At 50.5% G+C, this 57,671-nt stretch carries 44 protein-coding genes and 1 tRNA gene; 23 read left to right on the forward strand and 22 right to left on the reverse strand.

The window, feature by feature from the left end:
• Nucleotides 1-175 precede the first annotated feature (175 nt).
• Nucleotides 176-1,297 (forward strand): tetratricopeptide repeat protein, encoded by a 1,122-nt coding sequence (locus tag I2I11_RS04485; RefSeq protein WP_196266491.1) that lies wholly within the window; start codon nt 176-178, stop codon nt 1,295-1,297.
• A 353-nt stretch (nt 1,298-1,650) separates the two neighbouring features.
• On the opposite strand, the gene I2I11_RS04490 is transcribed toward I2I11_RS04485, so the two are convergent.
• Nucleotides 1,651-2,496, reverse strand: coding sequence for a hypothetical protein (locus I2I11_RS04490; RefSeq protein WP_196266492.1), 846 nt, complete (start codon nt 2,494-2,496; stop codon nt 1,651-1,653).
• 229 nt (nt 2,497-2,725) lie between these two features.
• Nucleotides 2,726-4,474, reverse strand: a complete 1,749-nt coding sequence (locus tag I2I11_RS04495) for an ABC transporter ATP-binding protein (RefSeq protein WP_196266493.1) — start codon at nt 4,472-4,474, stop codon at nt 2,726-2,728.
• A 140-nt stretch (nt 4,475-4,614) separates the two neighbouring features.
• Between I2I11_RS04495 and I2I11_RS04500 the strand changes: the two genes are divergently transcribed.
• The 5 genes from I2I11_RS04500 (at nt 4,615) to I2I11_RS04520 (ending at nt 8,627) form a co-directional block, all read left to right on the forward strand.
• On the forward strand, nt 4,615-5,424 hold the full coding sequence (locus I2I11_RS04500) for a tRNA pseudouridine synthase A (protein ID WP_196266494.1): 810 nt from the start codon (nt 4,615-4,617) through the stop codon (nt 5,422-5,424).
• Nucleotides 5,425-5,537: 113 nt separating this feature from the next.
• Nucleotides 5,538-6,026, forward strand: a complete 489-nt coding sequence (locus I2I11_RS04505; protein WP_196266495.1) for an ankyrin repeat domain-containing protein — start codon at nt 5,538-5,540, stop codon at nt 6,024-6,026.
• 187 nt (nt 6,027-6,213) lie between these two features.
• The gene (locus tag I2I11_RS04510; RefSeq protein ID WP_196266496.1) at nt 6,214-7,326 is read left to right on the forward strand and encodes an SGNH/GDSL hydrolase family protein; all 1,113 of its coding nucleotides are present in this window, start codon (nt 6,214-6,216) and stop codon (nt 7,324-7,326) included.
• 27 nt (nt 7,327-7,353) lie between these two features.
• Nucleotides 7,354-8,127 (forward strand): hypothetical protein, encoded by a 774-nt coding sequence (locus tag I2I11_RS04515; RefSeq protein ID WP_370582919.1) that lies wholly within the window; start codon nt 7,354-7,356, stop codon nt 8,125-8,127.
• A gap of 134 nt (nt 8,128-8,261) precedes the next feature.
• Complete coding sequence (locus tag I2I11_RS04520) at nt 8,262-8,627, forward strand: hypothetical protein (RefSeq protein WP_230679893.1); 366 nt, start codon at nt 8,262-8,264, stop codon at nt 8,625-8,627.
• Nucleotides 8,628-8,964: 337 nt separating this feature from the next.
• Here I2I11_RS04520 and I2I11_RS04525 read toward each other — a convergent pair whose 3' ends face one another.
• The 3 genes from I2I11_RS04525 to I2I11_RS04535 form a co-directional block, all read right to left on the reverse strand.
• Nucleotides 8,965-9,579 carry a hypothetical protein gene (locus I2I11_RS04525; protein ID WP_196266497.1) on the reverse strand — a complete coding sequence of 205 codons (615 nt, stop codon included), beginning with the start codon at nt 9,577-9,579 and terminating at the stop codon, nt 8,965-8,967.
• Nucleotides 9,580-9,887: 308 nt separating this feature from the next.
• On the reverse strand, nt 9,888-10,454 hold the full coding sequence (locus I2I11_RS04530) for a hypothetical protein (RefSeq protein ID WP_230679894.1): 567 nt from the start codon (nt 10,452-10,454) through the stop codon (nt 9,888-9,890).
• 12 nt (nt 10,455-10,466) lie between these two features.
• Complete coding sequence (locus I2I11_RS04535) at nt 10,467-11,621, reverse strand: zinc-dependent alcohol dehydrogenase (RefSeq protein WP_196266498.1); 1,155 nt, start codon at nt 11,619-11,621, stop codon at nt 10,467-10,469.
• Nucleotides 11,622-11,943: 322 nt separating this feature from the next.
• On the opposite strand from I2I11_RS04535, the gene I2I11_RS04540 reads away from it, so the two are divergent.
• Nucleotides 11,944-13,089, forward strand: coding sequence for an MFS transporter (locus tag I2I11_RS04540; protein ID WP_230679895.1), 1,146 nt, complete (start codon nt 11,944-11,946; stop codon nt 13,087-13,089).
• A 98-nt stretch (nt 13,090-13,187) separates the two neighbouring features.
• Here the strand turns inward: I2I11_RS04540 and I2I11_RS04545 are convergent, their stop codons facing one another.
• The 3 genes from I2I11_RS04545 to I2I11_RS04555 all read right to left on the reverse strand — a co-directional run bounded on the left by I2I11_RS04545 (nt 13,188) and on the right by I2I11_RS04555 (nt 15,360).
• Nucleotides 13,188-13,802 carry a cupin domain-containing protein gene (locus I2I11_RS04545; protein WP_196266499.1) on the reverse strand — a complete coding sequence of 205 codons (615 nt, stop codon included), beginning with the start codon at nt 13,800-13,802 and terminating at the stop codon, nt 13,188-13,190.
• A gap of 340 nt (nt 13,803-14,142) precedes the next feature.
• Nucleotides 14,143-14,853, reverse strand: coding sequence for an alpha/beta hydrolase (locus tag I2I11_RS04550; protein ID WP_196266500.1), 711 nt, complete (start codon nt 14,851-14,853; stop codon nt 14,143-14,145).
• 138 nt (nt 14,854-14,991) lie between these two features.
• Nucleotides 14,992-15,360 carry a hypothetical protein gene (locus I2I11_RS04555; protein ID WP_196266501.1) on the reverse strand — a complete coding sequence of 123 codons (369 nt, stop codon included), beginning with the start codon at nt 15,358-15,360 and terminating at the stop codon, nt 14,992-14,994.
• Nucleotides 15,361-15,570: 210 nt separating this feature from the next.
• Here I2I11_RS04555 and I2I11_RS04560 point away from each other — a divergent pair, with 210 nt between their 5' ends.
• From I2I11_RS04560 to I2I11_RS04570, 3 genes are all read left to right on the forward strand, one after another.
• Nucleotides 15,571-16,032, forward strand: a complete 462-nt coding sequence (locus I2I11_RS04560) for a tellurite resistance TerB family protein (RefSeq protein ID WP_196266502.1) — start codon at nt 15,571-15,573, stop codon at nt 16,030-16,032.
• A gap of 286 nt (nt 16,033-16,318) precedes the next feature.
• Nucleotides 16,319-18,340, forward strand: coding sequence for a cation:proton antiporter (locus tag I2I11_RS04565; RefSeq protein WP_196266503.1), 2,022 nt, complete (start codon nt 16,319-16,321; stop codon nt 18,338-18,340).
• A gap of 172 nt (nt 18,341-18,512) precedes the next feature.
• Entirely contained in the window at nt 18,513-18,836 is a 324-nt protein-coding gene (locus tag I2I11_RS04570; RefSeq protein WP_196266504.1) for a hypothetical protein, read from the forward strand.
• 133 nt (nt 18,837-18,969) lie between these two features.
• On the opposite strand, the gene I2I11_RS04575 is transcribed toward I2I11_RS04570, so the two are convergent.
• Together I2I11_RS04575 and I2I11_RS04580 are read right to left on the reverse strand one after the other, a co-directional pair.
• Nucleotides 18,970-19,833, reverse strand: coding sequence for an aldo/keto reductase (locus I2I11_RS04575; protein ID WP_196266505.1), 864 nt, complete (start codon nt 19,831-19,833; stop codon nt 18,970-18,972).
• Between the two features lie 141 nt (nt 19,834-19,974).
• Entirely contained in the window at nt 19,975-20,538 is a 564-nt protein-coding gene (locus I2I11_RS04580) for a DUF1543 domain-containing protein (protein ID WP_196266506.1), read from the reverse strand.
• 265 nt (nt 20,539-20,803) lie between these two features.
• On the opposite strand from I2I11_RS04580, the gene I2I11_RS04585 reads away from it, so the two are divergent.
• Nucleotides 20,804-22,360 (forward strand): protein adenylyltransferase SelO, encoded by a 1,557-nt coding sequence (locus I2I11_RS04585; RefSeq protein WP_196266507.1) that lies wholly within the window; start codon nt 20,804-20,806, stop codon nt 22,358-22,360.
• A 98-nt stretch (nt 22,361-22,458) separates the two neighbouring features.
• On the forward strand, nt 22,459-22,884 hold the full coding sequence (locus I2I11_RS04590) for a hypothetical protein (RefSeq protein WP_196266508.1): 426 nt from the start codon (nt 22,459-22,461) through the stop codon (nt 22,882-22,884).
• Nucleotides 22,885-23,040: 156 nt separating this feature from the next.
• Here I2I11_RS04590 and I2I11_RS04595 read toward each other — a convergent pair whose 3' ends face one another.
• Both I2I11_RS04595 and I2I11_RS21405 read right to left on the reverse strand, forming a co-directional pair.
• Nucleotides 23,041-25,467 carry an ABC transporter permease gene (locus I2I11_RS04595; protein WP_196266509.1) on the reverse strand — a complete coding sequence of 809 codons (2,427 nt, stop codon included), beginning with the start codon at nt 25,465-25,467 and terminating at the stop codon, nt 23,041-23,043.
• Between the two features lie 122 nt (nt 25,468-25,589).
• On the reverse strand, nt 25,590-25,718 hold the full coding sequence (locus I2I11_RS21405) for a hypothetical protein (RefSeq protein ID WP_255531349.1): 129 nt from the start codon (nt 25,716-25,718) through the stop codon (nt 25,590-25,592).
• 37 nt (nt 25,719-25,755) lie between these two features.
• Here I2I11_RS21405 and I2I11_RS04600 point away from each other — a divergent pair, with 37 nt between their 5' ends.
• Together I2I11_RS04600 and I2I11_RS04605 are read left to right on the forward strand one after the other, a co-directional pair.
• Entirely contained in the window at nt 25,756-27,114 is a 1,359-nt protein-coding gene (locus tag I2I11_RS04600; protein ID WP_196266510.1) for a sigma-54-dependent transcriptional regulator, read from the forward strand.
• The gene (locus I2I11_RS04605; RefSeq protein WP_196266511.1) at nt 27,104-28,456 is read left to right on the forward strand and encodes a sensor histidine kinase; all 1,353 of its coding nucleotides are present in this window, start codon (nt 27,104-27,106) and stop codon (nt 28,454-28,456) included. Before I2I11_RS04600 ends, I2I11_RS04605 begins: the two co-directional genes overlap by 11 nt.
• A 305-nt stretch (nt 28,457-28,761) precedes the next feature.
• Here I2I11_RS04605 and I2I11_RS04610 read toward each other — a convergent pair whose 3' ends face one another.
• From I2I11_RS04610 to I2I11_RS04655, 10 genes are all read right to left on the reverse strand, one after another.
• Complete coding sequence (locus I2I11_RS04610; RefSeq protein ID WP_196266512.1) at nt 28,762-28,971, reverse strand: dodecin family protein; 210 nt, start codon at nt 28,969-28,971, stop codon at nt 28,762-28,764.
• Between the two features lie 229 nt (nt 28,972-29,200).
• On the reverse strand, nt 29,201-30,478 hold the full coding sequence (locus I2I11_RS04615; protein WP_196266513.1) for a carbohydrate-binding protein: 1,278 nt from the start codon (nt 30,476-30,478) through the stop codon (nt 29,201-29,203).
• A gap of 869 nt (nt 30,479-31,347) precedes the next feature.
• Nucleotides 31,348-32,469 (reverse strand): glycoside hydrolase family 43 protein, encoded by a 1,122-nt coding sequence (locus I2I11_RS04620; RefSeq protein WP_196266514.1) that lies wholly within the window; start codon nt 32,467-32,469, stop codon nt 31,348-31,350.
• 65 nt (nt 32,470-32,534) lie between these two features.
• Nucleotides 32,535-35,489 carry a glycosyl hydrolase 115 family protein gene (locus tag I2I11_RS04625; protein WP_230679896.1) on the reverse strand — a complete coding sequence of 985 codons (2,955 nt, stop codon included), beginning with the start codon at nt 35,487-35,489 and terminating at the stop codon, nt 32,535-32,537.
• Nucleotides 35,490-35,561: 72 nt separating this feature from the next.
• Nucleotides 35,562-37,025 carry a glucuronate isomerase gene (gene uxaC, locus I2I11_RS04630; RefSeq protein WP_196266515.1) on the reverse strand — a complete coding sequence of 488 codons (1,464 nt, stop codon included), beginning with the start codon at nt 37,023-37,025 and terminating at the stop codon, nt 35,562-35,564.
• Nucleotides 37,018-38,199 (reverse strand): mannonate dehydratase, encoded by a 1,182-nt coding sequence (gene uxuA / locus I2I11_RS04635; RefSeq protein WP_196266516.1) that lies wholly within the window; start codon nt 38,197-38,199, stop codon nt 37,018-37,020. Before uxuA ends, uxaC begins: the two co-directional genes overlap by 8 nt.
• Before the next feature lie 35 nt (nt 38,200-38,234).
• On the reverse strand, nt 38,235-39,767 hold the full coding sequence (locus I2I11_RS04640; RefSeq protein ID WP_196266517.1) for a glucuronyl esterase domain-containing protein: 1,533 nt from the start codon (nt 39,765-39,767) through the stop codon (nt 38,235-38,237).
• Between the two features lie 15 nt (nt 39,768-39,782).
• On the reverse strand, nt 39,783-41,789 hold the full coding sequence (locus tag I2I11_RS04645) for a sialate O-acetylesterase (protein ID WP_196266518.1): 2,007 nt from the start codon (nt 41,787-41,789) through the stop codon (nt 39,783-39,785).
• A 310-nt stretch (nt 41,790-42,099) separates the two neighbouring features.
• Complete coding sequence (locus I2I11_RS04650) at nt 42,100-44,049, reverse strand: RagB/SusD family nutrient uptake outer membrane protein (RefSeq protein WP_196266519.1); 1,950 nt, start codon at nt 44,047-44,049, stop codon at nt 42,100-42,102.
• Between the two features lie 10 nt (nt 44,050-44,059).
• Nucleotides 44,060-47,200, reverse strand: coding sequence for a SusC/RagA family TonB-linked outer membrane protein (locus I2I11_RS04655; RefSeq protein WP_196266520.1), 3,141 nt, complete (start codon nt 47,198-47,200; stop codon nt 44,060-44,062).
• A 491-nt stretch (nt 47,201-47,691) separates the two neighbouring features.
• Between I2I11_RS04655 and I2I11_RS04660 the strand changes: the two genes are divergently transcribed.
• The 9 genes from I2I11_RS04660 to I2I11_RS04700 all read left to right on the forward strand — a co-directional run bounded on the left by I2I11_RS04660 (nt 47,692) and on the right by I2I11_RS04700 (nt 57,421).
• Complete coding sequence (locus I2I11_RS04660; protein WP_196266521.1) at nt 47,692-48,741, forward strand: LacI family DNA-binding transcriptional regulator; 1,050 nt, start codon at nt 47,692-47,694, stop codon at nt 48,739-48,741.
• A gap of 244 nt (nt 48,742-48,985) precedes the next feature.
• Complete coding sequence (locus I2I11_RS04665; RefSeq protein ID WP_196266522.1) at nt 48,986-51,151, forward strand: alpha-glucuronidase family glycosyl hydrolase; 2,166 nt, start codon at nt 48,986-48,988, stop codon at nt 51,149-51,151.
• 10 nt (nt 51,152-51,161) lie between these two features.
• Entirely contained in the window at nt 51,162-51,920 is a 759-nt protein-coding gene (locus I2I11_RS04670; RefSeq protein WP_196266523.1) for an SDR family NAD(P)-dependent oxidoreductase, read from the forward strand.
• Between the two features lie 113 nt (nt 51,921-52,033).
• Nucleotides 52,034-53,158, forward strand: a complete 1,125-nt coding sequence (locus I2I11_RS04675) for an endo-1,4-beta-xylanase (RefSeq protein WP_196266524.1) — start codon at nt 52,034-52,036, stop codon at nt 53,156-53,158.
• Between the two features lie 15 nt (nt 53,159-53,173).
• Entirely contained in the window at nt 53,174-54,658 is a 1,485-nt protein-coding gene (locus tag I2I11_RS04680; protein WP_196266525.1) for a xylulokinase, read from the forward strand.
• Between the two features lie 33 nt (nt 54,659-54,691).
• On the forward strand, nt 54,692-56,023 hold the full coding sequence (gene xylA, locus I2I11_RS04685; RefSeq protein ID WP_196266526.1) for a xylose isomerase: 1,332 nt from the start codon (nt 54,692-54,694) through the stop codon (nt 56,021-56,023).
• Between the two features lie 123 nt (nt 56,024-56,146).
• Nucleotides 56,147-56,220: transfer RNA gene (locus tag I2I11_RS04690), tRNA-Pro, on the forward strand.
• Between the two features lie 213 nt (nt 56,221-56,433).
• Nucleotides 56,434-57,057, forward strand: a complete 624-nt coding sequence (locus I2I11_RS04695; RefSeq protein ID WP_196266527.1) for a hypothetical protein — start codon at nt 56,434-56,436, stop codon at nt 57,055-57,057.
• A gap of 43 nt (nt 57,058-57,100) precedes the next feature.
• Complete coding sequence (locus tag I2I11_RS04700) at nt 57,101-57,421, forward strand: peptidase associated/transthyretin-like domain-containing protein (RefSeq protein WP_196266528.1); 321 nt, start codon at nt 57,101-57,103, stop codon at nt 57,419-57,421.
• Nucleotides 57,422-57,671: the final 250 nt, after the last annotated feature.

Genomic DNA, 57,671 nt, shown 5'->3' on the forward strand with positions numbered 1-57,671 from the left:
ATTGCCTTTATCTCCTTCCTGCTAAATAGATTAAAGCCCTCTAAAGCAAGAAATTGAAAAATTTCAAAACATACTCTTACTTGTGCAGAACATCCAGCCAAAAACAAAAAAGCATAATTATTAGCATAATATCTAATAAAATATATAATTTTGAATTAATATATTACAATACTTCATGCATCGAATTTTACCACTCCTCCTGGCCCTTTTCACGACTTTCAGCGTTTCGGCGCAATATACTTCGTCTAACCCCTTTGACCTTGGAAATGATCATTTCGATGCCGGGAGGTATACCGAAGCGGTGGCTGCTTATACCTTGGTTATCGAACAGGATTCTTTCACGTTTGAGCCGTATTACAACCGTGGCTTAGCCAACCTGGAGCTAAAACAATACACTGCTGCGCTGGCAGATCTGGACCGTGCCCTCTTGCTGAATGCTGGAAGTGCAAACGCCTACCGGAGCAGGGCCCTGGTAAAAATAAAACTGAAGGATTTAGAAGGCGCCATATATGATTATGACAAAGCTATCGGCCGCACCCCGAAGGATGCTACGCTTTATGCAGGCAGAGCAAAAACCTATGTAGTAGCTCATAAGTCTGCAGAAGCAAAACAGGATTTCCGGAAAAGTATTGAACTGGAGCCCTCGGCTGAAGCCTATCTGGAGCTTGGAAAACTAATAGCTGCCACCAATAAGCCGCAGGAAGCACTCAACAACTACAACATAGCCCTGACCTTGGACGCCAAATCAGCAGAAGCACACTTTTGCAGGGCGCAGGCGCTCGCGCAACTCACACAAACCGCTGCTGCCGAATCAGCTTATGCTACTGCGCTATCTATAAATCCGGTTTATGCAGATGCATACTTCAACAGAGCGCTGCTACGGTATGAGCGGGAAGACATACAGGGTACCATACAGGACCTGAATAAGTTTATCTCCCTTAACAAAAGTAACGCTGAGGCCTATGCCAATAGGGCAATGGCTTTTACGAAAGCAGGAAGCAGCAAGGAAGCGCTGGCAGATTATAACAAAGCTGTTGCGCTGAACAGCAAAAGCGCTGACCTGTTTACCAGGAGAGGCGAGCTCAAAATAAAATTGAAGACTTATGCTGATGCTGAAAAAGACTTTACGCGTGCCTTAAGCTTAGACAGCAGGTCTGCTGCTGCATACTTTGGCCGCGGCTACTGCCACATGGCCCTGAAACAGATGGCGCAAGCCTGCGCAGACCTCACCAAAGCACAACAGTTCGGAAACAGGAATGCAGCGGATCTGCTGAAGTATAACAAATGTAGTAACTAGCTGCTGCAGCGCCTCTAATATATGGCCGTGGTAAACTTGCGCTGAATATTGGTATCTTGTAGACCAGCTGCCCGCATTGAAAAACACGTTTGAGAAGATGCCATATGTAAGTTAAATTACCATTTCTCCCCTTTCTTCCGGTTTTAAGCGTTCTGCTCATTCTGATTGCCGTGCGCTTGCCGCCCGTGCTTTTTCTTTTATAGCACTAGGCCTTTTACTAAAGCTGCTGCCGGTATTTAACTGATAATATTTTCTTCTGATGGAGTGCCTCTTGCTTATCTTTTTCGGCTATGATAATAAGCAAAACAGCCGCTGCTTAAAGGCAACGGCTGTTTCGTGTAAATCAGCAGAAATTAAAAACCACCCAGCTCTCTGGTACCCCGATCGGAGTTGTGTGAGGTGTCGCCTCTGCTACTACTGTTGCGGCCGCCATAGGTGCCACCGCCCATAGCGCCAAAGCCACCATAGTTGCCCGCTGAGCTGCCGTAGGTTCCATTGCCGAACGATCTACCGCGGTGGCCGCCGGAATAGCCTGTGCCGCCACCATAGTTCCTGCCGCCATAGGAGCTGCCCATGCCGGTACCATAATTGTCTGAGAAGTTTCCGAGGCCATAACTGGCATCAGGTACGCCACGGTGTGAGCCCGGGAACGAATCGCCCATGCCTCCGCCAGAGCGGGAACTGCCGGAGCCGCCGTAATAGGCCCGGTCATTTCCAGCCCCTCCTCTGTTCTTATCACTGTTCAGGGTATTAAAACGGTCGGAAGTGCCGGCAAAGCCCGAGATGCCGTATCCCTGCCGGATGTTGCCCTGCCGCACATTGCCGTAGTCGCGGCCGCTCTCCCGATCTCTCCTGTACCTGTCCTGATCTCCGCTGAAACCATCCTGGTAATTGCTGTTCCGGTCGCTGCTGTAGGTGTTGGCGTAGTTCCTGTTCCGGTCCCAATCGTTCCGCTGGTTACCGGCATAATTTCCATGATTGTTGCCTTGCCTGCTGTAGCGTTCGTAGGCATCACCCATGTTGCCTTCATGATAGGTATGGTTCTGGCTGTAGCGGTCATTGTCCCGATAGCCCCTGCGGCGCTCGTATTCCTGCTCAAACTCGTCAGTTAAATTTCTTGCGCTGTGGTAATGTTCGTCATTCGGGCTGTAGCCATCATACCTGCCATATTCGTTGCGATCTCTTTCTCGTCTGTCCATAGTTCGTCATTAGGTTAGTACACAAAATCATTTCCTTCTTAAACGATTGTTACGTTTCCCGGTTTAATTACCTGCAGTAAGTTGCAGTTTACCAATGCTGTCGCATTTTAACTTACCTCCTAACTCCTGCTGGCGCGGGCTTGTAGCTCGTGCCTTTTTACCTCCACGCAGCGCTCGCTTTGCATACATAACAATACAAGCTACAAGCCCGCACAGCAGCACACAACTATTAAATGCGCGCCTGGTAAGTATACAACTGGTAATACCTTCCCTTCTTTTCCAGAAGCTCCTCATGCCTGCCTTGCTCGGCAATATGGCCCTGCTCAATTACGAGTATCTGGTCGGCCTGGCGGATGGTACTGAGGCGGTGGGCAATGACGAAGGTGGTGCGGCCCTGCATCAGGGTTTTCAGGCTGGCCTGGATCAGGCTTTCACTCTCGGTATCGAGGTTGGAGGTGGCCTCATCAAGTATGAGTATGCGCGGGTCGGCCAGCACGGCCCTGGCTATGGCAATGCGTTGCCGCTGGCCACCCGAAAGCTTTACACCCCGCTCTCCAATCAAAGTATCCAGTCCATCGGCAAAACGATCGGTAAACTCCTGCACATGGGCGGCTTTTACGGCCTGCTGCACCTGGGCCTCGGTGGCGTCAGGCCTCGGAAAGATGATATTTTCCCGTATGGTGCCTTCAAACAGAAAGTCGTCCTGCAGCACCACACCCAGCTGGCTCCTGTAACTCTGCAGGCTGATGGTTTGCAAATCGTATCCGTCTACCGTAATGGTGCCGCTGTCCGGGTTCAAAAAAGAAGCGGCGAGCCCGGCAATGGTGGTTTTTCCGGAGCCGGAGGTGCCTACCAGGGCCGTAACCGTGCCGGCTGGCGCTTTAAAACTGATGCCTTTTACGACTTCTTTTCCTTCCTCATACCCGAAGGATACCCTGTCAAAAACAACATCGCCGTGGATATGATCCAGCTTTAGGGTTCTGTGTCCGCTGGCATCTTCCAGCGGCATGTTCAGGATTTCTTCGGTGCGGTCGAGCCCGGCAAAGGCTTCGGTAAACTGGCTGCCGATGTTGCTCATCTGCACGATTGGCGCAATCAGGAAACCCAGGTAAAGCGTAAAAGCCAGGAAGTCGCCGAACGTAAGCTCACCGTTCATGATCAGGTAACCGCCAATCCCCATAATGCCTGCCGAGGCAAGGCCCAGCAACAGGGTCGCCGCGCTGGTCACCAGGCTGGTGGTTACCAGGCTTTGCTTCACATTCAGGAAAAGCCGGTTCACGCCCGCCTCAAACGTCCTGATCTCCTGTGCCTCTGCATTAAATCCTTTGATCACGCGTACACCGCCCAGGGTTTCTGTGAGCCTGCCCGTAACTTCGGCATTGATGATGCCGCGCTCCCTGAAGATAGGCCGGATTTTCCCGAAAGCCTTGAGGGAAATGACACCGAAAACGGCCACAGGAAGCAGCACGAATAAGGTCATCAGCGGACTGATAACAATGAGCAGCACCAGGCAGATAAGGGAGGTCAGTACCCCGCCTATCATCTGGGCAAAACCGGTTCCGACCAGGTTCCGGACGCCTTCCACATCCGTCATGATCCGGGACACCAGCTCGCCTGTTTTGGTATTGTCGAAGAAACGGATGGGCAGCTGGATGATGTGCCGCTGCACCTTGGCCCGGAGTTGTGAAATGAGGTGCTGCGCTTCTACGCTGAGTATCTGTGTGAGCGCAAAGGACGTAACCGCCTGGATAAGGATGGATACGGCCACGGCCAGGATCAGCCATTTCAGCATGGTAAAATCGTTGTTCGGTATCACATCATCCATCAGGTATTTGCTGGCACCCGGCAACACCAGCCCGGCCAGGCGGCTGATGATGATCAGGACCAGTCCGATGGAAAGGTACTTTTTACGGGGCCAGATGATGGTTTTAAAAACCTGGCCTACTGTTACGTTCTGAAGCTTTTTTGATTTCGGCATGTAGCATGTAATAAGCCCGAAATGTACGACAAATTACCTGCTCCCGGCAACCTATACTTCAGATAGCAGGAACAGATAAGGCAGCAAGCGCCAACTTATACTATCTTGCAAACTGTTTCCTGCACTGAAAAACAAAAAAGTTGAGATACTTCTTCCACATCGGCTATAACGGCGCCGCTTACAAAGGCTGGCAGCGCCATCCGTATGGCGTAAATGTGCAGCAGGTACTGGAAGATAGCCTCCAGCGGATTCTCAAAGTGCCGGTCGCTATAGTGGGGTGCGGCAGAACTGACGCCGGGGTGCATGCCAGCCAGTTCTTTTTCCACCTGGACGTAGAGCAGCCATGGGCCTTCGATCTGCTTTTCCGGCTGAATAAAGTGTTGCCGCCCGACATCGCCGTGTTCGACATTCTGCCTATGACGGGCAAGCCGCACGCCAGGTTTGATGCCATCCGGAGGAGTTACGATTATTTTATCCATACGTACAAAGACCCTTTTCTGAGCCCTGTGAGCTCCCTTTACCTGGTAAACAACCTGAACCTGGATGCCATGAAGGCAGCCACAGCCCTGCTCCCGCTTTACAAGGATTACAGCGCCCTGTGCCTTACCCCGGCAGACCAGGATAGCACCATCTGCCATGTTACAGAGGCCGGCTGGTTCTCAGACAACAATGGCGACAGGTTGCGCTTCCAGATTTCAGCAAACAGGTTCCTGAGCAGGATGATCCGGATCATCGTTGGCAAACTCCTCCAGGTAGGCACGGGCGCACTGCGTGTGGAGGAGTTTGAAAGCTACCTAGCCACGGAAAGAACGCCCAAAGCGCTAACGCCGGCTTATCCCCAGGGGCTTTATCTTTCTAAAATTACGTACCCTTACCTCAATCTGCCGCCCCGCAGTGCTTCCGCTGCGATGCTACAGCACCAGCCAAACAATGGCTGGCAAGCTGTCTGATGGGTATACCCGCTTTTGTTTACGAAAAGATAACACTGCTCTGTAAGTATATCCCTCTGCGATCTTTCCCGTACCTAAAGTAGCAATAAGCAACACCTTTATACTTGTCTGAAATGGATTTTTCTTCAACAAACCCTGCACAACTTTTAATTGATGCGGCCAGAAGAGGCGACACGGCTTCTGTAAAACAGCTGCTGGATAGCGGTGTGGATGTAAACACCCGGGACGGCAGGGGCTTTTCGCCCCTGATTATCGCGGCCTACGACGGGCACCTGGAAACCACTGAGGCGCTCATAAAAGCCGGCGCGGACGTAAACGCACAGGATAGCGGCGGCAACACAGCCTTGATGGGTGTTTCATTTAAAGGTTACCCCGAGATAGCGAACCTGCTGCTGGAAAACGGGGCCGATATTGATGCACAAAGCGGTAATGGCGGCACAGCCCTGATGTTTGCGACTCTGTTTGGCCGTAACCGGCTGGTGCAGCTATTACTGGAAAAAGGGGCTAACAAGGATTTGAAAGATGTGCGCGGCCTGACAGCGTTGAACCTGGCGCAACAGCAAGGCAACGAAGAAGCCCTCGTATACCTGCAGCAGGATTAAACAGGGCAGGCCCTGAACCTGTACGTTATCCGGTTGCTAAGCTGGCGTTTTCTGTTCCGCCAAGTCAACTGTTCCGGCTGCAGGACCACATCCGCGGCGCTGGTATTTCTGAATTGCTTTTCAACTACTTGCGGCAACCAGGAATCGTGCCCATCTTGTAAGCCCTTATCCAAGCAAAAATCCTTCTATGAAATTCAGCAATACTTACTTCGCGGCGGCGCTTTGCCTGTTCTACCTAAGCTGCAATTCTTCGAAACTTACGTCACAAGCAGCAGCCGAATTGCCGGCTGCTGCTTTGGAGCCTTACGGAAGATACACCCTTAACGACGCGCAAAACCTGGAACTGGTGAGTTCTGCCGCGCACGTCGGGTTTAGCTTTGCAGGAACGGAAGCCCGCGTTTTTGCAGCTGCGCCTGATGCCGGCGCGCATACTTACCTGCAGTATGAGCTGGACGGGGAGTACCAGGGAAGGCTGAAAATTTCAGGTTTGCAGGATACGTTGGTTATAACCGCGCCCACTGCCGGCAAACATACCGTTTGGCTATACAAAACCACCGAAGCACACACCGGCCCCCTGGTGATAAAAAAAGTAAGCGGGCAACAGGTAGCGCCACTTGCAAAACCGGATGCGCCCCTGATAGAATTTATCGGCAACAGCATTACGTGCGGCGCAGCTGCCGACCCGTCTGAAGTGCCCTGCGGCACCGGCGAGTATCACGACCAGCACAATGCCTACATGGCTTACGGCCCTAGGGTAGCCCGGGCCCTGAACGCTAATTTTATACTTAGCTGCGTGAGCGGCATCGGCACCTACCGCAACTGGAACAGCGATGGCCCCACGATGCCGGAAGTGTATGAGAAGGAGGATTTCCGGATCAATACCCCGCAGGACTGGGACTTCAGCAGGTATACGCCGGCGGTAGTTAGTATCGCTTTGGGCACCAATGATTTCAGCGAGGGCGATGGTACATCGGAAAGGCTGCCTTTCGACAGCGCGCAGTTTGTGAACAGCTACAGCAACTTTGTAAAGCTGGTTAAAACCAAATACCCTGAAGCCCGGATTGCCTTGCTCAGCAGCCCCATGCTGAATGGCAGGAAAAAACAGATGCTGGAAAACTGCCTGACCGCCATCAAAGCGCAAATTGATGCGGCATACCCGTCTGATAAACCGGTAGCCCTGCATTTTTTTGAGCCGATGCAGGCAAGTGGCTGCTCGGGGCACCCGAGCGTGGAGGAGCATGGAATAATGGCAAACGAACTGGCGCCTTTCTTTCAACAGCTGCTAAAACCGCAGGGATAATTAAATTGTATTTATACTTACCGGCAGGTGTGGAAAGGGTATGCGCGGCAAGCGCGCACCGGCGAAAGGGCACTGCCTTTATACGTGTTTATGAACCGCTTCTTCACTAAAGAGAAATCCGCAGATCTGCTTCATACTATTCAGACCGGCCCGTTACCATATGCATATGACTATGCCAAACACAGGATAATCCTTTTAGACGATGCCGGCAACGAGCAGGTATACTTCAGGCTGCCCCTGGTGCTGCCACCGCCCGGCTCAGGCTTAACTGTAGAAAAGGCACAGGTAAATTACATAATCCTGCTGATTCAGTCGGGGAACTGTGCATTGGGTTATTTCGAGAACGGCGTAAACCTGGATCATAAGGTCTTCCGCTCGTATATGGTGCGCAAGAAGCAGGGAAAGAGCCAGATAAAATACCTGAAAACCAAAGGCAAGTCCAGGGCCGGTTCGCGGGTGCGGCTGGGCGAAACGGTTGAGTTTTTTGAGAATATCAACGAACGGCTGCAGGCGTATTTTAAAGCGCATCAGGTACACCGCATAGCCATCAGTTGTTCTAAAACCCTCATCCCCTACCTGTTCAACTCCAAAGTTCCGACGCCTTTTGATAAGAATGATCCGCGGCTGTACAAAATACCCAAACACATGCATACACCCATTTACGAGGTAATGCTGGATGCCAACAGGTTCCTGCTACGCGGCGAACTGATTTATGAAGCATCACAACAAGCCCTGATAGATGCGCTATTGGGCGAAGCACACGACCTGCCGGACGATTGGGAAGAGGAGGACTTATTTTAAAGTATAGCTGTTGCCGGAGTAGTTTATGCCTTGTATAATCTATCGCCGACGGGCCGCAAATACAGAAAATCGCCTGCATCTGCCACTCCAGCGTTCTTAAATCCGTAAGCAAGTTAGCTACAACCTATACTGACATGATGGAAGATCATCACAACATTGATATATCCGTGTTTCACCAGATTTGCGAGGTGAACGAACTGGACCCGCAAGTGATAACAGCAGAAGCGCAGGAACGCTTTCCTGAAAAATTTAAAACCGGTCTGAACGCCGAGCGGCTTATCTGGTCTGCCCTCGATCACCGCGCCCGCGCCCTTATCGCAAGTATTGATCAGGGATATACCTTTAAAGGAGATAAAGGAGCCTATACCATTGATGGTGATCCGGCTGCACCCAGCTTTGTGATAAACGAAGAAAATATCCGCAGCCAGTACCCACCGGAAAAAGCCGCCGGCATTATTGACGCGCTCGATCATCAGGTAAAATTGCCGGTGAGGGCCTGAATCCGGGCTGCAAGCATTTCTGTAATGGAATATACAAGCCGCCTTTTGTTCGGTTTTTGTTTACTGCTCCGGAAGGCTTTTATACTTTTGTGTACACCAGGTTTTTACAGACAGGAAACATGTATAAGATGCGCAGGAAGTATAGTTCCGGTAGCAGGAAAGTTTATACTTTGCGTGTTTTGCCCTGGTCTATTAGTCAGTTATACTTTAAAATCCGGTCTGTTCTGCAGCCGGAACCGGCCTAACAGAAAAGGCAACAGTATCTGAACACTGTTGCCTTTTCTGCTTTTGATAAAGTAGTAGCCCTGGTTGCTACAGAGCTGATGAAGTTAAGGGTTTATTTTATATTATAAGTCAGTAAAGGCACTTGTCCGTTTGCACCGAAATCGGATAGTATAAGCCCTATGCCTTTAGAAAAATAATAATGGGTAGTCAGGCCTACCCCCAGATCCTCTCCCATAAAAATGTAGCTGGTTTCCATTTTCACGTTAATTACGTTGTTATACGTTTTGCCTTCTACTGTTTTGGACACGTTCTTTTCTACAATCGTTAACGTCATTTTAGTGTCTATACCATTTATGGAGGTAGTCTGCTCCCAGGGTTCTCCAACAGGTGTTTCTTCTTTTAAGATGGCAATCTCGAGGCTACCCACAGCTGGTACCATGCCCACAGCTGTATAAACGCCCTTTTCCTTTAATACATAAGATTTATTTACGCTGGTGCCTTGTTTTGACTCCATCTCATGGTAGGTTTTACCATTTATAACGCTGGTTGTTCCCGTAACTGTCAGCGTATAAGGAGAGATACCGCCATAGGTCCAGGTGGACCCTGTTGTAGTTGGCAGATAGTCCAGCTCAGCACCTGGCGCCGCTTCCGGATCATCTTCTTTACCGCAGGACATTAACGTGCCTACTGCAAGGCACCAAATCAAAAGGAATTTAATCTTGTTCATGGTTATATAGTCATTATCTAATGCAATAATAAAGAATACCTTGCACAGGTAAAAACTTAATAACCACTTTAATTTTCTGAAGTGATTTGCTGCAGGAATTATGTAGAGACAGCAAGTATAACCAAAAATCTTTGGTGCTGATTGGCAGACAAAAGCCAATGATTTCTGTACATCTGCAGGCAGCGATGCATGTGCGCTGAACAAGCCAATGCTGTTAAAGAATTGACTTAACTGGCATGGTTGTGCCGGTTCTGATTTGTTGCTTATCAGAACCGGCAGGTTTTATAATGGAGGTTAGGACGATCCTGTTAGATTTCAGGCGGCAGTATGATGCGCCGCGCCCGCCTTTTCCTGGATAGTAAGACTACCGCCGCGGTGGCTACAGCTGCTCCTACGGCCATTTTCTGCAACAAGCTTTTCCGGTTATACTTCCATTCCATTTTGTAGCCTTTTTCGGCAAAAATGTTAGGAATGTGGCCGTGCACCAGGTCATCTACAATACCCTCTACCACATTTACACGGTCGGCCAGCAACAGGGGCAGCCAGTGTCCAAAGCTGGACTCGCTATACTTAAAAGCATAGCGCCGGATCATACCGCTCAGCCCCTGCGGCGGCACAGCCGTTCCGAAAACAGCCGTTATATTGGGGCGCTCAATAGAATGCAGCACTTCTACCGTAACAGGCTGTAGCGGCGGCCGGTCCCAGGTATAGCCTTTGTGTTCGCCGTTGGTGCGGTGTTTCATCGGGTAGGTAGGGTCGTTTTTCGGATCGGCATCTATGCCCCAACCTTTTATGTGTGCGTAGTCTTTCGCGGCAGGCGGCGCATCTATGCGCCAGGCGTCTATATTCGTGTTCTCTCTGGTTTGTTCTTCCATAGCTTTGCTTCTTTACATTCTGGCTGATGGCGGGATCAGCACGGTTTTGATACAATTATCCAGTTTGGCCGAAAACATGCGGTAGGCATCCGCCACTTCCTCCAGCGGTATGTGGTGCGTTATTATTGCTTTGGGATCAAGTATGCCGTTCTGCACATGTTGGATAAGCCTGGGCAGCAGGCGTTTTACGGCGGTCTGATTGCCCCGTATGGTAACACCCTTGTTCAGGGCGTTGCCTATCGGGATGAGGTTATCCGTTGGCCCGTATACGCCTACGATAGACACGACCCCTCCTTTTTTAACTGAGTTAATGGCCCAGTGCAGCGCAGTGGCAGAGCCGGCCTGCAGCAGCATTTTTCTGCCGGTAATGGTTTGCAGGGCGCTGCCTGCTGCCTCGGCTCCTACCGCATCGATACAGACATCGGCCCCCAGCGAATCGGTTGTTTTCTTGATAAAGACCACCGGATCTTCCAGCGACCTGAAATTATACGCTTCACATTGTGCATACTTCCGTACAAAGTCCAGCCGGTACTCCACCTGGTCTATGACTATCACACGGCCTGCGCCAAACAGCCACGCGCATTTTGCCGCCATAATGCCTACAGGGCCGGCGCCGAAAACCACGACGGTGTCACCGGGCTGTATGGCGCCCATCTCAGCTGCCTGGTAGCCTGTCGGTACCACGTCGGTCAGCAACACCGCATCATCGGGATGCATCCCTTCCGGAATAACCGTGGGACTTACATCGGCATAAGGTACGCGGGCATATTCCGCCTGGCCGCCCAGGTAGCCGCCGGCCGTATGCGAATAACCAAAGATGCCTCCTACAGCAGTGGCCTCAGGATTGGCTTCATGGCAATTTCCGTATAGCTCCTGTTTGCAGAAAACACACTTCCCGCAGGCAATATTGAAAGGCACGATTACATGGTCACCCACTTTCAGTTTGTGCACATCCGGACCGATTTCTTCCACCACTCCGATAAATTCATGCCCGAAGGTTTCGCCCACGCGGGTATCTGGTACATCGCCGTTGTATAAGTGCAAATCAGACCCGCAAATACAGGAGCGGGTAACCCGTACAATGGCGTCCTGCGGATGCAGAATTTCGGGCATGGGTTTTTGGTCGATACGGACCCGCAGGGGGCCCCGGTAATTCATAGCCAGCATAAGTGTTGTTCCCAGGGTTTAAGTAAGACATGAAAATGAACCTGGCCGGGTGTTTGCCGGATTCTATTGCTCCTGTTCAGGAACATGTTTTTAGTGCGTTTAAGTAGGTACTTATCTGCGTAGTCAAAGTTTCAGGAACCGGCATGACTACAGGTAATTACGTGTTTATACTTATTTTAATGGTATAAAGCCGGTATAAATTCAGTAAGAAAAAGCGAACATTCTCCTAACCTGGAAACATGCTTTAAAGGACAGGACATGAACAAAGATTTTTGTGCCTGTAAAGGAAATTAAATGTGCATATTTGCACCGTTAGCTTATCATGATGCAAGCAATAAACAAAGAGCGGGTTTCGCTCAGCATATTCTTTTTTCTTTCCGGTTTTAATTTTTCGAGTTGGGCGTCCCGGATTCCGACCATCAAAGCTGCCCTGCACCTGAATGAAGCCGAACTGGGTACCATCCTCCTGACCATGCCGGTCAGCTCCCTTATTGGTTTGCCTTTGTCCGGCTGGCTTGTTTCTAAATTTGAAACCAGGGTGCCGCTGGCCCTTGCTTTCCTGCTAAATTCTGCCTGCCTTTCCCTGATAGGCCTGGCTACCACACCATTTATGCTGGTAATTGCCTTGTTCCTGTTTTCTTTGAGTTTGCGGATATTTAATATTTCCATTAACACACAGGCCATTACGCTCCAGAAGCAATCTGCCCGCAAAATCAACGGTTCTTTTCACGGGCTCTGGAGCACCGGCGGCATCATGGGAGTAGGATTTACAACCATGCTAATTTCGCTGCATATTACCATGGTGCCGCATTTACTTATGGTAGCGGCGGTATCCATACTGGCTGCCTTGCTGTCTTACCGCTTCTTATTACGAAATGACCGCTCGGTTACCGGCAATAAGCTGGCTCTCGGCAGGCCCGATCCTTACATTTTATACCTGGGGTTAATGGTATTCTTTGCCGCCGTATGTGAAGGCGGCATGTTCGACTGGAGCGGTATTTACTTTCAGCAGGTAGTGAGGGAAGAGGTATTTACGGCCGGCTATCTTATTTTTATGACTTTCATGGCGCTTTCGAGGTTTATTTCGGATCGGATTATTGAAAGGATCGGCATGGCCAGAACCTACATCCTCAGCGCTTTACTTATCTTTTCAGGTATCAGCCTGTCCATCTGTTTCCCAACTTTCTGGCCCGCCATGATTGGCTTTTCCCTGGTTGGTTTTGGCACAGCTTCGGTTGTCCCGATGACGTATACTTTAGCCGGTGCTTCTAAAACCTACTCCCCCGGCATAGCCATTTCCCTTATTGCTACTTTCAGTATAGTAGGCATGCTGATTGGCCCGCCCATGATTGGGTACCTGGCACATGCTTTTAACCTGAAGGTTTCGTTTGTTGCCTTCGCGCTAGCGGGTGTCATGCTTATCCCCATTTCGAGAATGTTTTTCAGGATGGAGCAAGCATCAGCGTAGGCTTGCTGCCTTAGTGCTTCGCCAAATCAGAAGTTTAAAATCAATGATGATAACTGAAGTGCCGTTTCGTTAAGGTTTCACCTCATCCCGGAAATAAATCAGGCGGCACTCAGCCGTTGTAGTATGGCTTTGCAGGGCTCCGGCGAGGTTACTTTTAACATATGCGGAGTATGGAGCGGAACAGCGAAAAAATCACCGGCCTTCAGGCTGTGTGTCTCGTCTCCGGCTATTATATCACAGGTACCTTCTACAATCAGGAAGCGTTCGTACTCATCCTTATGTACTTCGTAATCTGTCATCTTCTTGATCCAGGCAATGGCTGTGGTGGCAGCAGGCGTATAGCCTATAATCCTGGCATAGATGTCGTCCGCATCGGGGGGCAGCACCATGTCCGCACGGTTCAGCCACGAAGCGTAATCCTCCGGACGGGACTGTGCCGTAACAATGGGTGGCGATTCCGGCAACTCTCCGTCTTTCATGCGCTCCATGTAATCAATGGTAGCCAGCAGCAAGGGCTTTACCACGTCGCGGGGCGCCACAGCATGCGCCAGGGCGTAGCTTTCCATCGCCTGGCTAATGGTCTCTATTTCCTGCCGGATCTCGGGGTGAGCGGCAACCATCTGTTCTACAGCAAGGGCTTCCTCCGGTGTGGCGGCACCCATCACGTACAGTTCCAAAACCCCGGATGCTATAAAATCTTGAATAGGGTTCATGCTGGTTCCTCTGCTTTTAAATGATAAAAGGCTTCTATTAGTTTTATCTGTAACATTGCCGGCCAGATACCAGTTCTGCTGATCCGGTAAAAATAACCTTTCATACAAATTAATCTGAAAGCTGCTTTATTTCCGGGTTCAGGCCGGCCATACTGTTTTCGGATTTTTGTGTGTCTTCTGCCGCTGCAAAGATAGTATTTCTTGTAGAAGTATACCTGATGCTTTAACTACTTCGGATGCTATGCCGCCGATATAAGTTCTCCCTTATACATACCGGAAAATTATACCTGCAGCTGCTAACCTGCAGGCAGCGCAGCCCGTTATCACGGCAGCCACTGTTTTAAAGCCCATGCGCACTGCCACGTGTAAACCACTCTACTGCCCTTTCCGAGATTAAAGGAGGAATTTCGTGGCCGCCGTCAAACTCCCTGTAGCTGACCTCCAGGCCCTGGCGCAGCAGTTGCGGCACAATACGCCTGCTACACGGGTCTATAGGCAATACCTGGTCTCTGGTACCATGCGAGATAAAAACGGCAGGCTTCCCGGTCTTTTCCAGGGCATAAGCAAAGCCCGGCGAGAAAGCGATAATATGGGTAAACAGATCGCCGTTCGTTAAGCCCAGGCTCAGGCCATAAGAAGCGCCGTCTGAAAAGCCCCCGATAGCTACCTGTGCCGGGTTTATGGCATAAGCGGTAAAAATATGGGCAAGCGCCTGGTCTATAAGTATAACATCGGGCCCGAAGGCATCGCCGGCAATAATGTCCCAGGTATAAGTTTGGGCAGCCGGCGCCAGCAGCACCATGTTTAGCTCGTCGGCGTACTGCTGTAGCAGTGATAAGCCCTGCCCGGCCGGCGCGCCGGCGCCATGCAGCATCACAGCCAGGGCAGCCGGCTGGGTGTTGTCGTATTCCTGGGGAATGTACAAAAAGCTTTCTTTTTTATTATCCAGCGGAAGCGGAAGTATACCTTTTTCGGTTTCCTGCTTCCCGGTAAAAGCACCTGGCCTCGCAGTCAGCCGCCCTGTTTTATACTTGCTTCTTTCCGTGATCATTGCTTCCGTGCTTTTAAATGCAACAGCATGTATACACATACGGCAAAAAGCTCCGGGTATTTGCACCAGAAGCGAAAGGTGTAAATAAAAAAGGAGCGCTTGGCTCCTTTTCTGTTCGTGTAATATTTATACTTCGGGTTAAAACCTGTCGGAAGTATCTGCAGTACCTGCTTCTTTGAAATGCGTGGCCTGTTTGATGGTTTTCTCTTTACCCTCTGCATCTTCATACGTGCGCTCCTCCACTTCTACCGAGAGGCTTTTTCCTTTCAGCTCTTTGGAGTCTACCTCGGTTTTGTTTATGCCCAGTGCTTTTAAGAAGGCTGCCAGAATAGGCTGGCCGGGTTCACTCAGGTAAAAGCGCTGGTTGATAAAACCGTCTTCGTTTTCAAAGCGGCAGTTAATAAACGGCACATCCTTGTTCTCGCTCCGGCCCTCTTCCACTTCTGTTATTTTTACCACGTGCCGTCCTTCCGGCAGGTATGGCTTTTCATCTATCTTCAGTTTCATAATTGCATATTTTTATTATGCTAATGATATACGCAAAGAAACTCATAAAGTTGAGATTTGGGGATGTTATAGCTCTTGTTTACTAACTGTTTTAGCACGCATCTTCCTTAAAGTTGTGCCAGATCAGCTGAAAGCGACGAAGAAACCTGTCTGGAGATAACAAATAAGCAGCTGATGAAGTAAGTACCTTAGAAGTATAAAGCTAAACCGATGGAAGGTATTTTTAATACAAGCGGCAAATCTGCTGAAATCCCTGCTCAGGCATATTCACCACAAAATGAGCAGGAGGCCTGGATAGCGGTTATGCAGGCCTGCATAGCCGTGGATAATAATGTTGCAGATGAGGAACTTGATATTTTGGCGCAAACCTTAGCGAATAAAAAGCTTTTTAAAGGGCATGATATTATGGCCTATTGCAGAACAGTATTTTATGCGCACGCACAATTTGGCAGTAAAGTTTTAATTGATAATTCGATAGACAAAATAGCTGTTGAGAACAGGGCTACTCTTTTTGCCTTAACCATACAGCTCGTGCTTTCTGATTGCATTATAAACGACAAGGAAAAAGAACTCATCACCTACCTCTACTCTGCCCTGGATCTGGAAACTGATGTTGCCAACAGGATTGTAGATACTGTTCTGATACTGAATAAAGATAACACCTGCTCCTAGCTTTAAACTATCCTGCTGCAACGGAAACCAGGCGTACGGCCGGCAACAATCTGTTGGAACTGCTATACTTCCCGGGACTAACCCAATCTCCGCCTGCTACGTGTAACCGGCCTGTAAACATTTTCTGTGGCTGTCTCAGAAATTGTACTGCCTGGCCTACAGTTTTTGCCTCATATTCAGCATCGCAGCGCCATTCACCATTATTATTGCACTGATTACGTAGCTTCTATGAACCAGATCTATGGCTCCCCGTAGTAGAAGCATTTATCTCCTGAACTTACCTTAAATGCTTATACTTTCCTTGTTTAGCCTGCCCTTCCAGGACCCGGTCCTGGTTTTCGCAGTTATTTTGCTGGTGATTCTCTTTTCACCAATGATTTTTGACCGGTTTCGCATTCCGGGTATTTTGGGTCTTATACTTTCCGGTGTGCTGCTGGGCCCGCATGGCTTCGGGGTGCTGGAGCGCGATGAAAGCGTGGTGCTGTTCAGTACTATCGGCCTGCTCTACATCATGTTCCTGGCCGGCCTGGAAATGGACATGGATGATTTCCGGAAGAATCGGAACAGGAGCATTGTGTTCGGGGTGCTCACTTTTATTATTCCACTGATTCTGGGTTATTTTGGCACGCATTACATACTTGGTTACAGCCCGGTTTCGTCGTTCTTGCTGGCCAGCATGTTTTCTACCCATACGCTGATAGCCTACCCCATTATTGGCCGCCTGGGCATTACGCAGAACAGGACGGTAACCCTAATACTGGGCGGCACTATACTTACCGATGCTGCCGTACTGATTATCCTGGCCGTTATCACCAACCTGCAGAAACCGGATGTATCGGCCCTGTTCTGGGTTCAGTTTGTCGCGTCGCTGGCCGCTTTTGTATTCTTTATGTTGTGGGGGGTGCCCCGTATAGGCCGCTGGTTTTTTAAGTACCTGGAGGGCGCCGGCAACTCCCAGTTCCTGTTTATACTTGCTGTGGTGTTTATTTCGGGCTTTCTTGCCCATGCGGCAGGAGCCGAACCAATTATTGGTGCCTTCCTGGCCGGGTTGGCGCTTAACCAGCTTATACCCAAAACATCGCCTTTGATGCACCGCACAGAATTTGTCGGAAACACTCTGTTTATCCCATTTTTCCTCATCAGTGTGGGGATGCTGGTAGACGTCAGGGTACTGCTGAAAGGCCCGCAGGCGCTTTTTGTAGCAGCCGTTATCATTCTTATTTCTTACGCAGGCAAATGGCTCGCGGCCTTTCTGACGCAAAAGATTTATAAACTGGAGCCGAGCGAAAGAAACCTGATCTGGGGTATGAGTTCGTCGCATGCCGCTGCGACCATTGCTGTTGTCCTGATCGGGTATAACATTAAACTGTTGGATGAGAATGCACTGAATGGCACCATCATCCTTATACTTGTTTCCTGCCTTGTCAGCAGCATCATCGCCGAAAAAGCGGGCCGGAAAATCGCCATTGCAGAAGAAGAAAAAATCCCTGAAACCACTGAAGCCGAAGAACGCATCCTGCTGCCCATAGCAGGAACGGAGGAAGACGACATAAACCGGCTGGTTGATTTTGCCCTGCTGATCAAAAATCCAAAATCAGCTGAGCCGTTACTGCCGCTGCTGGTTGTGTCGGAGCACCAGGCGCCGGAAAACCAGATTAAACTGCACCAGAAAAAGATGGTCGGGGTAGCCAGCGAAGCCACAGAGGAGGTGGAGCAACTGCGCCCCGTTTACCGGGTAGACGTAAGTGTGTCTAACGGTATTTTAAGGGCCGTGAGTGAAATGCGCATCACCGAGATTGTGATGCCCTGGAATGGTAAGCTTACAGCCCGGGACAGGTATTTAGGCGGCATCATTGACCGGGTCGTGAAAAACACAGAAGTACAGACCCTGTTCTGCAAATTCCGTAATCCCCTAAATATCCTGGAAACCATTGTGGCCGTGGTGCCCCGTAACACAGAACGCGAGGCAGGATTTCCGTTGTGGGTTAACACCATTATGCAGCTAGCCAAAGGAGCCGGTGCTAAAATACGGATTTTGGGTTCAGCCCGTACGCTGGAGAAAATGGAGGTATACGTCACAAACCAGGACCGGTACACTGTTGCTATTACCTATGAACTTTTTGAAGACTGGGATGATTTTCTGACCCTGACGAAGCAGGTAACACCTAACGATTTACTGACTGTGGTATTGGGCCGGCCGCATACCATTTCTTACCGCCATGATTTTGCCAAAGTACCCCGCCATCTGTCCCGGCATTTCAAGGACATTAGCTTCGTTATTCTATACCCTGAGCAGAAAGCCCGCTAAAGCACGCACAGGTTCTCAGAATTGGTACATCCGTTCATTACGTCAGGCAGTCATATACCGGAAACTGATATTTTCTTTAATCTCGCCCCTTTTTTCTCCGTAGAAAGTAATTCCATGGCATAGCCAACGGAAACATAATGTAAAGTTCTATAAAACAAAAAGGAGACAAACGATGAGTACCAATAACAGGAATATCGAAAACGAAGGTAATTTTGATCAGGACAAAAATGTGAGCGGACGACCGCAGGGAACAAATACAGGCCCTGTGGCCGGCGGGGCAGACAATACGCGCGGCGAGAACAAGCCCAGCCAGGAAGGAAACAGCGGCGGCGCCAAGAAAGGCAAGGACAGCCCGGATCACGATGATCACGCCAACCTGACCACTACCACCCGCGGCGCTGACAGCTCAGACAAGGAATTCCGCAACGATCAGCCCAATGCCAGCACGCTGACCGGACGTAAAGGCAGCAGAGAGCAGGGAGAGCCGAAAGACTAAATTATACTTGCTGTATTTTAACCCCTATACTTTGAAAGCAAACGCCCCGAATTTCCGGGGCGTTTGCTGTTTCAGGAGGTTTGATTGGAAGTGCGCGCTTCAGCGCTTTATACTTTAGGTTTAATCGCCTTTGCTATTTCTCAGACTGTTTTACTCTATCCAGTTCCTGCATGTCTTCTTCGCTTAGGACGATAGAGGCCGCTTTGTAGTTTTCTTCGAGGTGTTTTACTTTAGAGGTGCCGGGTATCAGCAGGATGTTGGGGGAATGGTGCAGCAGCCAGCTGAGCGCCACCTGGTGCGCCGTCGCGTCATACTTCTGTGCTACCTGCTGCAGCTTGTCTAAAGCTCCGACATTGCCGGCGTTGATCGGATTCCAGGGAATAAAAGCCATGTCCTGTTCGCGGCAGTATGCCAGTTCATCTTCCCATTTCCTAAAATCCACGCTATACTTGTTCTGCACCGATACGACAGTAAAATATTCCTGCGCTTTCTTGATCTGGTCTACGGTTACTTCCGAGAGGCCAATATGCTTCACCAGCCCTTCTTCCTGCACCCGCTGCAAAAATTCCAGTGTTTTCTCGTAAGGAACGTTCGGGTCTACGCGGTGCAACTGGTACAAATCAATCTGATCGAGTTTCAAGCGTTTCAGGCTTCCTTCCAGCGCCTGCTGCAAATAGCCTGGGTCGGCATTAATGGGCCATACATTGGGGCCGGTACGGGTCAGACCGCCTTTGGTGGCAATGACCAGATCTTTCGGGTAAGGATACAGGGCTTCCGCAATGAGTTCCTCCGACACGTTGGGCCCGTAACTGTCGGCGGTGTCGATAAAGTTAATGCCCAACTCCACCGTTCTTTGCAACACCCGGATCGCCTCGTTATGATCTTTGGGCGGGCCCCAGATGCCTTCTCCCGTGATGCGCATCGCCCCAAAACCCATCCTGTTCACGGTCAGGTCGCCACCAATGGTATATGTCTTTTCAAAAGTTGTTTCAGCCATAAAATAAATTTAAATAAAATGATACAATTTATTTGTACGGTTGCAGGGCCTGCTTGTTGAGAAAATCCAAACCTGTCCACCCGGACAAAGCTACCTGCCTGTTAATTGTATAATGTCTGAAGTTATACTTTGCCTGTGTTATCAGAGCTTGCCAAGTATAAAATAGCCCAGGTGCAATTCATCTGGTGTGCTGCTTTCGCGGGCTGTTACCTGTATGCTGTATTTTTGCTTTATATCGTCTGCCAGAATATCCTTCACCTGGTATAGTTCATCCACATCTACGCCGAACTTGTCGTCGATATGCGATGTGGCACCCTTAAAACCAGTATGTTTGTAAAAAGCGCTTTGTTTGGCCTGCTTAATCGCCGCGCCATTGTCCGGGGCCACTACCAGCGTCTTGTAATGAAACTCATCAAACTCGCCTGCTTTGTAACCGCCCAGGTTCAGGAAAAAGAGCTTATCTGCGCTTTCATCGGCCACTGCCGCTTCTCTTGGCAGTACCCTTATCTGGTAGCCGTCTACCTGTGTTACTTCCCGCCAGGCATCAATATGAATTTTATCTTTTGCTTCGGGCCAGAAAGCTTTTATGTCGGGCACCAGGTCTTTAATAGTAGGCGCTATACCGAAGAACATGTCGTGCTGCTCCGTGTTCCTGCCCGCTGGCCTGCACCCGAGCATCATCATAAACAGTTTTAAATCTTGCATCTTGTCGCGTTGTGTGCAGGTAAAATTACAAGCTTTTTTGTATTCTGTCTTGTGCTGAAGGTTTACTTTCTTTATACCTTTCACTTGGAAAAACTTGATCTCCGTTGTTGCAAATACAGATAGGCAAAAAAACCTGATGTTTCCAGAACAGCACCTTTTCACTTTGCCAGAATCAACTATTCTGCCCGCTTTTATGTTAAAGCAATGCCTTGTAAAAGCTCCCCTCAGCTATTGCTTTGGGGCATTTAAATTTAACCAGATACCTATGGAGAGTCTTATCTCAAAAGAATATAAAAACGATTTTGTAAATACCTTTACTGGGGATGAGAGCGGCGATCTGAAGCCGCGCCAGACACCCGGCGTTTTATACAGTAAAGCTGTTCCTACGCCCGTAAAAAAGCCCACATTGCTGGCATGGTCCGCCGAACTGGCTAACCAGCTTGGTATACAGAAACCATCCACGCAGCAGGAAATTGATGTGCTGGGCGGAAACCGGATAGCCGACACCATGCTGCCTTATGCTGCCTGTTATGCCGGCCACCAGTTCGGACACTGGGCAGGTCAGTTGGGCGATGGCCGCGCTATTACGCTGGGCGAGTGGGAAACAGCGGAGGGCAAGGTATGGGAACTGCAACTCAAAGGGGCCGGCCCTACGCCTTACTCCCGCCGTGCCGACGGAAGAGCCGTGCTGCGATCGTCGGTTCGGGAATACCTGATGAGCGAGGCCATGCATTATCTGGGCGTACCTACTACCAGGGCGCTGAGTCTGGTAACGACCGGTGATAAGGTGCTGCGCGACATGTTTTACAACGGTAATGCAGCGCATGAGCCTGGCGCGATTGTGATGCGGGTAGCGCCCAGTTTTCTGCGCTTCGGCAATTTTGAGATGCTGAATGCCCGCAAAGAGACGGACAACCTCCGTAAGCTCCTCGACTGGACGATTGCACGCTATTACCCGCATATTCAGGGCGAAGACAAGGTGCTGGACTGGTTTAAGGAAGTGGTGGATCGCACAGCTAGCCTGATGGTGGAGTGGCAGCGCGTAGGCTTTGTTCATGGTGTGATGAATACCGATAACATGTCTGTCCTTGGCCTCACCATCGACTATGGTCCTTACTCTTTTCTGGATGATTATGATCCGAATTTCACCCCAAACACCACCGATTTGCCGGGCAGAAGGTACGCTTTTGGGAAACAACCTTCCATCGCTTACTGGAACCTGGGCTGCCTGGCAGGCGCCCTGCTGCCTGTCGTGGATAAAGACCAACTGCTGGAGGCACTGGAAACTTATAAAGAGATCTACTGGGCAAAATATTATGCCATGATGGGGAATAAACTGGGCCTTGACGAGATAGGTGAAGCAGATATAAGCCTGATTACGCAATTTGAGGAAATACTCGCTAGCATAAAGCCTGACATGACCATCTTCTACCAACTGCTCATCGACCTGCCGCTGTACATGGAAACGGAGCAGGAGGTGGCAGACTATTTCAAGGCAAGTCTATACAATGATCTGACGCCTGAAGAAAGCGAGCTGCTTTATAGGCTGGTAACTACCTACCTGGATCGGCTGAACAAAAACACCATCAAACGGGAGGCTTCGCAGCAATTAATGCGCAAAACCAACCCGCGCTTTATACTTCGGAATTACCTGCTGCACCAGGCCATCGAAGAGTTGGAAAGCGGCGAGAACCAGTTGTTCCTGAAACTACAGGAAGCCATCAAAGATCCATATTCCAAAAACTTTGATGCGTTCTTTGAAACAAGACCAGGCTGGGCCAGCCAGAAAGCCGGTTGCTCCATGCTGTCCTGCAGTTCTTAAAATATCCTGCTTATCTTCGCAGGAAAGAAAAACAAGTAGAACCCTGTGCTTCAGGTGCAGGCAGCGCTGCATAAAGGAACAGCGTAAAAACAGCTATCATGAAATTAACAGGAAACATACTTGATATCAAGCAGAAAAGGGATAACAGGCACCAGGACGTTGCCATAGAGATCAACCGCATCGAGTACGTTACCTACAAGAAGGACGGAAGATATTACCAGCCCTTCGAATTTGTTGACGAGCCGGAGATACCACTCGTTATTACCGGCGATTGCCTATCACGTAAAAGCAACAGCCACAAGGAAGAAGACGAGTATGAGTTTAATGTTTACGACAAAGCAGGCGACGACTATGTACTCAACGAAAACAAGTTTCTTGCTATAACCACAGCCTACGATTATGACGATCAACTGATGATTTTATCGTCGGTGCATTATGCTGTTACAGTGACGAATGAGGAATTCAAACAAATAAAGACGGACAGGCATAAAGCAACAAAAGGAAAATCCGGAAAGAAGAAATAACACTGGCTTCTGAAATAGCGAAGTATAAATTATACTTGAAAGCCGTTCTGCTACAATACAGAACGGCTTTTCCTTTTGCTAACACCCCGGCCCCTAAGCGAAGCTAAACAGCATAACGGATGCTGAATTAGCACATTAACCCATCAGCACATTCGTCTACTCTATTCTTAAATTATTTACCGGGTTGGCGGTGGCAGCTTTGATGGCCTGGTAGCTGATGGTCAGGAAAGCTACGATAGCGGCCACAAGCCCTGCTACTACAAAGGCCCACAGCGGCATACTGATCCGGTAAGCAAAATCCTGCAGCCATACATGCATGGCGTACCAGGCCACCGGGAAAGCAAGGAGGGCTGCTACAATCACCAGTTTCAGGAACTCTTTGGAGAGCAGCGCCACAATGCTGGAGGTTTCCGCGCCCAGCACCTTGCGGATGCCGATCTCTTTTTTACGACGCTCCGCAGCATAGGCCGCCAGTCCGAACAGGCCCAGGCAGGCTACAAAAATAGCCACGCCCGTAAAAATCCACAGCAGCGACCTGAGCTTGTCCTCGGCCTTATACATCTTTTGGAAGTTGTCGTCCATAAAAATGTATTCTATGGGGTAATCCGGCGCATACTTATCCCATACTTTCGTTACCTCTTCAATGGCATGCGGGATGTTGCCGGCTTTTATCTTCACGGCCACTTTCCAGTATGCTGGCGGGAAGATCTGCAGCACGGTGGGTTCCATTTTATCGTAGAGGCTCTTGTAATGGAAATCTTTCACCACGCCAATGATCTTGCCCTCTTTCAGCGTGTCAGGGTTGGTGTCGCTCCACACGTTCCAGAACAGCGTCTGGCCCAGCGCTTTCTCAGGCGAGCCATAGCCTAGCTCCCGCACCGCTGTTTCGTTGATCATAAAAGCATGATCCGTATCGGTTTGATACTCTTTGGAGAACGGCCGTCCTGCCACCAGCTTCACATCGAGGGTGTTCAGGTAATCATAATCTACCATGAGCTGCGTGACATGATGCATCACCTGCTCTCCGTTTTGCGGCACGATAATACCATCACCAGCCGTTGCATCGCCCGGAAAACCGTAGCCCATGGACACATTCGCTACGCCTGGCAACTTCTTCAGCTCCTGTTTAAAAGTTTCATAACTTTCAAACATGTTGTCGCCCCGCATCTGGAAGAACATGATCTGGTCGCGGTTAAAACCTAGGTCTTTGTTATGCAGGTAAGACACCTGCCGGAATACGATCACGGCACTAATGATCAGGAAAATGGAGACAGCGAATTGCACCACGATGAGCCCGTGCCGCAGCCATTGGACTTTGCCAATCCGGCTATCGCTGATGACAGCCCCCTTGAGCACCCGTACTGGATTAAAGCCCGACAGCACCAGGGCCGGGTAAAAGCCGGCGAGCACGCCCACCACCAGGGTTAAGCCCAGCAGGAGCAATAACAGCTGCGGATTTGAGAAGATATTGAAGGACATTTCCTTGCCCGTAAAGGCATTGAGCGAAGGCAGCACCAGCGAGGTAAGCGCGGTAGCAAAAACCACACTCATGAGCGTCAGCAGCAGGGTCTCGGCAATAAACTGCTGCATCAACTGCCCCCTGCTGGCGCCTACGGCTTTGCGCACGCCCACCTCTTTGGCCCGCTGCATGGATTTGGCTGTGGCCAGGTTCACGAAGTTAAAGCAGGCAATCAGCAGAATGAAAATGGCAATGATGCTGAGCGCCTTTACGTAGGTGATGTTTCCTTTCAGAAACATATTATACTTAAAGCTGGCCGAGTATAAGTAGATCTGGCTCAGGGGCTGAAAGGATGGCGTATACTTATAGGGCTCGTTGGTGGCCGGGTCGAGCTGCTTCTTTACGATGTCGCGGAACTTCGACTCGATAAACGCCGGATCGGTGCCCTTTCGTAGCTTTACGTAGGTATAGAACTGCTGCCAGCCCCAGCTTTTCATACGCTCTGCCGGCAGTTCTGCCGCCGCCATCGGCAGAATAAAATTAACCGGCAGGTGGAATTTTGAATTGCTCCGAAACACGCCACGAACCAGCAAGGGCTGCTTATTCACCGATATTTTTTGCCCTACCGGGTCTTTACCTCTAAATACTTTCTCGGCGAACTTATCCGATATCACAACGGAAGAAGGATCATCCAGCGCTTTTTCCGGGGAACCATACTTGAAAGAAAGCGGAAAAACCTGGAAGAAACCGGGATCAACAAAGAACTGCCCCTGCTCATACGTCCGCTTCTCACCCCACTCCACCAGATTCTGCCCGTCAAACTGTTGCATCAGGATACGCACGGTCTGCTCTACTTCCGGAAAACTTTGCTCCAGTGTAGTGCTAAACATGGGTGGCGTTGGGAGTACTGTCTCATCTCCATCCGGACTAGCCACCTCGTCGTAAATGCGGTATACCTGGTCGCCTTCCGGCAAAAACCTATCGTATTGCAGCTCATCATACACAAACAGGCCAATCAGCAGGCAGGCCGTGAGGCCCAGCGCCAGGCCGGCAATGTTGATAAAAGTAAAGCCCTTGTGCCGGATAAGGTGGCGGTAAGCGGTTTTGAAGTAGTTGCGTAGCATCGTCTTAAGTTACAAAGTTCGGGATAAAAATGCTGCTGTTCTGAGCGCTCGGGCACCTGTTGTGGCCCTGTTGCTATCCGATCGTAATCAGAAGAAATGCCAGAAGTTTATACCTCTAGTTATCAGTAACTTATATTTACAACTTCTGCCAGTTGCGTGCAAATCCGCACGGCAACTGTGCGATTTCGCACGCCATACTTGCTGTACATCCCGCATTGCTGCTCATAATCAGGTTGTTGTAATAATGGCATAATTGTAGTTTATTTCGATACAATAGATTGTACGCTTATGCTGTTAAAAAACGCCTCTATCCTAGTGGTTGATGATGATACCGATGTGCTGACGGCGGTGCGGCTCCTGCTGCGGCCGCATGTGAAGGAAATCGTGACAGAGAAAAATCCGGAGCACATTCAGCCCCTTTTAAAGCAACAGTCGTTTGATGTTATCCTGCTCGACATGAATTACGTCAGTTCCATCAACACGGGCAACGAAGGCCTGTTCTGGCTCAGGAAGATTAAGGCCATGAAACCGGAAACCGCCGTGGTGATGATTACTGCTTACGGCGATATCGATCTGGCCATAAGATCCCTGAAAGAAGGCGCTTTTGATTTCATGGTAAAACCCTGGCACAACGATAAGCTGCTGACTATTCTGAAGGAAGCCATTAATAAAAAGGACAATGGCACCAAAGCTTCATCGGTGGGTGCCAGCGCACCGGTAAACGGGACCGAACTGCTCGGCGAATCGGAGGCGATGCAGGACATCCTGGTCAAGATAAAGAAAATTGCTCCCACCGATGCCAACATTCTCATTCTGGGCGAAAACGGTACGGGCAAAGAACTGGTAGCCAAAGCCATTCACCAGCATTCGCTACGGGCAGCCGGGCCTTTTGTAAAAGTAGACGTGGGCGCCCTGACCGAATCGCTGTTCGAGAGTGAGCTATTCGGCCATAAAAAAGGTGCTTTTACCGATGCCCGTGAAGACCGTGCCGGCAGGTTTGAGGCCGCTGACAAGGGCACTATTTTCCTGGACGAAATCGGAAACATCTCGCTCCACCAGCAATCCAAGTTACTCAGTGTGTTACAAAACCGGCAGGTGATGCGCTTAGGTGCCAACGAACCCGTTGATGTAGATGTGCGGCTGCTATGTGCCACCAATGTTGTGCTTTCTGAACTGGCCAATGAGGCTCGTTTCCGCAAAGACCTTGTCTACCGGATCAACACCGTCGAGATTATGATTCCGCCGTTACGCAAGCGCGGCAGCGATATTATACTGCTGGCTAACCATTTTATGAAAGTATATACCGGCAAGTATATGAAGCCTGCTATGGAGTTGTCGAAACCTGCTATGGACAAACTGCTGAGTTACCGCTATCCGGGCAATGTACGGGAACTGCAGTATGCTATGGAGCGTGCCGTGATTATGGCTGATGCTGACCTGCTGGACGCAAAAGACATCCTCTTCTCCCCTATTGAAGCGGCGCCGGCAGAAAAGGAACTGGTAAAGGAAACGAACCTGGAAGAACTGGAGAAAACAACCATTTTTCATGTGCTCGAAAAGCATGGCGGCAACCTGACCAAAGCCGCAAAAGAGCTGGGCATCACGCGCACCGCCCTGTACCGACGACTAAACAAGTATGAACTCTAACAGCTTTGAAGGGAAACTTATTTTAAGAGTAGTGTTGCTGCTGCTTACGTTAAGTATACCCGCTTTCGCTATCGTAAAGGGCTGGTCAGAAGTGCTTGTCTTTCTGGTGCCGCTTCTTATTTACCAGGTGATAGAACTTGTCCGGTTTCTGCGGCAGGCACAGCTGGAACTGCAACAATTCATAGAATCGGTACATTACCGGGATTTTTCGAGGTACTTCGACGAGAAGCATGCTTATACCGACTTGCAGGTGTTGCGACATGGCTTTAACCAGATAAACAGCACCTTTAAAACCATCAGCCGCGAAAAAGAAATGCAGTACCATAATCTGCAGAAGATAATAGAACTGGTAGAAACCGGCATGATGTCTTATAACCTGGAAAGCGGTGAAGTGGTGCTGATAAACGAATCGCTGAAAAAACTGCTGCAGGTACCCTTTATGAAAAGCGTGCATGCACTTGCGGCCAGAGACAAAGAGCTGTATACCGAAATACAGGAGCTACCTCCGGGAGAAACGCGAATTGCCACGGCCCATACCTCCCATCCCGAGAGAAGAACCATCAAAATATTATTGTCGGCCACAATTTTCGAGAATGACGGCAGCAAGTATAAACTGGTAGCTTTTCAGAATATAAACGAGGCGCTGGACGAAACAGAATCCAAAGCATGGCAAAAACTGCTCAACGTGATGACGCACGAAATCATGAATTCGGTGGCGCCGATCTCTTCGCTGGCAGATACCCTGAAAAACCGCCTGCAGACCTCCACGATGCAGGGCATCTCCTCCCACGACATCGAAGACCTGGAAGTAGGTATCAGCACCATCAAACGCCGAAGCGAAGGCTTGCTGCGCTTTGCCGAAACCTACCGCAACCTGAACAGAATCACGACGCTGAACCTGGACACCATTTACATTAAAGAGCTATTTGCCAACCTGCAACGCCTCATGCAGCCTACGCTGGCACAAAAAAATATCCGCCTGACCATCTTACTCAAAGACACAGACATTGCCCTGCAAGCCGATGCCAACCTGCTGGATCAGGTGCTGATTAACCTGCTCGTAAATGCCATTGAAGCGGTAAAGGAATCTCCTGAGCCGGAAATCACCTTGTCTGCCTATGCTACCCCCAACAGCAAAACCGTGATTAAGGTACTGGATAACGGCGCCGGCATGTCGAAGGAAGTACAGGAAAAGATTTTCATTCCCTTCTTCAGCACTAAAAAACAGGGAAGCGGCATCGGCCTTAGCCTGTGCAAGCAAATCGTGATGCTCCACCGCGGCACCATACAGGTGCAGTCAGAACAAGGAGAAGGCACCGCTTTTATACTTCGGTTTGGGTGAGAGGCCTAGGTATACCATTCCTGTTTGCATTGTCCTGAGGATGCTTTTGTTACGACATTTTGCTTATATCGGCTCGCGCTCTACAGCACCTTTAAGCCTTTGCCTGTGAGTCTGTTTCAGCTCATCTTACTTCCCCTGCTCGTAATCCTGAACTTGTGTTGCCGAATCAAATTTAAAGTCTGAGGTAAGGTGAAATTTGAGAGAGGGACAGGATTCCTGCACTGAGCGCAGGGTGCAAAAGGAAGGTGCAGAAACATAAGCGGGGCAAGTTGTGCCTGCCCCGCTTATGTTTCTGCATAGTATTTTTACGTTAAGCTGTTTACTTCAAAAGAAATCTTGGCATTTACCCCGTAAGATACAATCTTGTTGTCTGTTACGTTTGCGTTCATCTCCTTGATGTAGATGGACTTAATGTTTTTGATGGTTTTAGCCGCCTCTGCAAGTGCATTCCGGGTAGCATCATCAAAGCTCTTCTCTGAACTCGCGATAACTTCTATTACTTTTACAATGGCCATAACTTTTTAATTTAAAGGTTAAGTATTGCGGTATATAATTTTGTACGTTCCTAAAAACAAACAAGTTAAGAAAAATTTACCCTATGTTAACATGCCTGAGACCACAGGACAATGAGCAAAGCCGCTTCTGTCTAACCCGGCCAACCGGCCGCCGATCGGCTAAGGCTGGAATCAGACGCTCCTGCGTGTCCGGCCTTTTCTGCCCTGCTATACGCGAGCCGAAGCGTGCTTACTCGACTACGAGAACGTTGGTGACGGTCTGGGCGGCAGTGGAATTCTTCCAACTCCAGATCAGGTTGTTGTTGGCATCGAATTCCACCGCGTGCGGCCCCGTGCCGATATTGCCGTCGCCCAGCCAGTTAGCAATAACAATGTTGCCGTTGCCGGGAACATCGCTGTAACCCGAGAACTTCTTCAAGTCCGCTGCCGGGAATTTGTCCATGCCGCCCCAATACTTGACAATGGTGCCGCCAGGACTGAGTTGCAGCAGTTTGTTGTCATCTTTACCTGGTTGATACAAGTTGCCGACAGGCCCCATCGTGGCCCGGGTGTCGCCGTTGGCCAGGCGGTTGGCGACGTAGCCTTTACCACCGTACAGCAACTGCTGCCAGACGATAGCACCTTTCGCATCGACCTCAAACACCTTATACTTCATGTCGTTGTTGGTATCGCCGGTAATTAATGTATGGCCGTTCGACAGCCGACGCGCAAGGCGGAAGGTAGTAATATTATTGATGGTGACCTTCGAAACTTCTGTGCCGGCACTGTTCACTTCCGACAACACTACTTTAGCGGGTGTACTTCCGGAAGCCGGTTTCGACCAGCCAATCATTGTATTACCATTCGCGAGGCGCTGTGCGGTAGAAACGCCCGTGTAGGTGCTGATTGACCAGCCCTTGGCGCCTGTGGTGCGATCATATTCGGCGGCGCCATTACCGTGGCTAACAAGTATCTTATTGTTGGCAACCAATTGCAGGTCGCGCGAGCCGCTGGGAATTGCCACTGTCCAGTTCTTCGACGGGTCCATCTGATTAAGGTAGAGAAGCTTACTGAAGCCATTGTCAACCATGTATAGCCTGTGTTTGATACTGGTGCTATAAATAAGCTTATCGACGTTTGGCCCGTTAGAACCAATGGTGGTTAAACGTATTTTGTTTGCTCCCGAATTTAAATTAGCTGCTGCTGATGATAGCAACCAGTTTGTCCAGCTACCTGTTGGTACAAAAGCCTGACTTGTAGCAATTGTTACTCCATTAACCTGCAGCTTTAGAGGCCGGTTGGTCGTTCCAGCATTTGCATATCTGAATTGCAGCAGAAAAGAACCGGAGGAAGCAGCATTAACTGTCCATTCGATATAATCCCCTGTTGCATTTACATAATCAGCATATCCGGTTCCTGTATAGCCTGCTTGATTGGAGGCTATCACTGCTCCATGTAAAACAGCCTGCTCCGCTTCATAAGTATTGATAGTACTCACGGCGGGGCGTTCTTCATTAGGGTTAATCAAATCGAGGTATTTTTCACAACCTGTAAAAAAGGGAGCTGCGGCAATAAGAAAGCAGATAAACAGCCTTCTTTCCAGAGGCAAATAACTGCTGTTAACCGAATTTTTTTTCAGATGTTTCATGAGGAATAGGCTTAAATTATTTACTGTTTTCAGCGGCTGAAATAAAAATAAACTACCTGTCAATTGGAGAAATTATGCGGCAGCATCCGCCACTGACAGTCCGTTTCTCACCAAATAAAATGGGCTTTTGCAGGATATAATAACTATCCCTGCGTTTGCTTTTGGTTTGAAGAGGGGATTAATAATCTGCACCTGAAAGAGGGCAATATTTTTTCATAGAACACAGCTTTTATAGTGAAACTGATAGGAAATGCTCAAGTAAAGATCTCTAAGCAGCCGCCTCCTGTAGAAACATACCAGTAGGGCTGGTTTTAGAAATTAAATAGCCAGCAATAAAGAAATCAACTAGGATTAGTGGGACTAATGTGTGGTGAGTCAGTGGGGAATTCAGTGCCCCTTTCAAAATACTATGAGATGAATTTCAATCTCTTATTTTGATAATGTTGTTCTGTTGTTATAATGTGATACGATTATGCAGCTACAAAGTTGAAGCTTCCAACAACATTCAGAATATTCTCCTGTGAGTAAGTCCGCAAAAAGGCTTTCAGGTTGATAGACTGCGGGCTACCTCTCGTATAGCGCAACTGCAAGCGTCGCTATAACTATAGGTTTCAACAAATTACCTTAAACAGTAAATGAAAAGATGAAAAAGAAAGCGCCCGGCACAAGATAAACTGTGCCGGGCGCTTTCCTTTTCTAGCAGGTATTATTGCTGTACATTCAGCAAATTACAGTTATACTGACATTGCTCAGGTTCCGGGTTGTTTTACCATGGCATCAATGGTTTGTATGGTGCCGTCGGGGTTGTAGTGCAGTTCTGTTACTTTCACGCTGCGCAGGTTGGTTTTGCCACCGGAAAGCGAACTATCGTGGAAGAACAGGTACCACTTGCCGTTATCTTCTATAATGGAATGATGATTTGTCCAGCCCAGCACCGGCTTCAGGATAACGCCCTGGTAGGTGAAGGGGCCATACGGGCTGTCGCCGATGGCGTAGGCGATGTTGTGCGTGTCGCCGGTAGAGTAAGAGAAATAATACTTGCCGTTATACTTGTGCATCCAGGCCGCTTCAAAAAATCGCTTGTCGTTATCGCCGGCCGTTAGCGGCTTGCCGTCTTTGCCCAGTATCTGGATATCCTGCGCCGGACCTGCAAAGCTCTTCATATCATCGCTCAGTTTGGCTACTTTCGGCGTTAGGGCAGGCTGGTCGTCGGCCGGGTATTCATCTTTGGTCGTATACGTGCCATCTTTCCAGCGCTGCAACTGCCCGCCCCAAATGCCGCCGAAGTACATGTAGTAATCACCGTTGTCATCTTTAAAAACAGCGGGGTCTATACTATAGCTACCGGCAATGGGCGTCGGTTCTGCTTTAAAAGGGCCTACCGGCGAGGAGCTTGTAGCGACACCAATCCGGAAAACATCCTCTTTGTCTTTGGCCGGGAAGTATAAATAGTAGGTGCCGTCTTTGTAGGCTGCATCAGGTGCCCACATTTGCCGCCCGGCCCAGGGCACGTCTTTTAAATCCAGCGCCACATCATGCACCGTTACCTTCCCGCCCACGCTGTCCATCGACAATACATGGTAATCCTTCATGGCAAAGTGTGAGCCATCGTCTTTTTCGGGTATACCCGCGTCGATGTCGTGCGACGGGTACACGTAAATTTTGCCGTTGAACACATGTGCGGAAGGGTCTGCCGTATAAATGTCCGTTACCAGCGGCCCGATGATGGGCGACGTCTGCGTTTGCTCTGCCGTGGCCGGCGCTTCTGCCTGCTCCTGCGTTTCGGTGCTGTTGCTCTGGCAGCCGCCTGCTAAAACCGAGGCAGCCAGCAGCGCGGAGGCTGCATACCTGTAAGATGTTTTTGCTATCATGTTTGGTTCGTTGTTGTGGTTCTGGTTTATACTTTATACTTGATGTTCATTAGCATCCTCTGCTTTTACTTAACCGCCGAAGCCGTTGTTTTACGGAAACTTTCCGGCGGACCCAGGTAACTTGGTTTTGCACCTTCCCCGGTTTCCACTACAATTTTCTGCAATACCACCCCCGGGTCTACCATCCAAATCTTCAGCACGTGCTCGCCCGGCTTCGCTACCTGGTGCTTTGATTGGGTAATGATGATGTTGTTGGCTACCCACTCGTCCCAGGATTGTGTAGTGTTGTCTTTGTGGATATTCACGATTTGTGGCTCAGCATCATCTATGGCAATGGCATAGCGCAGGCCGGCGGTGTTGTGGTAGTTAAGGGTTGGCGATACGTATACATTTACGTTCACCTGGCCGCTATCCAGCAGGAACATGTCGTACTCCAGGTGCGGACTGTTCTCCCCCGGCATCCGGCTGGCAGCTGTCACGGGAAAAGGCATCATGGCAGAGGCGGTACGGCCCAGGTCAGGTATAAGTTTCCATTTTGCGCCGCCCGCTTCCACGGAGCGGGAATAGTTTTCGGCATTCATGGCTACATAGCCGTTGCTTTCCACAAAGCCTTTCACGTTTTCAGCTTGCAGCGAGGCGGGGTTGTTTACCACAGCCTGCACCACCACGCGCTTTCCGTCCGGGCCGGTAATGGTGATGGGCACGCGCTGCTTTCCTGTGGGGGCCTGTTTCCAGTTCACGCTTACCAGCAGGCGCTGCTGGTCTTCTATCCTGCCCTCAGTTTTATCAACCTTCAGCCAGGGCGCGCCGCTTTGTACTTCATACCTGAAAGGCGCCTGCCCCCGGTTGAACACGTCGATGTAAAAAGCCTGCTGCCCGAAAGGCGTTAACGCCGGCAACACAGCTGCTTCTTTTGATGCAGGCCACCAGCCTTCCGCACCTTCTATGGCCACGCCCATAGCTGCAGCGGCAGGCAGTTTTATTTCTTTTACCTCCGGCATTACGTCTTTATCCGGCTGTTGCCAGTACGTATAGCTGATGTGCGTCTGGTCCATCATGTGGCTCCATTTGCCGTCAGACAGTTCCTCGTTATAATATTTTGAAAGCTTCTGGTCGGTAGCAAACAGGTCTCTGGCTTTTTCGGCCATTTGGTTTGTAGCAGCCCGGCCCTGTTTGGCGTAGAGGTGGTTTTGGGCTACGGCTAAGTATAAAGCGTTCAGGTTAGCGCTTGCTTCTACAGGGTATAACACCAGTTGGTAAAACGCATCTTTGTAAGCGGCAGGCATCTTCTGATACAGCTGTTCTGCTTTTTCCGCCAGTTCGTTATACTCCGCTACCACCCGTTCCGCTTCGCGGTAATTGGTCAGGCTATAGGTTTCGGGGGATAGAAGTTCGGGTTTGCGGCGCGCATTATACTTGCCATACGCGGCAAGCAGATGCGCAATTTCCTGCGCATACTTTTCTCCGAACTGCTGCGCTGCCCACAGGCGGGTATACTCGTCCAGGCGTTCGGCGGGCCATTTCTCCGGACTCCAGGCATAGTCCAGGAAAAAGGAGGTCGGGAACTCCATCGGCTTGATATCGCCCACATTCACAATCCAGATTCTGTCTACGCCATATTCGTAAGCCAGGTGCAGCTGCTCCCAGATGCGTGGCAGCGGGTTTGTATTTATCCATTTATAGTTGCGCGGACCGCCTACGTAGTCGAAGTGATAGTAGATGCCGTAGCCGCCCAGGCGCTTCTTATCCCCTATTTTTGGCAACTTGCGGATATTGCCCCAGTTGTCGTCGGCAAGTAAAAGGGTTACATCTTCAGGCACGCGCATTCCTTTGTCGTAATAGTCCTGCACCTCTTTGTAAAGCGCCCATACCTGCGGAGTTTCAGCGGCGGGTTTGCCCGTTTCCTCCGCTATAATCTCCCGCTGGTCTTTTACGATTTTCTCCAACAGGGCAATGTTGCTTTTCTCGCTCATCGGTTCATCGCCGTCGCCACGCATACCGATGGTGACCAGGCTCTCGTTGTCGCCCATGCGCCTGATGCCTTCGCGCCAGAACTTCTGTAACGTGTCCTGGTTGGTTTGGTAGTTCCAGGGGCCGGAGCCGTAACGGCGCCACTCGTCATGTGCCCGCATCAGCGGCTCGTGGTGCGAGGTGCCAATTACCACGCCATACATATCTGCCAGCTCCGGGTTTTTAGGGTCATCATCATAAAACGCACGGCCCCACATGGCCGGCCACAGGTAGTTGCCTTTCAGGCGAAGTATAAGCTCAAACACATGGACATAGAACTTCGCGTTAAAGCCACCGAATTTCTCTGTGACCCAGCCAGCCAAAGCGGGTGCTTCGTCGTTGATAAAAATGCCCCTATACCTGACAGCGGGCTCGCCGTCGGTGTGGCGGCCCGGCATCACGTATAAATTCTGCTGCTGCTTTACCGGCACATCAGCCCAGTAATACCACGGCGATACACCAATTTGCGCCGACACATCATACATGCCGAAAATGGTGCCGCGCTTGTCGCTGCCCACAATCACCAGGGCCTGGTCTACGCCCCGCATCGGCTTGTCCACTACCTGCACCAGGTAGGTTTCCCATTTACCGGCGATGCCTGTTACATCCAGCTTTTTGTTTTTAACCAGCTTGTCGATTACCGGACTTTTACCCAGCGTGCCTATCAATACCAGTTGCTTTGCCTTCGGCGCTTTTTTAGCAATGATGAGGTTGGGCTGTACGTTGGTCACGCGGTTCACGTCGGCTTGCAGGTCTTTTGCGGCCCGTATCACGCCTGCTTCTTCTTCGCTGCTCACAAACAAAGGAGCAGAACGTCCGCCTGCCGACAAGGCAAAGTATCCTTTGCCGTTGGAAGCAGCGATGTAGGAAGAGTCATTAACGGCCAGCGCAGGCTGCGCCACGAGGGCAAGTATAAATAACAGGCACAAGGTATAATCCAGCCGCGACATCAGGCTGATGTGTGCCTTACCGGGTAATTGCAAAGTATAATTAAAGATTACTCGCTTCATGTTCAGGTGGTTTATCGCAGCTATTTCGCTACACTTATACATGCCATCACAGTTTATTCTGTTAAAAAGGCTTTAATCCAGCGGAAAGTAGTTTTTGGCGTTGTAGTAGCAAATATCCTGTACCATCTTGCCTATCCAGGGGATATCGGCTGGCAGCGCTCCTTGTTCTATATCATCACCAAACATGTTGCAAAGCAGTCTTCTGAAATATTCATGGCGGGAGTAGGACAGGAAGCTGCGCGAATCGGTGAGCATGCCGATAAAGCAACTGAGCAGCCCCATGTTCGACAGGGCATTTATTTGCGCTTTCATGCCATCCAACTGGTCGAGGAACCACCAGGCCGAGCCGAACTGCATTTTACCTTTGATGCCGCTCTGCTGGAAGTTACCGGTCATGGCGGCAAAGGCGGCGTTGTCAGCCGGGTTCAGGTTGTAGATAATGGTTCTGGCAAGCTGATTGCTGCTTTCCAGTTCATTAAAGAAGGCAGCCATACTTGCCGCCTGCGGAAAATCGCCGATTGAATCGTACCCGGTATCGGGGCCGTTTACCTGCAGCATGCGGGCATTGGTGTTGCGCAAAGCCCCTAAATGAAACTGCTGCACCCAGCCTTTACGGGCATACATTTTACAGAGCTCCACAAGTATAAACCCGCTGAACTCGTTCTGATACGCCGCCACACCTTCATCGTTTCCGGACAGCACCGCTGCAAACGCTTTCTCCAGATTGGCGGTATTGTTGCCAGGTAACGGCAGATAAGCCAGGCCATGGTCTGCAAGACGGCAGCCGTTTTCATGAAAGTAATTTATGCGTTGCTGCAAGGCCTCCAACAGCGTATCTATACTTGTAATGTTTACTGCGCTCGCCTCTGAAAGCTGCAGCATATACTTTCTGAAAGCTTCTCCCCCACTTAGGTTTAGCGCCTTATCGGGGCGGAAAGAAGGCAGCACTTTTATATCCAGTGGCGAAGCTGCTATCTGCTGATGGAAGTATAAATTGTCTACCGGGTCGTCGGTAGTGCCTACCATTTCCACGTTAAAACGTGCCAACAAACCTTGTGGCGTAAAAGCCGGCTGCTGCAGGAGGCGATTGCAATGCGCATATACTTCCAGCCCATTGTCGCCGGACAACAGCTCTGTTATACCAAAGGGGTTTTTCAGCTCCATATGCGCCCAGTGGTAGAGCGGGTTGCGCAGGGTATAAGGCACAGCCTCCGCCCATTTCACAAACTTCTCTTCGTCGCTGGCATCGCCGGTGATATACTTCTCCGCAATGCCCAGCGTGCGGAGCGCACGCCACTTGTAATGGTCTCCTGCCAGCCAGATATCGGTCATGTTAGCGAAGGGCTCGTTCCGGGCAATTACTTCCGGTGACAGGTGGCAATGATAATCGATGATGGGCAGGCGTTTGGCGTATTCGTGGTACAACTGCCTGGCTGTTTCGGTTTGCAGCAGAAAGTCCTCGCTCAGAAAGCCTGTTGCCCCTTGCAGTGCCTTTTTCCCCTCGGGTGAAGTATGTAACGCTGTATTTTTATTCATGTCCGTCGTCTTTTGTGATTGATTTCTCAATCCCCATTTCCAGGCCCCGCAACTCAGCAAGCCCGCGAAGCCTGCCGATAGCCGAGTATCCCGGGTTGGTGACTTTGTGGAGGTCGTCGAGCATCTGGTGGCCGTGGTCTGGGCGGAATGGAATGGGCTGCTCCCGCTGCTGGTTAAACGCAATCAGCTCCTTCATCACGCCATACATGTCCACGTCGCCGGCCAGGTGGTCCGACTCGTAGAAGTTGCCCTGCTTGTCTTTCAGCACATTGCGCAGGTGGGCAAAGTATACCCGGTGCCCGACAGCTTTGATGATGTCAACGGGGTTGTTGTGCGGCCCGGCACCCAGCGAGCCGGTGCAGAAGCAGATGCCGTTCGCCGGATGGTCAACGGTATTGATGATGTAGAGCAGGTCTTCTTTGGAACTGGCAATGCGCGGCAAGCCAAGTATAGGAAAGGGCGGGTCGTCGGGATGGATGGTCATGCGGATGCCGGTTTCCTCACACACGTCCATAATGGATTCGAGGAAGTAGGCCAGGTTCCGGCGCAGGCCTTCAAAGCCAATATTTTTGTAGATATCGATGCTTTGCAGCAGGTGCTCCACCGTCACGCTCTCCTCTGTGGGTACGCCCATCAGGATGATGTCGTGCAGCTGCTTTAATTCCTCTTCGGAGGCTGCATTAAACCGCTGCTTTGCCTCGGCTATCACTTCGGGGGCATAGTCGTTTTCGGCGCCTTCTCTTTTTAGGATAAACAGGTCAAAAGCAGCCAGATCGGCCCAGTTAAAGTATAGGGCTTTGGCACCACTCCATACTTCATAGGCCAGGTTGGTGCGCGTCCAGTCGAGCACCGGCATAAAGTTATAGCACACCGTGGAGATACCGCAGGCTGCTAAATTGCGGAGCGTCTGGCGGTAGTTTTCCAGGTACTTTTCGCAGTCGGCGCTGCGGGTTTTGATGGCTTCGTGTACCGGCATACTCTCCACTACCACCCACTGCAGGCCGGCAGCCTCAATGATGTTTTTGCGTTCCTGTATCTCCTCCACGGGCCACACGGCGCCGTGCGGAATGTGGTGCAAAGCGCTGACTACACCTGTCGCGCCGGCTTGCTTCACATCCTGCAGCGATACGGGGTCGTTGGGGCCGTACCACCGCCAGCTTTGTATTAAAGGCATATCGTATTGTTTATCAGATTAGTTAAATTGTATACTTAGCGGGCAGAATGCTGCAATAACTTATCCGCCCACTGGATAAAGTACTTCACGTTCGGAGCGTCGGTGTGGCCGCCGTCGTGCTGCCGCCAGGCCAGTTCCCCGTCCAGCAGCCCCTCATTCACAGGGGGCATCTTCGCTGTTTTATAGTCGGCGGGCACGCCCAGGCCATGGGCGCCCAGCAGTTCATACACCGGCTGGGCCGCTACTGTCGCCATGTAGCTGCCTTGCTGGTCGAGCCATTTGGCGTCGCCTTTTTCGGGGATGCCGTAGCTGATGAAAACCGGGCGGGGGGCGCACAGGGTAATCAGCTCGTGCGCGTCCACCGGAAGGTCGCCTGCATTCTTGCTTCCGAACGAGGCTTTGGCTGCGCCATACTTCAGGAAGTTGCCTGCCATCCAGTGGTATTCGCCACTGCTCGTCAGGCTTTCCAAGGCCTCGCCAAAGTTGCGCCGGTGCAGCTTCGCGCCCCCTTCCCCGGAAGAGCCAATCAGGCCGAGGGCAAAGCGCTGGTCGAAGGCCATCGTCACCAGGGCGGCTTTGCCATACCTGGAAACGCCTTCGATGCCCACCTTTTTGGCATCCACGGCGGGGTCTGTTTCCAGGTAGTCCAGTCCGCGCGATGCCCCCCAGGCCCAGGCACGCAGGGCGCCCCAGTCTTCGGGCGAGCGGGGCTGCCCTTTGTTCACCAGGCCGATGATGCCCTTGGTAAGGCCAGCGCCATTATCCGCCTGAATGGTGCCCGGCTCGATGAGGACATAGCCCCAGCCAGCAGCCAGCAGCTGTTGCGCCGTGGGCGGGTCGCCGGCGGGCGGCGGACCGAAAGCGGGCACCTGCGAGGCAATGGGGTTGTAGGCCGGATACTGCGCAAATACTTCCTTCAGGGTGGGGTCGTTTTTCACCAGCAGCTCCTTCAGCGCCGCGTTGATTTTGTCGAGGCTCTCCTGGGGCGGCTGAGCCGGGGCAGGAAGGGCGCTGTGCGCAAACATCATCAGCACCGGTACCGGCCCTTTGGCATTTGCCGGCGTCACCACCGTCATCGCAATATCCACGTTGATGAGCGGGTACTCGGAGTTATCTACATGGCCCACCAGTTGCTTGGCGATGACCGGAAACCAGCCGACGCGCTCCTTTTCGTTGATGACCACCTCCCAGGTTACCTTGGGCACGTTTTTGGGCACACGGCCGTATACTTCTTTCTCGAACACCTCCACGATTTCGGGGCGGCGCTTGTTCCACCACATGGCCGGCGAGGTTACTTTCTTCCCGTTTTTCAGCGTGAGCACCGGCGGAAGGTCGGGGTAAGGGTTTGCCAGGGCCTCGTTATAGTTGGCGTGGTTCGGCGCGGCCTCATCACCGCTCGGCCCCGGCCGCAGCGCCTGGATGCCCAGCTGCTGCATCATGTTTTGGTGGTCCTGCTCGGCCGTGAAATTCACCGGCGGTGGATACTTCCCCTTATCGCCCGTGGTGGCATTCTGGGCCGCCACAGACGAAAAGGCTAGAGCAAAAAGAAGGCTGAAAGTTAGTTTCATGGCATTGCGGTTAAACTATGGCTTGGCATCAGCCACATCGGTTCGGAAAGGCGAAGCGGGCAGGCCCTCTTTGTTGTATAAGTTGGCGCCGAAAGGATTGTCTGCCCAGGCATAGCGCACATACTTCGGATTGGGCACCTCGTCGCTCCATACCACCACCTTGTTGCCCTCGATTTTGGCCTCGGCCCAGACAAACTTTTTATCCGCCCCCGCAATGGCAAACCGGGAAAGCGGCTCCCCGTCTATGGAAACCAGTCCGCTGCCCGTGTTTGTAAAACTGAGGATGATTTTATTCCCTTCTACTTTGGCAGACTGGAAAAGCGGGCCGGAAGAAACGAGGTTCTTCTCGCCATACGCCAGCTTCTGCGCGGCAAGCGCCAGCCGTTCGCCCACATCTTTTTTGTCGTCGGGGTGAATATCGTTCCACTCGCCCAAGTCAATGGTGACCGCCATAGCGGTGTTGGGCACCGACAAGGTCTGCAGGGCCGCCTCCCGCATCAGGGCCCAGTTGCTTTCGGCTGGCAGGTAGGTCACATCCATAAAGTTGGGCAGCTGCACGTACAGGAACGGGATATTCCCCTCCTGCCATTTCTCCCGCCAGTCACGTATCATCGCCGGAAATAGCTTCTTATACTCTTCTGGGTTCCCCGCGTTGCTCTCGCCCTGGTACCACACAATGCCTTTGATGGTATAGTTCGTCACAGGCGCCACCATGGCGTTGTACAGGGCTGTGGGCTGATTCTGTAGGTTCATACCATTAAATCCGCCGGTGCCGGGGCGGTATACTTCCCCTACTTTGTACTGCCACGTGCCTTTCAGGTCGATTTCCTGCCCGTTGGCTTGAATAAAATAGGGCTTGTCCGGCACAAAGCCGCCTTTGCCGCCATTATTACTCACCCGCACCACCAGCAGGTTCTTGCCCGGTTTCAGCACGCCCGCCGGGATGCTGTACCTGCGTTGCGGATACTGGTAAGTGGTGTTACCTACCTGCTTGCCATTGATGTATAACACGTCCGCATCCACTATTCTGCCAAGAAACACTTTGGCCGGCACGCCCGTCATCGATTCGGGCACCTCTATTTCGCGGCGGTACCATACGACGCCGTCCAAGTCCCGGACGCCTTGGTCTTCCCAGTAGCCGGGAATGTTAATGTTCTGCCAGCCCTTTGGAACATAGGCGGGGTCATACCATTTCACCGCTTCCGTTAAGCCTTTGTCCTGCTCCGGCTTTGCCCGCTGAGCGGCAGCGGCGGCCATGGCGCGGCGGTTTATACTGTTCACGTAACTCGTATCCTTGTTTTTATCGATGGTGGCGGTAATAGCGGGAAAAGCCTTCAAGCTTTCCTCACTCATCCAGGCCTCGATGGGCGTGCCTCCCACGCTGGCGTTAATCAAACCGATGGGGATGTGGTATTGCTCATATAGTTTGCGGGCGAAGAAAAAGGCCACCGCCGAAAAATCGTTCACGTCCTCGGGGTTGGCCGACTTCCAGGAGCTGGGGGGTAAATGTTCTGCAGGGCCCTGCAGGTTGGTGGTGGTCGGAATCCAGAACTGCCGTATCTGTGGATAGTTGGCCTTGGCAATGTCCTCGGCATAGCGCACGTTGTGCAGCTTCATCTGGTGCACCATGTTCGACTGGCCGGAACAGAACCATACATCGCCCAGCAGGATGTCTTTCACCGTGAGGTGGTTGCTGCCGCGGATGTCCATCGTATAAGGACCACCGGCAGGCATGGGAGTAAGTTTAATATTCCATTTGCCATCTGCGCCGGTCGTTGCCCGGTAGGTCTTCCCCTTAAACTTGATGGTCACCTTCTCGCCGGGGTCGGCCCAGCCCCATACATTGGCTTTGGCGTTTCGCTGCAGCACCATGCCGTCGCTTACCAGTTGGGGCAGCCTTACTGCTGCTTCGGATGCGAATGCCGTGCAAAGGCAGCAGCAAAGAAGTATAACAAAGGGTTTGAACAGTGCGATCCTTGTTCTTCGGGATACGCCTGCAGTTCCGCCATTTGATCGTTTCATCTGGTAAAAGTTTAGGGAGGTTTGAGCAATGCAGCTGGCTGCCGGTAAAAAATTTAAGGTAAAGAGGATGTGAAAATACATTCTCTTTACCTTAAGTAAATCTAACCAACTATAATTTTCATACCTGTTTTATTTTGTAATTAACGGTCTTGAGGGCGCAGGAGTAAGCATACTCCTGCTGTAATTATGCCCTGCTAACTTTTAGCCGTCATATTACAGAAGGTAATGCCGTACCGCTGCGCCGCCGGCACATGATTAAAAAGATTAGCTGCCCCATGAGAGCAGCCAATCTCTTTAATCATGTATCAAATTAATTATAGCCGGGATTCTGATAAGCAGCTTTCTCTGCCACATCCAGATCCATGGCATCAAGCTGCCCCTGCGGAATAGGGCGCAGGTAAAGATACGGCTCAATATGACGCGTGATGGTTTGCGGCGTATGGTCTCCGTAGCTCACACCGCAAATCCGGTATGTAGAAGCGAGTTCTTCCCATTTTTGGGTACGCACTAAATCAGACCAGCGGTAGCCCTCCGCATAGTATTCACGCGAACGTTCGGCCAGAATGTAATTAACATCTATTGTTTGCGGGGTGGCAGCCACCATTTCTTCGCTGTGGTCTTCTATTTTAATTGTGTTTCCGTTGTTGTCGTAGCGCCACTGACCGGCACGTGCCCGGATAACATTAATCAGGTCTCTGGCGCTTCTACCTCCTGTTGCACCCTTTACAGCTGCTTCGGCCGCGATGAAGTATAGCTCCGAGAATTTGGCAATGTTAAAGGGCCGGGTACTGGCGGCATTCGGCTGTCCTAATCCATCGCCATTGTCGGTGCGGTAAGTACCCATTTTCCAAAGCCCGGGATACACAATCCTGCTGATGCCTTCAGGGGCTATCACAAAATCAGATCTGCCGGGCAATTCGCCTGCGCCGACGTTGCTTTTACCTGCTCCGTCAGGGTAGTTAATAGGCGTTTCCGGCTGTTCGTCCAGGAAAGTCAGGATGGCCCCACCCGGGGAAACCGGCAGATTGTTTGCATTATACACAACATCCGCAGTAACGCCTCCTTTAGGCCAGTTGCCGCGGTAAACGGTGGTAAAGGTGCCATCGTAGCGGGAGTCGTTCGTCTTATCGGCAAAGGTGTTCTCCACTACGCCAATCGGAGGCGCCATACGTGTCCACGGACGCCCCAGGTGTTGTTCTGCTGCCCGCTGAACAGAACTTATCACATTGGTCCAGTTGGGATCAGTAGCGCTTCGAATGTTGGTGTAGTTCCATGTCATCATCCAAACGGCAAAGTTATCGGGAGCGCCGCCACCGCTATACGTCAGGCTGCCTCCGTTATAAAACTCGCTTGTCTCGGTGTGGTCGGCATACAGCAGTATTTCAGGGTTACGGTCGTTTGTCCCCACGTGTACGTCGTAGAAGGTTGGCTGTAAACCGAACGGCCCCGGGTTGTCAATGGCCGTGGTGGCCACATCATACGCCTGCTGGAAGTACCACTGGGCGTCATGCCCGTCCGGGTCCGTACGGGGAGCCTCCGGATAGGTAGGAATGTTATTCGGGTTTTCCAGCCACCAGGCGTAGGTCAGGTAGGCTTTTGCCAGATAAAGACGGGCAAGTGTTTGGGTGGCGCCACCGGTCACACGCGGATTTACCGGCAGATCTTCTACTGCTTTCTGCAGGTCCGGGAAAATAGCTTTGGTGTATACTTCCGGCACCGTATTGCGCACAGAAGTCCGGACAGGATTTGTGTTGAACTTCAGCTCTCCCGAACCCAGATCCAGCGGCACGCCGCCGAACGTTTGTACCAGATTAAAATAGTCAAACGCGCGGAAGAACCTGGCTTCAGCAATCAGTGCATCCGAGATAGTGCCTACTGCGGCAGCATTTTCAATAATGCCGTTGGCAGTATTGATATTGGAGAATGAGATACCCCACAACACATCGGCACGACTGGTGGTGGAAGTAATTTCTCCCTGGCCTGACAGGTCCATGACCAGAAAGTTTTGGTCTGCACTCTGTGCATAGGTTGCTTCATCCGTACCGGTTTCGGTGGCGTTGTAGTAGTAGGCTTGCCCGTATATGTAGCGCAGGTGGGCATACATTGATGTTATGCCACCCAGAACCCCTCGCTCGGTTTTGAAAAATTCGGGTGTATAAATACTACGTGGCTGTTCTTCCAGAATATCCTCGCAGGATCCCAGGAACAGTGACATCAGCAGGGCTGTTCCTATAAAAGTTTTTTTATGAATTCGTTTCATCCTTCTCTTTTTAAAATGTGACATTGAGACCAACCAGGTAGTTGCGTGTTGCCGGCGCATTAGTGCCTATCGTCAGCAAACGTCTTTGGTAACTACTTACTGCCGAATTCTCATCGCCATATGAGTTTGTTTCAGGGTCCATACCTGACTCTTTATGGTAGGGCGAGAACATCACAAACGGGTTCTGGGCGCTCACATAAAGCCGCAGGTTGTTGATTCCGACATTTTTCAGCCAATTACTGCTATCAAAATCGTAGCCAAGTGTGATGGTGCGTATCTTCAGGTACGATGCATCAAAATAACCCATGGTGCTGCCATACTTCGGATTGTCGCCGCTTTTTAAGCTTGCCGGGTTGGGGTATTTGGCATCAGTGTTTTCCGGTGTCCAGTAGTCCACATCAACGTTATTCCTGCGTCCGTTCAACATGTTAAGATAGCCTGACGAACCGTAGAGCGTGCTGATGAGGATGCCGCCGCTTTGAAAGGCACCAACTGCAGTCAGGTCAAATCCCTTATAAGATACGCGGGTGTTGAAGCCCCCCTGGAAATCAGGGTTCACATCCAGAATCTGGCGATCTTCAGGGCCAATGGCTCTCACAGGGGTTCCGTCGGCATTGTAATCGCCGGTATATTTCACCCTGATCATGCCAATTGTTGCATCAGGATCACCTGGATTCGGCTCCAGGATATCCCGGTACGGATCATCCTTCTGCCACAGGCCTATTTTCTCGTAGTCGTAGATGACATTAATAGGGTGCCCCACAAACCACCAGTTGCTTTCATCTCTTTCTGCGCCGGAAGAAAGTGCTACCAGTTTGTTGCGGTTGCCATACAGGTTAACGCCTGCTTCCCATCTCCACCCGTTCACATCATCCAGGATCACGCCATTAAGCGAAAGCTCGACTCCTTTGTTCTGGGTTTCTCCGATGTTAGCCGTGTAAAAGTCCACACCCGATGTAGCGGGCAGGTTCAAATTCAGCAGGATGTCGCTGGTTTTCGTTACATAGTACTCTACCGTACCGGACAGGCGGTTGTTGAGGAGAGCGAAATCCAATCCGTAATTCCAGGTCTTGGAGAATTCCCAGCCAAGGCTCGGGCTAGGCAACTGGTTTACATAGTACCCTGTTGCGTAATCATCCGGGCCAAAGTTGTATGGCCTGGTACTTAAACGGCCAAGGGTAGAGTATGGCGCAACCGCCTGGTTGGAGGTTTGTCCGAAGCCTACACGCAGTTTCAGCATGTTTATAAGGCTGACGTCCTGCATAAATGCTTCTCTGGCGATATTCCAACCGGCAGATACGGCCGGGTAAGTATGCCACTTATGTCCCGGAGCCAGCCTGGAAGAGCCATCGGAACGAACAGTAACGCTCAGCATGTAGCGGTCGTCGTAGGAATACATGGCGCGTCCCATCCACGACAACAAGCCGTATTTTACATACTGCTGGTTATTAGGATCGACGGTGATTTCGCCGGCAGCCTGGCCCAGGTTGTAGAACTGGAAATCATCGGAGGGAATATCCCTTGCGCCAATGCTTGAACGGTTGTATTGGTTTTCGGAGGCAGAGTATAATCCGACTAAGTTTACCATGTGCTTTCCGAAAGTGCGATCGTAAGTTAGCAGGTTTTCAAGCGTCCAGTCTGTCGTAAGCGAGTTGCTGATAGAAGCAGTGGAAGGGGTGGTCGGATTAGAGCTGTTTATTCCCTCTCCTGTATAGCTGCCACCGTTACTCTGGCGATAATTCACACCAAGGTTAGCACGATACTTCAAGCCTTCCACTCCCGGGATTTCCACTTCCCCGTATAAGGTATTGTAGGTTGCAAACGAGCGGCTTTGGCTAAGCCATTTGTCGCTTAAATCCTCTACAACATCGCGGGTGTATAGCCATGTTTCATCCAGGGGCATGCGAATCGTTCTTTTCAAAGTGCCGTCTTCGTTGTACGGGCTGGCAAGCGGCGACATGCTTAAAATACCATACAAGCCTACATTGGAGCCCTCCGTAACGTTATAGTTATTGTAGGTAGAGAAGCCGACGCGGACATGCTCCCCTATTCCCTGATCGAGGCTACCACGAATAGAGTAACGTGTGTATTGCTGCGTAGGGATGACACCTTTATCCTGAAAATAACCAGCGCTGAAGTTATAGCTGCCCTTTTCGGTGCCGCCCGAAACACCTAAGTTGTGGTTTGTTGTAACACCGGTCCGGTACAGCAGGTCCTGCCAATCCGTGTTTACGTCCTCAGATTCGTCTTCTCCCAGTTGTCCCTGAAAGAATTTAGGTCCGGCTGCCTGACGCAGTGCAAAGAACTCCGGCCCGTTCATCATCGGATATCTGGCAAAAACATCTTTCACACCATAAAAACCACTGTAGCTTACTTGTGGTTTTTGCCCTGTTTTTCCTGTTTTGGTAGTTACCAATATAACGCCGTTGGCGCCGCGCGAGCCATAAATGGCCGTTGCCGAAGCATCCTTCAGGATATCAAGACTCTTGATGTCGTTGGGATTGATGTCGGAGATAGATCCGGGAAAAGGAATACCGTCCAGCACCACCAAAGGGTCGTTACTGCCGGACAGCGAGCGTGTACCGCGGATACGGATCTGCATAGAGGCACCCGGCTGAGAGGATGTTTGCGTTAACTCCACCCCCGGCAAGCGCCCTTGAAGGGCTTGGGTAACATTACCCGATGGCACCTCGCGTAGTTCATCGCCACCTATAGAAGCAACAGATCCTGTCACTGCTTCTGCCCTTTGGGTACCATAGCCCACCACTACTACCTCTTCCAGTGCCTCGGCATCTGTGCCCAGTTGTACATCAATGGTCGAGCGGTTGTTTACAGGCACCTCCTGACTTTCGTAACCGATATAAGAAAAGACAAGCGTTCCGGTGCCGTCCGGCAAATTGATAGTGTAGTTGCCCTGTGCATCTGTTGGGGCAGCTGTTGTCGTTCCCTTCAGGAGTACTGTTACTCCTGGCAGGCCCGTTCCTGTTTCTGCATCCGTTACACGGCCGGAAACGGTAAAGGAACCGTTCTGAGCTATTGCCTGAGCGTGCGCCGCTATAAAAACAAGAAGCGCAAGTGCCAGTTTCATAACCATGGGCACACGCAGCCGCCTGGTCAGCAGTTTAAGGTTTTCTGTAAAATCACATTTCATAAGTATCGGGGTTTAGGTTTTATTAGCATTAAGAGAAATTTGATTCCTGAATTATGGCCTTAATTAGCATGATTGCGCTTTGCTACAAGGCTGCTGCATGTACTTTGCAATCCATCATTACTCCTTGTACACACCCATCAGAGGTGAGCAACTCCTCACTTCCATGTAAACATCAAAAATTAATCTGTATTTTGCAACCGATTGCAGAAACTTTTTTTTCTTAATCTGATTAACTCTGACGGAAAACACCTTCAAAATACCTCCAACACCTCCTTATAATGCAACAAATAGTTGTGTAGAAGTTTTACCAATGACCTGAACGGAATATTTTTCAGTAAAAATGAACCTTTATAAATAATTTCTGCTAAATTGTAGCGACTAAGCGCTCACTGCGACCACCTTTGGCCATGAATCAGGCAAAATATTTTTAAAATCTATTGCAATCGGTTTCATTACATAGCTATAGCCGGTACACTTGCAGATTGATATGTATGGATAAAGAAATAACCATCTACGATATAGCCCGGGAATTATCTATCTCTCCTACCACCGTAAGCAGGGGGCTGAATAATCACCCGGCCGTAAAAAAGGATACCAGGCAGAAGATATTTGATGCCGCCAGCCAGATGGGCTACCGCACCAATGCATTTGCCAGTAACCTCAGAAAGAAGCGCACCAACACCATCGGCGTGATTGTGCCCAGGCTGAACAGCAGCTTTCAGTCCTCGGTGATGGCAGGCATGGAGAAAGTGGCCAACGAAGCAGGCTATAACCTGATTATCAGCCAGTCGCTGGAGACGGTGCAGAAAGAAATAGCCAATGCCAAAACCATGTTTGACAACCGGGTGGACGGTCTGCTGGTGTCCATCGCTTACGATACAGAGAATACAGACCATTTTGAGCCTTTCTTCAGCAAAGGCATTCCGCTGCTGTTTTACGACAGGGTGCCGGAGCATAAAAACTGCACCAGCATCGTCATCGACAACATAAAAGCCGCTTATACAGCTACAACGCACCTGGTAGAGCAGGGCTGCACAAACATCATACACATCAGCGGCAACCTGAAAGTGAACGTGTACAAAGACCGGCTGAAAGGCTTTAAGTATGCCCTGATGGACAATGATATTCCGTTCACCAAAGCTTCGGTTATCACCACCGACCTGAGCGAGGAGGCGGGCATCAAAGCAGCGCAGCAGATACTAAAAATGAGCCCTTTACCGGACGGCATCTTTGTATCAAACGACAATTGCGCTGTGAGCTGCATTAAAACGCTGAAGCAGGCCGGCATCTCCATACCCGATGATATGGCGATTGTGGGCTTCAATAACGACCCTATCACCCGCATTATTGAGCCCAACCTGACCACCATAGATTACCCTGGCTATGAAATGGGCGAAGTAGCCGTTAGGAGCCTGATAAACTACTTAGATGGTGCCTCAGATGTAACTATCACCAACACCATTACCCTGCGGTCGGAATTGGTAGTTAGGGAGTCGACGAGGAAAACAGCGAAAGCAGAAAAGCCCAGTATAGCCAGCTAATGTCGCCCTTTGGAGGAGGTAGGGGAATGATTAACTTCTACGGACAAGTAATTTATACTTCAAGTGGAGTATGAATAAGGCAAGTTTTTAAACGTGTAAGTATAAAATGTGGCTCACATGGGTATATCTCAGATAGTAATCATCCCCCTACCCCCTTCAAAGGGGAACTTCTCAGCAAGGGTGTTCCGTATCCTTTTGCGTAACGTCAGTTATGTGTCCTTTTACCCATTTTAATATATCCAGTATGAAGCGTAAGCCTGTTTGTCTTTTACTGCTCCTGTTATTTTTAAATCTGCTAAGCGGCAGGTTAATGGCCGAAGATGGCTATAGGCTATGGCTAAGGTATGACCAGGTGCAGGATGCTGCCAGGCTGCAGGCTTACCGGCAGGCGGTAAATGAAATCATCATACAAGGGAGTTCCCCAACACTTTCGGCTGCGCAGGAGGAGCTTCAGACCGGACTTACCGGTTTGCTGGGACAGGCCATACCTGCGGCTCAAACACCAACGCAGCAAAACATACTGGTGGCCGGCACGCCTTCCGGCTCAGCCCTCATAAAAGAACTGAATCTTACAGATAAGTTGAAAGCAGTAGGCGATGAAGGCTACCTGCTGCTCAGCACCACCAAAAACGGCAGAAAGTATACGGTTATCGCGGCCAACACCGATATAGGCGTTTTATATGGCAGCTTCCACTTTTTAAGGCTCCTGCAAACGCAGCAGGATATCAGCAAGCTCTCGCTGGCCAGCGCCCCCAAAATCAAAAAACGCGTGCTCAACCACTGGGACAACCTGGACCGTACCGTGGAACGCGGCTATGCCGGATTTTCGCTCTGGAAGTGGCATACCCTGCCCGATTACATCGATCAGCGTTACATTGATTATGCCCGCGCCAATGCGTCTATCGGCATCAACGGCACGGTGCTGACGAACGTAAATGCCAATGCCCTCGTGCTCACACCAGTATACCTGAAAAAAGTAGCTGCTCTCGCCAATGTTTTCCGCCCCTATGGCCTGAAAGTATACTTAACAGCCCGCTTCAGCGCCCCGATTGAGATTGGCGGCCTGAAAACAGCCGACCCGCTGGACCCGCAGGTACGCGCCTGGTGGAAGAAGAAGTCAGATGAAATTTATACTTATGTGCCTGATTTTGGCGGCTTTTTGGTGAAGGCAAACTCCGAAGGGCAGCCGGGACCGCAGAACTATGGCCGCACGCACGCCGACGGCGCCAACATGCTGGCTGACGCAGTTGCTGCAAACGGTGGCATTGTGATGTGGCGTGCCTTTGTGTACAGCGACAAAGAGCCGGATGACCGCGCCAAGCAGGCGTATAACGAGTTTAAACCGCTGGATGGCCAGTTCCGCGACAACGTGCTGGTACAGGTTAAGAACGGCCCTATCGATTTTCAGCCGCGCGAGCCTTTCCACCCGCTGTTTGGCGCGATGCCCAAAACGCCGCTGATGATGGAATTCCAGATTACGCAGGAGTACCTGGGGCAGGGCACCACCCTCGCCTACCTCGCCCCTATGTATAAAGAGACGCTGGAAGCGGATACGTATGCCGAGGGCAAAGGCTCCACCGTAGCCAAAGTGGTAGACGGCACCCTGAATAATCATAAGCTGACTGGTATAGCCGGCGTGGCCAACATCGGTGATGACCGCGACTGGACCGGCCACCAGTTTGGCCAGTCCAACTGGTATACGTTCGGCCGCCTCGCCTGGGATCACAACCTCCCATCTGAGAAAATTGCAGACGAGTGGCTCAAAATGACTTTTACCAATAACAACAGGTTTGTAGCGCCGGTAAAAAATATGATGATGAACTCGCATGAAGCCATTGTTAATTATATGACACCGCTCGGCCTGCACCACATCATGGGCAGAAGCCATCACTACGGTCCCGGTCCCTGGGTAGAGGGCGGCCCCCGCGCCGACTGGACTGCCGTATACTATCACCGCGCTGATGCGCAGGGCATCGGTTTCGACCGCACCAAAACAGGCAGCAATGCGGTGGCACAGTATTTCCCGCCCGTAACCAGAAAATTTGCCAGCCTCGAAAAGTGCCCCGAAAAATATTTGCTCTGGTTCCACCATGTAAGCTGGGACTACAAGGTAAACTCCGGCAGAACACTCTGGAATGAGCTCTGCTACAAGTATAGCAGCGGCGTAGATACGGTGCGCCAGATGCAGGAAACCTGGAACAACATGGAAGGCCTAGTGGATGAAGAAAGATTCAACCATGTTAAAATGTTTCTGACCATCCAGGAAAAAGAGGCAAAATGGTGGCGCGATGCCTGCCTGCTATACTTCCAGACGTTCTCGAAGCAGCCCATACCACAGGATTTAGAAAAGCCGGACCATACGTTAGACTATTTCATGAGCTTAGACCCTAAGTTTGTACCCGGCATTTAACATTATACTTATGAATTCAGATTCCAACACCGCCACTAAAACGGCTATTGTAACCGGAGGAGCTTCCGGCCTGGGCTATGCCATTGCTGAGAAATTTGTGCAAAGCAACGTCCGCACCATCATCATTGGCCGCAACGAGCAAAAACTACAGGAGGCGAAAGAAGCCTTCGGCGACCTGTGCTCCTACATCGTATTCGACCTGACCAACCTGCCGGAAATACCGAAACTGGTAAGCGACATGGCAGACAAGTATGGCCGCATCGATATCCTGGTAAACAATGCGGGCATCAACATGAAAAAGCCTTTTACGGAAGTAACCGACGAGGAATTCCAGAACATCCTGCTGACCAACGTAACGTCGGTGTTTGCCCTGAGCCGCGAAGTAGTGAAAACCATGCTGCCACACCGGAGCGGGGCTATTGTAAACATCAGTTCCATGGCTGCCCAGTACGGTATTCCGAAAGTGATTGCTTATACGGCTTCCAAAACAGCTATTGAGGGCATGACGCGCTCGATGGCGGTGGATTTGTCGCCCCAGGGCATCCGCGTCAACTGCGTGGCGCCTGGTTTTATCGCTACGGCTATGTCGGCCAAAGCGCTCAACAACGACCCGGAACGCAAAAACAAGGTCCTTTCCAGAACGCCTATGGGCGAATTAGGCACCCCGGCAGATGTGGCAGATGCTGTTTACTTTTATGCCACTGAAGGCGCCCGGTATGTCACGGGCACGGTGCTTCCGGTAGATGGCGGTAACTCCATTGGCTTTTAGCAGCATTTTTATACTTGCTAAACCTTTTCATGTAAAAATAACACTTATATTTATACCCTGCTCCAGGGGTGAACAGGTAAATACTTTTTTGCGTGCGTAGCACAACGAAGGATATGATAAAAAACAAGCTATGGGTTATAGCCTGCCTCGCAATAGCCAGTTGTGGTTTTGTTGCAACAAAAGGGCCGGCGGAGGTATCGCTCAAAAAGGTTTTCAAAGATGACTTTTATATAGGTGCGGCCTTGAACGGCAGGCAGGTAATGGGCAGAGAACCGAAAGCAACAGCTATTATTGCGCAGCAATTTAACAGCATCAGCCCGGAGAACGTCCTGAAATGGGAATCCATCCATCCGCAGCCCGACAAGTATAACTTTGCGCCGGCCGACGCTTACGTCGCTTTTGGCGACAAGCACGACATGTTTGTGGTAGGCCACAACCTGGTTTGGCATAGCCAGACGCCGGACTGGGTGTTTGAAGATGCACAAGGCAACGCCGCCGGCAAAGAAGCGTTACAGCAGCGCATGGCCGATCACATCAACACTGTGGCCGGCAGGTATAAAGGCAAGATTGATGGCTGGGATGTGGTGAACGAGGCGCTGAACGATGACGGCACCCTGCGGGAATCCAAATGGTATAAAATTATTGGCGAGGAATACCTGGCCGACGCCTACAAACTGGCGCACAACGCTGACCCGAACGCAGAATTATACTACAACGATTACAACCTCTGGAAACCGGCCAAACGCGACGGCGCCATCCGCCTGGTAAAAGACCTGCAGGAAAAAGGCCTGAAAGTAGATGGTATCGGGATGCAGGGCCACTGGGGTTTGGAGAGCCCAAGTATAAAGCAGATTGAGGAAAGCATCGTCGCTTTTTCTAAATTGGGCAAAGTAATGATAACCGAACTGGACATTGACGTGCTGCCCAATCCCAGCCACCGCAGTGGTGCCGACATAGACGCCACCTTTGCATCTGATGAGAAGTATAATGTTTATAAAAATGGCCTGCCGGACTCTGTACAGCAGCAACTCGCACAGCGCTATGCCGATATCTTCGCTTTGTTCCACAAGCACCGCGACAAAATCAGCCGCGTAACTTTCTGGGGCGTAACAGATGCGGACTCCTGGCTCAACAACTGGCCCATGAAAGGGCGTACCAGCTATCCGCTGCTGTTCGACCGCAACTATCAGCCCAAGCCCGCACTGAAAGCTATTATCAACTCTGTTTCCAAAAACTAAACTCCCGCAAACTTTATGCTCTTATTAGGTATAGATATAGGTACATCATCCATTAAAGTATCGGTGGTAGATGCACAGACACAGCAAAGCCTGGCTTCGGCACAGTATCCGGAGGAAGAATCGGGCATTCTCACGCCTGAACCGGGTTGGGCCGAGCAATCGCCGGAAATGTGGTGGGAGCATACCAAAACAGCCATACATAAAGCCAACGCCACCGGCAAGTATAACCCAAAGGACATTGGTGCCATCGGCATTGCTTACCAGATGCACGGGCTGGTGGTGGTAGACAAAAACCAGCAAATACTGCGCAATTCTATTATCTGGTGCGACAGCCGCGCCGTTGAAATCGGCAACAAAGCCTTTGAGACCATTGGTGAAGAAAGAAGCCTGTCGCGCCTGCTCAACTCGCCCGGTAATTTTACGGCTTCCAAACTGGCCTGGGTAAAGGCAAACGAACCGGCGGTATACGATAACATCGACAAAGTTATGCTTCCCGGTGATTTCGTGGCCATGAAGCTGACCGGCGACATCACGACCAGTGTATCGGCGCTCTCGGAAGGTGTGTTCTGGGATTTTCAGGATGATACCTTGTCCGCTGATGTGCTCGATTACTATAAGTTTGAGAAGTCGCTGATACCAGAGATTAACCCGGTGTTTTCGGTGCATGGCACAGTGCAAAAGGCCGTGGCTGACGAACTGGGCTTGAAAGAAGGCATTCCGGTAACCTATAAATCAGGAGACCAGCCCAACAATGCGCTGTCGCTGAACGTGCTGAAACCTGGCGAAGTAGCTGCCACCGCCGGTACATCGGGCGTGATTTATGGCGTAAGCGACCAGTTGATTTACGACCCGCAGTCGCGCGTGAATACTTTTGCCCACGTAAACTATGGCGAGCAGCAGAAACGCTTGGGTGTGCTGCTGTGCATCAACGGCACCGGCAGCCTCAACCGCTGGATAAAAACCATTGCCGGCACCGGCATCAGCTATGCCGAAATGAACGCTGCGGCCGCTAAAATCAGCGTCGGCAGCAACGGTTTGCGCGTAATACCTTTTGGCAATGGCGCCGAGCGCATGCTCAATAACAAGATTGTCGGCTCTCATTTCCACAATATCGACCTGAACCTGCATACCAAGGCGCATCTGTTCCGCGGCGTGCAGGAAGGCATCGCTTTTGCATTCCGCTACGGCCTGGACATAATGCGCGAAAGCGGCATGAACCCCAGCATCATCCGGGCAGGCAAGGCAAATTTATTTTTGAGCGATACCTTTACAGAAGCTTTTGTAAACGCGACACACGTGCCGGTGGAATTATACCAGAACGACGGCAGCGTAGGCGCCGCCTTAGGCGCAGGCATCGGCGTAAAAGCTTTTAAATCAGAAGAAGAGGCCTTTACCAACAGCAAAAAACTGCAGGTAATTGAGCCCAAAGCAATAGACCAGTATGAGCCCGTTTACCAGGAATGGAAAGCCCTGCTGGGAGAACATCTGCATCAACTTTAAATTCATTTATCAAACAGGTAATCATTTATACTTATGGCAAACATTGTATTAGGAGAAAAAGAATATTTTAAAGGTATAGGCCAGATTAAGTACGAAGGCCCCGAATCTGATAACCCGCTGGCGTACCGCTGGTACGACGAGAACAAAGTGGTGGCCGGCAAAACCCTGAAAGACCACCTGCGTTTTGCTGTGGCTTACTGGCACTCTTTCAACGCCAATGGCTCTGACCCTTTCGGTGGCCCTACGCTGAATTTTGCGTGGAACGAGAAATCAGACCCGATTGAAAGCGCCAAAGACAAAATGGATGCTGCTTTCGAGTTCATCACCAAAATGAACATGCCTTACTACTGCTTCCACGACGTGGATGTGGTGGACTATACCAACGACGTAGCCGATAACGAAAGGAGGCTGCAGACCATGGTGGAGTACGCCAAACAGAAACAGCAGGAAAGCGGCGTGAAACTGCTTTGGGGCACTGCCAACGTGTTCTCGCACAGCCGCTACATGAACGGCGCTTCTACCAACCCCGACTTCCATGTGCTGGCGCATGCGGCGGCGCAGGTAAAAGGAGCGCTGGATGCTACTATTGCGCTGGGCGGAGAGAATTATGTGTTTTGGGGTGGCCGCGAGGGCTACATGACGCTACTGAACACAGACATGAAGCGTGAGCAGGAGCACCTGGCCCGCTTCCTGCAGACGGCCAGAGACTATGCCCGCAAGCAGGGCTTTAAAGGCACGTTCTTTATCGAGCCCAAGCCGATGGAGCCTACCAAACACCAGTATGATTATGATGTGGCCACAGTAGCCGGCTTCCTGCGCAAGTATGATTTGCTGGAAGATTTCAAGATAAACATCGAGGTGAACCACGCCACACTAGCCGGCCATACTTTCCAGCACGAGCTGCAGGCAGCGGCCGACGCCGGTTTGCTGGGAAGTATAGATGCCAACCGCGGCGACTACCAGAACGGCTGGGATACCGACCAGTTCCCCAACAACATCAACGAGCTGACAGAGGCCATGCTGGTGTTCCTGGAGGCCGGTGGCGTGCAGGGCGGCGGCATCAACTTCGACGCCAAAATCAGGAGAAACTCCACTGACCCGGCTGACCTGTTCTACGCCCACATAGGCGGCGCCGACACGTTTGCCCGCGCACTGATTACGGCTGATAAAATCCTGCAGAACTCTGATTACAGAAAAATACGCGAGGAGCGTTACGCCACTTTCGACAGCGGCAAAGGGCAGGCCTACGAGCAAGGCAAACTGAGCCTGGAAGACCTGCGCAACTATGCCGCAGAGCAAGGCGAGCCCGAGGTAAGAAGCGGACGCCAGGAATACCTGGAAAATTTAATTAACCGCTATATTTAACAGGTGGGGCGCTGCAAAGCGGCACTTGGGTAAATATTGACCTAATGAAAGTATAAAAAGCGCTGCAAATGTATGTTTGCAGCGCTTTTTATTATCCAAAATATGTATATTTGCAGCATCGATCGGGGTGTAGCGTAGCCTGGTATCGCGCCAGCATGGGGTGCTGGAGGTCGTGGGTTCGAATCCCGCCACTCCGACAAAAGGCCTTCTACAGCATGTAGAAGGCCTTTATTGTCATAATAAATAGCGGCCAACCTTTTTCCCCTTCTCTCCTACTGGTTTTTGACTTCGTCCTGTTCTACTTAATCTTTTAACTATTTTGCTGTTAAACTTAAGCACATACATCTTGCAACTAGTAAGAGTAGCATTCCTGGTAGCTGATAGTTGGCTGTAAACTCAAATCATAGAAAATGAAACTAACAAAACTACTTGGCATAACTACTTTCCTATCATACCTCGTCTCAGTTTGTATACTATTTACTACTAATGCCCATGCTTTACAAGAAGTACAGTATCTGAGTGTGACAGGATATAACATTGAAGGCTTAGCAGGACAAAGCAGAGTGATGATTTTAAATTACTTGTTGCCTGGGCTCTTAATGGCACTATTTGGACTATCACTATCTAAGAAATATAAGGCGCAGACTGCAGGTAAGATAGGAAGCTTCATTTTTGTTGTTTCTGGCATTAGCTGGATGAGCTTTTCCTTTTCCCCGCTTTATCCTAATGGCACAATGAATGGCTTTGACTTTGAATTACTCCACTATATAAAGGTATTTTTTGCTTGGGGTGCAGGAGTGATAGCACTAATTCTTATTAGTTCAGATTCTAAAGAGATAGGAATAAACAAAACTATAAAGTGGACTGGGATTGCTATCGCAGTTCTGATGGTTTTTGAAATGTTATACTATTGGTTTATAAACTACTCAGGGACTATTTCCGCTGTAAGCTGGACAGTTTATTTTATGTGGTTTGCATTGTTTGCAACTCAAAAAAATCTTCAGCCAACAAAGCGCATACTTAACCCTCGCTAAGACTTCGGGCTCCGTATGCACGAGCACGTTTGCAATTATAAAATTGAAAGGAACAGCAACTATACTTAGTCTGTTATTGCTTCTATGCTCCTGTGATTGCGTGCAGGACATTTATGGAATTGTACTTGACGCAGAGACTCTTCAGCCGATTAATAGCGTGTATGTGTATAAACACAGCAATGAAGATGATTTTGGCTATACTGATGCGCAAGGCCATTTTGAAATAAACAGTATAAGCGGCGGCCTCTCTTTCGGATGTCCGCCAATGACTGTAATGTTTAAAAAGAATGGCTATGAAGTGGACTCTGCTGAAATAGAAGTCGGAGCCCACGCTAAAGTTTACCTGAATAAAACAGGTGATTAGAAAAATAATTGCGCAACACAATGTATATGTGACCCCTTACTAACGTTGCCGGCTCCTCATGCAGGCGCCCGTTGTGAGTATTCCTTTGTTTACAAGCAGTATATTAGGTTGTGTGTGGTCTATAATATATGATGGTTTCGGTAATAGGAAATGAATCTCATGCACTGTAAGCCACAACTTAAAAGTTATCAAGGAGCCACTAGCAGATAGAAAAGCTGTACTTTTTCTGTTTCCTACTATGTCCTGCAAT

This window comes from Pontibacter rufus, from assembly GCF_015694705.1.
Classification (GTDB): Bacteria; Bacteroidota; Bacteroidia; order Cytophagales; family Hymenobacteraceae; genus Pontibacter; species Pontibacter rufus.

Bases quoted from the DNA above. Each gene is read 5' to 3' on its own strand.
- I2I11_RS04555 (WP_196266501.1), bottom strand. From the start codon at position 15,360: ATGAAACTGAAGATAGATGAAAAGCCATACCTGCCGGAAGGACGGCAC.
- I2I11_RS04505 (WP_196266495.1), top strand. From the start codon at position 5,538: ATGGATTTTTCTTCAACAAACCCTGCACAACTTTTAATTGATGCGGCC.
- I2I11_RS04655 (WP_196266520.1), bottom strand. From the start codon at position 47,200: ATGAAATGTGATTTTACAGAAAACCTTAAACTGCTGACCAGGCGGCTG.
- I2I11_RS04535 (WP_196266498.1), bottom strand. From the start codon at position 11,621: ATGCTGGCTATGAATTACCGGGGCCCCCTGCGGGTCCGTATCGACCAA.
- I2I11_RS04660 (WP_196266521.1), top strand. From the start codon at position 47,692: ATGGATAAAGAAATAACCATCTACGATATAGCCCGGGAATTATCTATC.
- I2I11_RS04645 (WP_196266518.1), bottom strand. From the start codon at position 41,789: ATGAAACGATCAAATGGCGGAACTGCAGGCGTATCCCGAAGAACAAGG.
- uxaC (WP_196266515.1), bottom strand. From the start codon at position 37,025: ATGAATAAAAATACAGCGTTACATACTTCACCCGAGGGGAAAAAGGCA.
- I2I11_RS04585 (WP_196266507.1), top strand. From the start codon at position 20,804: ATGGAGAGTCTTATCTCAAAAGAATATAAAAACGATTTTGTAAATACC.
- uxuA (WP_196266516.1), bottom strand. From the start codon at position 38,199: ATGCCTTTAATACAAAGCTGGCGGTGGTACGGCCCCAACGACCCCGTA.
- I2I11_RS04550 (WP_196266500.1), bottom strand. From the start codon at position 14,853: ATGATCACGGAAAGAAGCAAGTATAAAACAGGGCGGCTGACTGCGAGG.
- I2I11_RS04565 (WP_196266503.1), top strand. From the start codon at position 16,319: ATGCTTATACTTTCCTTGTTTAGCCTGCCCTTCCAGGACCCGGTCCTG.
- I2I11_RS21405 (WP_255531349.1), bottom strand. From the start codon at position 25,718: ATGCCATTATTACAACAACCTGATTATGAGCAGCAATGCGGGATGTAC.
- I2I11_RS04545 (WP_196266499.1), bottom strand. From the start codon at position 13,802: ATGAACCCTATTCAAGATTTTATAGCATCCGGGGTTTTGGAACTGTAC.
- I2I11_RS04620 (WP_196266514.1), bottom strand. From the start codon at position 32,469: ATGATAGCAAAAACATCTTACAGGTATGCAGCCTCCGCGCTGCTGGCT.
- I2I11_RS04650 (WP_196266519.1), bottom strand. From the start codon at position 44,049: ATGAAACGAATTCATAAAAAAACTTTTATAGGAACAGCCCTGCTGATG.
- I2I11_RS04520 (WP_230679893.1), top strand. From the start codon at position 8,262: ATGATGGAAGATCATCACAACATTGATATATCCGTGTTTCACCAGATT.
- I2I11_RS04605 (WP_196266511.1), top strand. From the start codon at position 27,104: ATGAACTCTAACAGCTTTGAAGGGAAACTTATTTTAAGAGTAGTGTTG.
- I2I11_RS04490 (WP_196266492.1), bottom strand. From the start codon at position 2,496: ATGGACAGACGAGAAAGAGATCGCAACGAATATGGCAGGTATGATGGC.
- I2I11_RS04625 (WP_230679896.1), bottom strand. From the start codon at position 35,489: ATGAAGCGAGTAATCTTTAATTATACTTTGCAATTACCCGGTAAGGCA.
- I2I11_RS04495 (WP_196266493.1), bottom strand. From the start codon at position 4,474: ATGCCGAAATCAAAAAAGCTTCAGAACGTAACAGTAGGCCAGGTTTTT.
- I2I11_RS04675 (WP_196266524.1), top strand. From the start codon at position 52,034: ATGATAAAAAACAAGCTATGGGTTATAGCCTGCCTCGCAATAGCCAGT.
- I2I11_RS04580 (WP_196266506.1), bottom strand. From the start codon at position 20,538: ATGCAAGATTTAAAACTGTTTATGATGATGCTCGGGTGCAGGCCAGCG.
- I2I11_RS04530 (WP_230679894.1), bottom strand. From the start codon at position 10,454: ATGGAAGAACAAACCAGAGAGAACACGAATATAGACGCCTGGCGCATA.
- I2I11_RS04610 (WP_196266512.1), bottom strand. From the start codon at position 28,971: ATGGCCATTGTAAAAGTAATAGAAGTTATCGCGAGTTCAGAGAAGAGC.
- I2I11_RS04485 (WP_196266491.1), top strand. From the start codon at position 176: ATGCATCGAATTTTACCACTCCTCCTGGCCCTTTTCACGACTTTCAGC.
- xylA (WP_196266526.1), top strand. From the start codon at position 54,692: ATGGCAAACATTGTATTAGGAGAAAAAGAATATTTTAAAGGTATAGGC.
- I2I11_RS04590 (WP_196266508.1), top strand. From the start codon at position 22,459: ATGAAATTAACAGGAAACATACTTGATATCAAGCAGAAAAGGGATAAC.
- I2I11_RS04640 (WP_196266517.1), bottom strand. From the start codon at position 39,767: ATGAAACTAACTTTCAGCCTTCTTTTTGCTCTAGCCTTTTCGTCTGTG.
- I2I11_RS04540 (WP_230679895.1), top strand. From the start codon at position 11,944: ATGATGCAAGCAATAAACAAAGAGCGGGTTTCGCTCAGCATATTCTTT.
- I2I11_RS04695 (WP_196266527.1), top strand. From the start codon at position 56,434: ATGAAACTAACAAAACTACTTGGCATAACTACTTTCCTATCATACCTC.
- I2I11_RS04570 (WP_196266504.1), top strand. From the start codon at position 18,513: ATGAGTACCAATAACAGGAATATCGAAAACGAAGGTAATTTTGATCAG.
- I2I11_RS04665 (WP_196266522.1), top strand. From the start codon at position 48,986: ATGAAGCGTAAGCCTGTTTGTCTTTTACTGCTCCTGTTATTTTTAAAT.
- I2I11_RS04680 (WP_196266525.1), top strand. From the start codon at position 53,174: ATGCTCTTATTAGGTATAGATATAGGTACATCATCCATTAAAGTATCG.
- I2I11_RS04575 (WP_196266505.1), bottom strand. From the start codon at position 19,833: ATGGCTGAAACAACTTTTGAAAAGACATATACCATTGGTGGCGACCTG.
- I2I11_RS04525 (WP_196266497.1), bottom strand. From the start codon at position 9,579: ATGAACAAGATTAAATTCCTTTTGATTTGGTGCCTTGCAGTAGGCACG.
- I2I11_RS04600 (WP_196266510.1), top strand. From the start codon at position 25,756: ATGCTGTTAAAAAACGCCTCTATCCTAGTGGTTGATGATGATACCGAT.
- I2I11_RS04670 (WP_196266523.1), top strand. From the start codon at position 51,162: ATGAATTCAGATTCCAACACCGCCACTAAAACGGCTATTGTAACCGGA.
- I2I11_RS04595 (WP_196266509.1), bottom strand. From the start codon at position 25,467: ATGCTACGCAACTACTTCAAAACCGCTTACCGCCACCTTATCCGGCAC.
- I2I11_RS04560 (WP_196266502.1), top strand. From the start codon at position 15,571: ATGGAAGGTATTTTTAATACAAGCGGCAAATCTGCTGAAATCCCTGCT.
- I2I11_RS04510 (WP_196266496.1), top strand. From the start codon at position 6,214: ATGAAATTCAGCAATACTTACTTCGCGGCGGCGCTTTGCCTGTTCTAC.